Raw genomic sequence first — 57,671 nt, 5'->3', positions numbered from 1 at the left:
TATCCGTTGAAAGACAAGTTGAAAAGTATCTTAGCAGTGTCCGAACAGAGCTCTACACGCATATTGAAGAACTTGTCTTCCTCAAAGAAACCGATAACATACTGCAAAATGCGATAGGTCAGCTCCCTCCGCAACGACAGAAAATATATACTATGTGTAAGGTAGATGGGATGAGCTATGTAGAAGTCGCATCCTTATTAGGTATTTCAATATCCACTGTTCAGGATCATATTGTCAAAGCCAATCAGTTTATCAAAAAACAATTGTCCACCACAGATAACCTTACTTTACTGTTAGGTGCCCTACTTATTACGTATTAATGTGACCTTAAAACCAAGGGATATTTAAGGTATGGTGATCTTCGATACCTCTACTTTAAGGTCGAAAACAACACTCACCTTAAAATGCGCATCTTTTTAAGGTCGGAATAGCTAAATGACCGGAACTTTAAGGTCAGAAATGTTGTTCGCCTTAAAATTACATGCATTTTAAGGTCATTTATGAAATTTTGTTATATTTGTATATGGCTTATACGATAAATCCCGACCGAACAAAACCATGGAATGGCTTACCTGATCTACCCATAGATGCAGAAATCTATGAAAAGGTAGCGATATACGAGCAGCTTGGAAATGCTAAGGCTGCATTGGGACGTTTACAGGGACGTAGTATAGTCATACCCAATCAGGGACTGCTTATCAACTCTATCAGTTTGCAGGAAGCAAAGGCATCCAGTGCTATCGAAAATATTTTCACGACGGATGATGAGCTTTATAGAGCCTACAGTCAGGATCAGAAACAACCAGTTGGAGCAGCCAAAGAAGTACTGAACTATAGAGAGGCACTATGGCGAGGCTACGAGTATCTAAAGGGAGACCAGCAGATCGATATACCTTATTTTGTCGATACATACCGTATCGTTACCGGGTACAACGATGGCGTAAGAACACCTGTCGCACAGATATATATCAAGGAAGGTGGTTCGGGGCCAAATGCAGGGAAAGCCTTCTACACACCACCGAGAGGTGCCGGAGTTGTTGAGCACAAGATGAATAATCTGATTGAGTTCCTCAATGATGACGAGCGCTATTCTATGGATTCACTCCTGAAAATGGCAATAGGACATTTCCAGTTTGAAGCTATTCATCCCTTTAGAGATGGCAATGGTCGTACAGGTCGTATTTTCAATATCCATTATCTTACCAAAAAGGGACTGCTTGACTATCCCATCCTATATCTCAGCCGTTATATTCTGGAAAATAAAGAAGATTATTACGCAGGATTAGCTGGTATCACACAACGTGGCAGTTGGGACAAATGGCTGCTGTATATATTGAAAGCAATAGAAGTCACGGCAAACATGACGTATGATAAGATCAATGATATAGTCAAAGCCAAAGATGCCATCTTTCAATTTTTGCAGACCGGAACAGATATCACCAGACCCGACACTTTATCAGAAGCACTGTTCACACAGCCCTTTACACGGGTAAAACACCTGGAAACCCATTATGCGGAAAATACGGCAAGAAAATATCTTGACCAGTTGGCAAACATGAATATTCTTGAAAAAAGGATGATTTCGGGGAGTGCCTATTACCTCAATCTGGAACTCTACCGTATCCTTTCAGAATAATTTACTTTTTTTTACTTCCGAACCCACGGAATGGTCTTTTCAGGTTTATTTATAGAAAAGACCAACATGCATAGTCAGCACGAGCATATACATTTATTGATTCAGCGTTACCGCAGTGGACTTGCTACCCAAGACGAAGTACGCCAACTGATGACGTGTCTGCAATCTGGAGAAGACACGGAATATATTGAAGCAATCATTAGCGAAGGGCTTCTGGATACCGATATTCCCAAAGCAATGGCAACCTCTCCGAGAATGGAGAAAAAATGGAAGATCTATTCAAGCAGATAAAGAAGAAGCAGAACCCAACACGCTCTATCCGCAAATACCTGACGATTGCTGCCGCTATTATTTCTTTTGCATTCCTTACGCTGTACATTTATAAAAGCTTCAATCTCAATACCGAGGAACAAAGGATAGCGGATATCCAGACAGACGATATCTCACCGGGTGGCAATAGGGCGACGATTACTTTATCCGATGGAACTGTGATTGAGCTGGCAAAAGACCAGCAAGGTATCATTGCATCGGGAACACAGTTGAGCTATGCCGATGGTCAGAAACTATTGGAAGCAGATAAAGACATTCAGTTTGCTACGATGACTACCCCACGTGGTGGGCAGTATCAGATTACATTGCCTGATGGTACGAAAGCTTGGCTCAATGCGGCTTCATCATTACGTTATCCGAGCAGGTTTAATAACAATGAGCGCAAGGTTACGCTTGAAGGAGAAGCCTACTTTGAAGTAGCACCAGACAAGGAACATCCCTTTATAGTCGAGAGCAATGGACAGTCTGTTGAAGTATTGGGTACAGGATTTAATGTCAATGCCTATCGGGATGAACGACAGTCGCTGACCACGCTGGCACATGGTAGTATAAGAATAAATACTGCTGATGAATCTAAAAGTATCATATTAAAACCCGGAGAACAAGCAGCGGTTGAAGGAAAGGAGATAAAGGTAAAGCAGGTAGAAGTTGACGAGTATACCGCTTGGCGAAATGGAAAGATTTCGCTTAGTCAGGCAGACCTCTCAGGGATAATCAGACAGATTGAACGCTGGTATTGTAAACTTCCCTAAAAATCAGACAGTTTAAAAATATAAATTTTAAATTGTACTCATTATGAAAAAATCAAGATTTACAGAAGCACAGATCGTAGGTATTCTTAAGGAATATGAATCAGGAAAAAAGACAACTGATATTTGCCGTTCACATGGGATTTCTGTGCCAACATTTTACCAATGGAAGCGTAAATATGGTGGGATGGATAATCAACAGCTAAAAGAGCTGAAAGCCCTTCAGGAAGAAAATGCACGCTTGAAGCGAATGTTTGCAGATTTAAGTTTGGATCATTTAATTTTAAAAGATATTATCGAAAAAAAGCTTTAAAGCTCTGTGAACGTAAGGCTCTAGTAGAGGTAATTCTTAAGGAGCAAACACTTAGTGTGAACAGAGCTTGTCGTATTGTTTGTCTCACCCGTAGTATGTATTATTATGTTTGTAAGAAAGACGATGAGCCGGTAATAGAAAAGTTATCTGAACTTTCTCAAAAGTATCCTACACGTGGATTTGATACGTATTACGGTAAAATCCGTTTGGAAGGCTTGGAATGGAATCGTAAACGGGTATTGAGAGTTTATCGGATGTTGAATTTAAAAATTCGTCGTAAACGCAAACGCAGGATTCCTTCACGAGTGAAAGAGTCTTTAGCTGTTCCTGCGCTACTGAATGATACCTGGTCGATAGATTTTATGAGTGATTCATTGGAAAATGGTCGTAGGTTCAGAATACTAAATGTCATGGATGATTGCAACCGGGAAGCGTTACTCAACGAAGCTGCATTTTCTATTCCTGCTGAACGGTTGGTAGATGCACTAAAGCGACTGTTCTCAAATCGAGAAAAACCAAAGAAAATACGAGTAGATAATGGTCCTGAGTTTTTTTCAAGAGTTTTTACTGCATTTTGTTCCGAAAACCGGATAGAACTCTGTTATATTCAGCCAGGGAAACCTTCTCAGAATGCTTATATTGAGCGGCTAAACAGAACCTTTCGAGAAGATGTACTGGATGCATATCTGTTTAGTTCTATTCAGCAAGTAAATGCAATGGCTTACGAATGGCAGATTGATTACAATGCAAATCACCCGCACAAGGCTTTAGCGGGGCAGAGCCCCTGGTTGTTTATGGGAAATAATAAATGGAAGAATTAGAAGTAAATAATTATATTTAACTATTGTCTGAAAAAGGGAAAGGCTACATTTTTTAGGGAAGTTTACAGATCCACCAAAGGAAGAAGATAAGGAAGCTGAATATAAAAATCTTCCAGAAGCAACTGTTTTGGGTTTCAAATCGACAACTTCAGAAGCTTTTTCAAATCCTTATACTCGATCAAATGGAATGAACGCTTCTCTAACAGGTGTACCGAATAGTTCCGGAAAGAGTATGAATGATGTATTGAATTGGTTTGATGAAATGGTTATTACACCTATTCAAAGTTTTTCAAACGATGTTCAGAGTTTTATAGATCAAAACCCAAATTTGATGAGACATCTAAATCCTTTACCAGATGCGATATCTATAGACTTTAGTGCTGCGGCTTTTGCTGGACCGGGCACATCAGGGACAATTCATGTGAATTGGATATTAAAAAGCCCGAATGCATCTCATAAACCTATTGTTTCATATGAACAAACCATGGGGGCTGGAGCAAAAATAACAAACATCCTTAAATTCTGTGTCCGAACAAATGTAGTAAGTCTATTTTGTTCACAATCAACATTTTAGCATGGAAAACTTATTTCTTTCTACACTTTGCAATATTAATGAGCGGAATATCCCATGCCACTTTCAGGAAAATGCGATGACCATTTTCATAAACCTGGTTCCCATTCTGTGTTACTTCGCGGAGCTCAGGCGTGAACTGATAACCGACACCAAGGACTAACGGTGAGTTTTTAAATCCATAGGTAAGTGCCCCTCCTGGCGAAAACAATTGCTTAAAATTGACTTGATCAGGCAAAGTTGATGTGGAATCGTCCAGCCTAAAATTAAGGATTGCACCAATGTCAATCAATTGGGCGAATAAATTGATCGACCCGGCATTCTCACGACCACGTTTAACCTTGAACGAAGCCTCAAAACCAAGGGGCAATGATATACCGGAAACAAACTTGAATTTTTGATTGTCACCAGTAAGTTTTTCAGCACTAATAAAATATCCAGGTTGACCGGTAAAGGATAAAGTAAATGGGTATTCCCGTTTAAGTATAAAACTGGTCGGCGGTGCAGCATGTTTTTTAATCACCTCTTTGACCTGATCGGAGTCTTCCGAATTCACCACGTCTGCCATAAAACTACCATACTTTTCCATACTTAGTAAAACCTTGTTGTCATCATCGAGTGTTATGAACTCCTGAAGTACTTGGGTGGTATAATAAATGGTGTTACTAAAGTCCTTTTTACGGGCATTATCGTATAAATTCAGCGCATAATCTGAAAGTCTAACAAAACGATCCAATTCATTTTGGTTATAATCCAGTCTAGCTAGGAAGCTACTTGATGTGACGGTTTTTATCATCAACTTCATATAACCAACAAAATTATCCTCAATATTCTTTTCAGTAAGGTTTGCTCGGAACGTTTTGATTTCGTTAAGGGCAGTCAGCATGTTGTTTGTGATGTCACGTACCTTTTTAATATCATCATCAGAAATACCCTGCAGGGTTTTGTTTACGCCGGAAAAGAAAAATTCATCAAAGAATGCGCGATCCTGCTGATAAAGTAAACCAGCAAAATAGTTCCATTTTATGCCATTGTCTAATTTGCGCAATTCACTGAGATTGATCCAAACATTGGAAAATTGGTCTTTGGAAGAGGCTGTTGTATCCCGCAGGTTACGCTGAAGCAGATTGATGCCATGCAAAGTGAGATAAAGCTTTTCGATCGGCTTATCATGTCTGGCAATAAGTTCTGCGCGGTAGTATTCATTGTCAAGATAATCCAATAAATCGACCGGATGAAAATTATTTGTAAGTTTCAAACCAATGTCCGAGGCAAGGTAAAAGTAAGCGTATGAAGGGCTGGCTTTAATGGCATCGATGTTTTTTCGATTTAGAACCAAGAATTTAGAATCTATTTCTGATCCGGATGTCTCATTGTAATCTCTTATGTACTTGATTAAAGTTTCCGGTAAACTCTTCAGGTCTTCATTGAAAATCGTCTTGTATTCATCTCCAAGTTCGGGAAATTTTGCTGGATCGGCAGTGGAGAGTTTTTTAATTGTCAAGGGGAAAAGTACGGTCAACTCAGGAGCCTTTTCAGACATTTTTTTAAAACCCTGCATGTAGGTGATCAATTGTGCCTTACGGAATTCTTCTGCAAAGTACTTAGTTAGTCCATCAATAATTTTTGTTTGTTGGTCTGCACTTAAAGAGGAGTTGCCACCAAAAAAACCAGGAATCAAAGCTATTGCAGCACTAATTCCTGCATCCATAAATTTACTCATACCATGCCCCCCCTCCTCGGCAATCATTTTTCTTGTCATAAAGGAGTTATACTTTTGGATTGCGCTGTTTAGTAGTACAATATCGAGATCTAAAGTATCACTATTGAAAGGATTTTGCATAAATTTCTTGTAGCTTTGAACGACTAATCTTTCTGTCGTTGAAAGATATATTACAGGCTCTAAAGACACATCTATCTCAAGGCCTTCCATTAGTTTCTTAGCTTTCTCCTCGTCAGATAATTGCAATATATTCTCAAGCTCAACAATGCTGATCCGCTCCAAAAATTGAGCCTCATAGAATGCATTTTGCGCAAATGAAGTGCTCGCAAATAATGCCAGCGCGGTGGTAAGTAATATTCTTTTCATGGTTTAGGATTAATTGGTAATTAGATGTCCCACCTCGGTTTTAGAACCATTGGGGTTTTTACTATAAATGGTACCTGCTTTCAAATCGAACAAAACTCCTTCAAAATCTAATGAAACGGGTTTGCGGGTGTTTTTATCCAGGATTACTTTCCCGATCACTTCTTCCGTACCGACATATTTTACAGTGTGATCTGTATCGAGGTAAATCCGTTCACCAAATAGCAGGTACGTTGGACTTCCTATCTCAACTTGCTGCTCTGCAAAGGTTGGAAGCTGCAAATTATCCTCAAGAAACTGTCCGCTGTCCAACGCTTCATACACTTCTAACGGTATGCTTTTACTGATTTCGGCTAGTAAATCCTCTTTAACAAGTGAGGTGATAGTGTCTTTTTCCATTAACTTTTGCGCATCCAGATACCCGCTGATAATTGTAGCTACGCGATCCGCCCTCCCGGGATGCGAACTACTTTGTTTTTCAGGAGCAAAGTGATTAACAGCAAGAATTGCATCATCCAAAGTACCTTTGGCAAGATACATTTGAAAACCAGCGTACCAATCCGCTTGCTTTTCGTGGATTCGACTTGCCGAAGAATTTTTTAATGGATGATTGTAAAGTAAGTGTGCTAACTCATGAAAACAAATACTTTTGATGGGGTGCTTCGATTGTTTTAAGCTAAATACGGAGTCAAAAAACACAGGGCTATATAGGAGGAAACGTCTATTTGAACTCTTATTAATTACAGCAAATGCGCCAAATTTTTTAACGGTCTCAACTTCGATATCAGAGCCTGGAAGCCCAATCGATTTGAACACTTCGCTTATCAGTTCGTTATATTGGTTTTTTTCATTGGTCAGTTGTTCAGTTTTATCCAGCTTTTCTTCATTGTAGCTACTATAAGCCTCGATTTTAATTTTTTCTTTTCCAGATTCACTTGTAACTGAGTCGGTACTTGTGGATGAGCCACAGCCAATCGCGACGCAGCTAATGCAGAATAGCATCGCAAAGTGGTAATAGGTGATCGTCTTCATTTGTTTAATCTTTTAAAATTAGTAGCAAAACTGAATAGCCGTTGACAAAGATTTTGCAATTCTGAAAAAACGGAGCGATATGACTATTTAAATTTATATCAAATCTCTTATTATTAGTCAATTAGTTCAAACAAATGAACATATTTTTTCTTTAATTAGGTATAGATCAAGATTAATTTTTTGTAAAATACCCAAAAATAGGTATATCTACCTATTGCATGAACAGGTAGAAGTATGGATAAAAATAAAACCCATAGATAACTAAGCCATTAATTCAGGAACCTCCTCATAATGATGTGGTACCGTCGGTTCAACGCTTTGCTGGAAATCTTTTTCAATCGTATAGGCATCCTTCGCTGGCGCACGCGTCTCGCGTGTGCCCTACACATAATAGCGGACGAAATAGCAAACATGAATTTGCTCTCAACTGAATAAAATTTGGCACTTGTGACTATTTTTTGTTCCTGTGATGGAGATGAGTTTATTTCACTCATCGTTCGTTTGCTGAATTTCCTGCTTTCTGGCTTTGGCGTTTTCTATATTTTTTTTCTCAGTACAGTAAGCCCACAGGAATAGACAACCAAAGATTACTAAAGCTAATGCAACTAATTTTCCGATTCGTTCCAGAAAGGTGACAAACCAGGATGATTTCACCTGCTAATTTGATACACGACCCCTTGCCACTTGTTTTTTAAGGTGTTTTACAGAAAATTGAGGTCATATTATTTGGTTAGCAATAGGAGAATAACACAAAGAAAATATGCAGAATCTAACTTACTACACATTCCTATCAATCAGTATAACTTGTTTGGACATAAATTATTGAACAAGGGATCAACTAATGAAAATCTGTCAAATTAAGTCCTGATTTTCTTCTTTTTTTTTCTTAGGAAAGCAATAAATGGGCTTTTTTGTTAATAGAAATAGCAGCAACTATATTTTTCCAGCTCCGTCAAAGTGGGTAATAATTATTAAAAATTTACCCAATGAAAAAAACAATTGCATGTATGTGCAGCAGCGCGTTTGTCTGCTTATTGACTTCAGGATCTCTTATGGCTCAAATAACTGATTCAGCTCCCTACTGTCAAGCGGGATATGACGATGGCTTTTTCCCTGTGGAGCGGTATGTTTCTAAAGTTTCCCTTGGTTCGTTAACTAACACAAGCGGTACAGTACAAGCGCCCGGTGCGCATTACGTGTATTATAACAACTTAACGATTCCGGAATTAATTAAAGGAAATACTTATCCGTTGATGATAGAAAATGATGGAGGTGTTTCTATCCACTATGTTGCTGTTTTTATTGATTTTAATGGTAACGAACAATTTGACTTACCTGATGAGCGTGTGTTGATTCAGTCAATTAACACCAATGATGTCACTAACCCTTCCACTGCACAAGTTACCATTCCTTCGGATGCAACTGAGGGTGTGACACGTATGCGTGTGATGGTTTTCGAAGATGACGAATTTACGTTTGGTTCTGCTGATCCGGTTGTTGACGGATGTACTGCTTTCGACGGAGGTTCTTTTGACTGGGGGGAAACAGAAGATTACAATGTGAAGATTGTTACTACAACAGCAGGAACTGAACATCTGGAAATAACCGAAGCATTTAAAGTTTATCCCAATCCAGCGAAAGAAAGCATCAAAGTTCGTGAACAATGGAAAAACGCTGCAATTGAAGTTATTGGATTAGACGGGCGTATCTTGATTAACATACCATCTGTTGAAACAGACCATATCGATATATCTGGGCTCGAAAGCGGAAATGTAATTTTCCAAATCACGAATCACGAGGGTACACGTTCTCAAAATCTGCTTATTGTAAAGTAACGATTCCTAATCCCTGGCATCTAATGCCGGGGATTATCTATGTTACAGTTTGAACCTCCTTTTCTTTGTTCCCCTTTGAGCTACTTTATTATTCTGCAATGGGTATTTTCGGGTAGATTTCTCTTCAATTGATGCTTGACTCCCCCTCTCCTTTAATTGACTCAATCGCCGCAAATCCGACAATAAAGTGTTCGAGTGAGCGGTAAACGAAAAAAGCACTTCAAGGCCCGTAGCGACTGAAGCTTTTGATCCACTGCACGTCGATTCTATGGGATCAGGGACCAATCCCTCGATTCAATTTCATGATCAATTCTTTTTTATTGACCTATACACCCCGTTTATTACAGTATTTAATTACCATAAACTGACTTTTGGATGCTTTTGAACGATTAGATTCCCATAAACTTAAACGGTTCTGCAGCTTTAAAATTGGCATTGGACAACCCATTCATCGACGCATTTTCCTTGACATCCAGTTTCATTGTTTTTGCTCCTGTTTTTAGATCAAATTTAGTGAGGTCTACCCAAAATGTTCCCGGCATTAGTACATCTTCGAAGTAATATACCAGATGCTTTTGGTCGGCGACAGACCGCCACCGCGTGGAAGAAATATTTGGCTCGGTTTCAGAACTGATTCCAAACGGCACCGAACAATTTCGGATGACACTGAACACACTTGCAATTGCAACCCGTGTATTGTCTGTTTGTGGAATCGCATTGATGTAATACGAGGCTCTGACAAAACGATCTGCTGCACGGTTGGTACCCGGCAACATAATTGTTCCGGGAATTCCGGCCCAGTAGTTCGTTAGTGCTAACTGTTCTTCAAATATTGGAGAGTTGGTCATCACGGTATAGGCTGCGTCGTGGTGGATCATCAGCTTACCGTTGATGTATTCAAAAATTGCATTGTCACCTGAGGCGTCTGAAATAGATAAATGAAGCGTTGTGAACTTTTTCGTTCCCGGAATATAATCACTTACAACAACGAACGATTCATCTTTTAATGCATTGACAGCTTCGTTTACACTTGCAAAATTATCCAGTACATATTGCGCCCATGCTGAAATCGCAAGTCCTTTCTTGTTGCCACCGGGTTCAAATGCAGGGTACCCGGATTCGACCAGCCACAATACATTTGCTACCAATCCTTTCTCATTCAAGCCATCTGCGGTAGCAATGTCCCAGGCACTGGCAATCACACTACCGTATTTGGATGTCCATTTGACCGATTGCGGACCGACTTCGCCATTTCTGACAATTCCACGGGGAAAGACCCAAAGATTGGCGGAAATCTCGTCTTTCCAATCCATACTACGAGCAGTGATAACTGTTCCGTTTGGACCTTTGTATACCACCCGTGTACACGCCATTGTTTCCTTTTGTCCCAAAAGAAAAGCTGCAAAAACAAAAAAATACTTCATCATTACGTAGGTTTAATGTAGTCGTTAATGATGTTATGCTTGTCTTGTGTCGTATTGAAAATAAAAACTGGTAAGCATAACGTTACACAACGACTGTGTTTATTTGGTTGTTTAGTTTTATCGGAGCGAACACTAACATTGAATCGTTCCCTTACAAACATACTAAAAGAAAATCGGATCCACAATTTTATAAATTCGTTTACGTCTATGTTGATAAAATAAAAGTTCTATTTATGTTGAATCTTTTTTATTAGTGGGATTCGTGTTAAAATAATTTATACTTTTCAAAGGTTATGACGATCGTATGGAGACACTTGAAGAGAAGCTGGTAAAAGTTGAACACGGGTTTAAACTGTTCCAATCTGAAGCCGAACAAATTGTTCATTCGCATACCTTGCCGGATGCCAAAGTGATTGCTTTGGACCTCATGAAGAACAAGCATTACCAGGTGCGGTGTTGCGCGCTATTTATTTTGGGAGCACTTGCTTCCGGGGATCATACTGTTCTCACTGTGTTGAAGAATACGGCGCGTACAGATGAGAGTTGGCAGGTTCAGGAAATCATTGCCAAAGCGTTTGACCGATTCTGTGCCGACAATGGTTATGAAAAGTCGCTCCCCTACATTGCGGAGTGGCTCGACGACCAACATCCAAATGTATGCAGGGCCGTCACGGAAGGTTTGCGGATTTGGACCAGCCGACCCTATTTTACAACCCATCCCGAATTGGCAATACGATTAATCAGTGACCATAAAGCAAGTGAAAGCGAATACCTGCGTAAATCAGTGGGGAATGCATTGAGGGATATCAGTAAAAGACACGGTGAACTGATTCGCAAAGAAATTTCCTCATGGGATTTGACCAATAAGCACATTGCATTCACACATGCTTACGTCCTCAAGAAGCATTGATAACAATGAATATTCGTAGTTTAAATTGTCCCAAATACAGGAAGAAGGGTGGGTACTGAGCTATTGCCGGATTGGTTATTTGTAAAATTGTTTTTTCACCATGTTATAATAACAGGTTATTTTTTTGGTATTATGGGACGTTTTACTTTCTGTTTTAGGCGCAACTTCTGTATAAAATTCCAGAATAGGTTCGTTGTATTTTTGCTGCCAGTTATGGATCGGATAGTTTGTTGTTATTTCATACAGCTTTATTCCCTCATTGCTGTAAAATTCATGCTGATATTTTCCTTGTTCCGTTATTGTTTGTTTTAAGATAAAGCTCTGCTGATAAGCATTTATAATATGGTAAACAGCCTTTTCAGATACTTCGGGGAATTCGTGAAGAAGGGAAAAGGTATCATTTTCCAATCGGTAAGTGATGATGCTGCTGATTTTTTGATGTTCCCCGTATGATTTATCGATACTCGAATACCTGGAATAATTATGTGATCTTAATGGATGCGGGAAGCGTTCCGTCTTAATGACAAAAAATGTAACCGATTGATTTTCTCTTTTTCCGGGATAGTTTTCATCAGTAGCGACAAGATATTCATACCCCTCTTCCTGAATAATCTCCTGACCGTTTGACTTTGGAATAAACGTGATATTTTTTGTTTGGGTAAGTTCGTCAAGTGATTCCGAATCCCTTAAATAAAGACGATTGACGATGAATTGTAAGTGTAACGCTGTATTGTTCGTGGTTACATAGACGCATGCAGGGTAGTCTTCGCCGGAATTTGCACTTTCAAACTCTAAATACCTGAAATCTGTATCTATGTGCTTTATTGAAGGGTATTGATAGGGGGTGATTTGCAGTGGGACGGAGTCCTGTTCCTGTAAAAAAATGATTCCCCACCTTCTATTTTTCTTCGCGCAATAGAAAAATTCTTTTAGCTGAACGGGAATGGAATCAAATTGGGGAGGAACCTCATACGTATATCCTATTTGAAGGATTCCATATTTGCCATTGTTTTGTGTAACTATCGGAGTATTGGAAGTAGAAGGAATAATAGCACCGTCATATTTAAGCGGGTGAACGTTTAAATGTGTGAATGAATAGATTGCCTTCCAATAATCATAATCAGATCCCAGTCCTCCGGGTTTGTGTTTCTTTTCGATCTCTTTACGGGTATGCTCAAATGTAATAAGACCGTACTTATTCTCTTTTTTATATGCCAAAACATAATGAGAAACCCCTTGGGAAAGATTCCATGTTTTCCATTTGTTCGTTTCATTATCATAGCATTTCCACGGATAGTGAGAGGGGATGGTTTTGTCAGGGATTCCTTGTCCCAACACATACAATGTATCATAATCGTCTTCGCTAAAAAACCATTTGATTGAATCAATATGACTCTCAAATCCATACGTAGAACCGATACGCGTTTCCCGGAATTGTTTCAGAGCAAATGAATATTTATTGGCTTGTCGTAAAATAAACAAATGATGTCCCTGTTCTTTATTCAGGTATGCAAATGGCGTTATTTCATCGTAGCGGGCAGGTAGAATAACATGATTGTCAGCATCCATAAGCCCGAATTTTTCATGATCAGAATAAATCGTTTGACTTTTTACTTCCGATGTGAGCAACAGGGAGATGCAGGAAAATTGTATGATTATGCAAGAAATACTTTTGAATGAGACATTACGACATGATGAATGGTAAATCCGGAATGAAATCGCGTGATAAATAATGGATTGAAAAAGCATGTACGTAATAATTTCAGGTTAATAGTCCGATGAACTTAGCGTTAATTTTCCAAACAGGAGTGAATTCAATGATTAAAAATAACATAAATTGCTGGAGAATGTATACATTCAGAATGTAAAAACACAGTTTGAAACATGATAGATAAACAGGTGTTCTCGAAATACCCGATCGACAATTACGGAGAAATCTGGGATAAACTCAGTCCTGTATATTTCACGAAAAAAACAGTATTACCGAAAGACGTTCTTTGTTTTCTGCAAAAAGGAACAGTGCGGAAATCAATTGCAGATGTGGAAAAAGACCCGGAAGAGCGTATTTCAGTCGATTTTTATTTTGAAGGAGATATTTTTACTGCGCGGGCAGATAACGAGGTTGAACGGCAATTTGTATACGAACCGATCAGCAGCGGAATTTTATGGTATGTTGCGATGAGTGAAGTGAGAACGCTTTTCCTGGAATCGAAACTGTGCAGTACAACACAGAAAGTATTTTTAGAAGAACAACTCCGCGAAAAGACACTTCGTGAGATCCAGCTTTTAAAAACCACTCCGAAAGAAATGTATATGTACCTGCTCAACAACAAACCTCATTTTGTACAACACGTACCTCTGAAATACCTGGCATCGTACATTGGGATAACACCGCAGGCGCTGAGTCGCATCCGGAAGAAAATTAATTAACCCGGGTTCATTGTTTGATACCGTTCGAACACTGTTCTTTGCAGAAAAAACAATGACGAAACAGGAATTAATCGCGGACTTTATCGGGAATCATCAAGTGGCCATCCGCTACATTGATGCGTTGGATGCAGACAGGTTTCATTACCGGTACCAAAATAAATGGACGGCAGGGCAACAGTTAGAGCACATTTTACGGACCATCGTACCGTTTTCCGGAGCGCTTGTATCAAAGCAATTTGTAGAGGAAACGTTCGGGAAAATTGATCGCGCTACCTGGGATGGTGCAACTGTCCTGGAAAACTATAAAAAGACCAGTTTACAGGCGCCGGATCGGTTTTTACCGAAAGAACAGGTACTGTTTGAGCAAAAAGATGCACTAATTGCGGACCTACATAAGCAGCTCACAACCATAGGAGATTTACTGGGTAATTATACGGAAGAAGAACTGGATACGCTGACATTGCCACATCCTTTACTGGGAAAATTGACGATAAGAGAAATGTTTTACCTGATGGCCTATCATCCGTTGCATCATCAGAAGCAACTGGAGCAACTCCTTGAAACGTACAACACGTGATGCCGTAAAACAGAAACACGGGAAACCTGCATCCTTCATTTTTGATTCGTTTGAAAGAGAAGAGGTGGGATAAATTGAATTAACTTTGTGACATGGAAGATTTACGGCACATTGATGAATTCAAATCATCCCCGGAATTGGTAGAAAAACTGAATGCGCACAGCATCAGGAAAAGTTACAAAGCGGGAGATATTATTTTAAATGAAAATGCGTACATACGCGCCATTCCCATCGTCAGTAAAGGAACCCTGAAAGTGATCCGGACTGAAGAAGACGGCAGGGAAATTTTATTGTACTACATTAAAGCAGGTGAAAGTTGTATCATGTCCTTTCTGGGAGGGATGCACAATGAAACCAGTAAGGTAAAGGCCGAGGTGGAGGAAGACGCTGAAATTCTATTTCTTCCAATGGATAAAGTTTCATTGTTTATTAAGGAATATCCCCAATGGCTGGATTACATCTTCCGGCTATACCATAAGCGGTTTGAAGAATTACTCGAAATCATCAATGCGATTGCTTTTAAGAAAGTCGACGAACGGTTAGTGGATTTGCTGCACAAAAAAGTGGAACTGACCGGGAATAAATTGCTACAGATTACCCACGAACAACTTGCAAACGAACTGGGAACAGCCAGAGTTGTGGTTTCAAGGCTCCTGAAGCAACTGGAAGAAGCGGGTGATGTACAGCTCGGACGCAACAAAATAACCGTTATGTAACCAAAGTAGCTGTAGAACTTCGGTGCTCGTTGCAATTTTGCATCAGTAATTTCGATACCGATGGATATAGCAGGCTATTTCGCTTCAATTTTTATAGGCATTTTTTTGGGATTGATCGGCGGAGGCGGAAGTATCCTGACCGTTCCCGTATTGGTTTACCTGTTTCGGATCGATGCCGTCATGGCAACGACATATTCATTGTTTATTGTGGCCGTCACAAGCATGGTCGGTTCACGTACCTATCTTAAACGAGGATTTGTCAACAAGCAAACCGTACTCTCATTCGGATTGCCGTCTATTGTCGTCATCCTGCTGACCAGAAAGTTTGTTCTCCCGGCAATTCCTGAAAACATCGTTACGATCGGAACACTCACAGTTACCAAAAGTGTACTGTTATTACTGCTGTTCGCGCTATTGATGATCGCTGCTGCTTATCGTATGATCAGCAAGAAAAACAAGGGAGATGTATCTTCTGCAGAAAACAAACGGTCTACATTGATTCTTCAGGGAATATTGGTTGGTTTTGTAACAGGATTGGTCGGAGCCGGTGGAGGTTTTTTGATTATCCCGGCACTGGTCAATATTGTTAAACTACCCATGAAAACAGCCGTGGGAACTTCCCTGGTGATCATTGCCGTTAATTCCCTGAGCGGATTTCTGTTTTCTCTTGACGGATCACCCATTGACTGGCAATTCCTGCTGACGATCGCCCTGTTTGCAGTTGGTGGGATTTTTATCGGTACAACCCTTTCAAAACGAATGGACGGAGCACAGCTCAAACCTGTATTCGGGTGGTTTGTTCTGATCATGGGAATGTACATCATTCTGAAAGAATTACTGCTGAAATAACCATTGTGTAACCAAAGTAGCTGTAGGAGTACATGCAAATGAGGATTTTTGCATTCTAAATGCCAATTAAACAAAAGAACAATGAAAATAGAACAGATTTATACCGGATGTTTAGCTCAGGGAGCATACTACATCACCTCCAATGGAGAAGCAGCCATTATTGATCCGCTGCGCGAGACACAACCCTACATCGATCGGTTGGAAAAAGACGGTGTGACACTCCGATACATATTTGAAACACATTTCCACGCCGATTTTGTCAGCGGACACGTTGACCTGGCGGAAAAAACCGGCGCGCCTATTGTGTATGGCCCGACCGCTACTCCTGAATTTGAGGCAATTGTTGCAGAAGATAACCAGGTGTTTACAATTGGTGCGATTCGTATAAAAGTATTGCACACACCGGGACATACCATGGAAAGTTCCTGTTTTCTGTTGATAGATGAGGACGGGAAGGAAACCGCTTTGTTCAGTGGCGATACCCTGTTCCTGGGTGACGTTGGCCGACCGGATCTGGCACAAAAAGCAGCACATTTGACCCAGGAAGAACTGGCCGGGTTGCTGTATGACAGCCTGTACAACAAAATACTTCCGCTAAGTAATGACATTACTGTTTACCCGGCGCATGGAGCAGGATCAGCGTGTGGAAAAAACATGATGAAGGAAACGGTAGATAGCCTGGGGAATCAGAAAAAGGTGAATTACGCGCTCAATCAACCGGATCGGGAAACGTTTATCAAAGCAGTTACCGATGGATTGCTTCCACCTCCTGCATATTTCGGAATGAACGTAGCGATGAATAAAAAGGGGTATGAACGGTTTGACCAGGTAATGGCACATGGTATGCAGGCATTATCACCGGAGGAATTTGAAACCCTGGCGGAAACTTCCGGAGCATTGATCCTGGATACAAGGAGCGATAAGGAGTTTTATACAGGTTTTATTCCGCAATCTGTTAACATCGGACTGAATGGTGATTTTGCACCCTGGGTTGGCGCTCTGATGGTCGATGTGCAGCAGCCGATCCTGCTGGTTACGGATTCCGGGAAAGAGGAAGAAGCAATTACCCGGTTGAGCCGTGTTGGGTTTGATCATGTGTTGGGTTACCTGAAAGGCGGTTTCTCTGCCTGGAAAGAAAGCGGGAAAGAAACAGATACTGTTCATCGGATCACGGCAGCTCAATTTGCGGAAGAAGTAAACATCACGGACAACAAAGTGGTGGATGTACGAAAGGAAAGCGAATATGCCGCTGAACATGTGGCAGAAGCGTACAGCAAACCACTGGCATATATCAATGACTGGATCAGAGATCTGGATCCCGGGGAGCATTTCTACCTCCATTGTGCCGGCGGATACAGAAGTATGATTGCTGCCAGCATTCTGCAGGCCAGAGGATACCGTAACTTTACGGAAATTGAAGGGGGATTTAATGCCATTGCGCTGACCGGTGTTCCGAAAACGGATTACATCTGCCAGAGTAAGGTCTTATCATAAGTCGTATAACCAGTAATAGCGAATAAAATGTTTGGATTATTTAAAAATTTGTTTGCCGGAGCGGATCCCCGGCTGAAGGAAGAAATAAAAGAAGGCGCATTGTTAGTCGATGTTCGTACAGCAGCTGAGTTTTCTACCGGGAGCGTCAGAGGAGCAGTCAACATTCCGCTGGATCAGCTATCCGGTAAACTGACAGCTTTGAAAGGAAAAAAGAGTATTGTTGTATTCTGCCGGAGTGGTAACCGGAGCAGCCAGGCAAAAAGTATACTGGAGCGACACGGTTTTACCAACGTTCTGAACGGCGGGACCTGGCAATACGTAAACCAACTTAAAAATGAATAGTAAGGACACCAATCTCCAATGTTGTGTGACGCAGTGCGAACGCCCGTTGGATCAAAAGTACTGGAATGCACAGTGGGAAAGCAATCGTACAGGGTGGGATATCGGTCATGCGGCACCCGCAATTACGAACTACATGGAGCAATATCCGGATAAAAACGCCGCGGTCCTGATTCCCGGTTGTGGCAACGCGCACGAAGCCGACTATTTATTGCAGCACGGTTTTACGAATATTACGTTGCTCGACATCGCGCCAAAAGCGGTAGAACTCCTGGCAGAAAAGTATATAGCAACTCCCGGTATCCGGGTAGTGTGTGAAGATTTTTTTGAACATCGGGGAACGTATGACCTGGTAATTGAACAAACCTTCTTTTGTGCCATTCCTCCGTCATGGCGGAATAAATACGCAAAAAAAATGGCGGCATTGCTCCGGGAAAACGGAAAACTTATCGGTGTACTCTTCGACCGTACCTTTGAACAGGACGGACCTCCTTTTGGTGGTTGTACTTGTGAGTACAAACCGGTTTTTGATCCTTATTTCGAAATTAAAACGATGGATCCGTGCTACAACAGCATACCGGGAAGAACAGATTCGGAAGTATTTATTAACCTTATAAAAAAGTAACAGACATGAAAACAAATATGGGAACACTGGATCGGGTGGTACGCATCCTGTTATCCGTGGGGATTGCATTGCTGTACGCTACAGGTATCCTTTCAGGAACATGGGCAATCATAGCAGGGATGATTGCTGTCATCTTTCTGCTGACTTCGTTGATTGGTTTTTGTCCGTTGTATCGATTGGTGGGAATGACTACCTGTAAACGAAAAACCTAATTGATACATGAAAAATTTTATCAAACGCCAGCGATTGCTGCTCATCGGAATCGCGATTGGAGTAGTAGCGGGTTACGCTTACTGGAAATTCGTAGGATGTAACTCGGGTACTTGCCCGATCACTTCAAATCCGTTAAACAGCATTCTCTACGGTGCTGTAACGGGAGGATTGTTCTTTTCCTTATTCCAAAAGAAAAAACCGTATAATAGTAACAAATAACAAAACGACTCACATTTCAAAACAATAACATGATTGAATTTATCAAACAACCCTGGCCCTGGTATGTTGCAGGTCCGCTGATTGGATTAACCGTTCCCGCACTCCTGATCCTGGGAAATAAATCGTTTGGAATCAGCTCTTCCCTGCGACATATCTGCGCGTCATGTATCCCCGCTGGAATACCGTTTTTTAAATACGACTGGAAAAAAGAAATCTGGAACCTGGTGTTTGTAGCAGGTATCCTCATTGGGGGAATTCTTTCCGCACAGTTCCTTTCCAATCCTGATCCCGTGCAGGTAAACCCAAAGCTGGCAGCTGAATTGGCAACGTATGGGATTTCCGATTACAGTAACCTGGTGCCGAAAGATGTACTCACCTGGGAAGCATTGTTTACACTCCGGGGATTTATCCTGATGGTAGTCGGTGGCTTTTTAGTCGGCTTCGGAACCCGGTATGCCGGAGGTTGTACCAGCGGTCACGCGATTATGGGATTGTCTACCCTGCAATGGCCTTCACTGGTTGCCACCATCTGTTTTATGATCGGAGGTTTCATCATGGCCAACCTGCTTTTACCCCTTATACTTTCACTTTAATAACTGCTGATATGCGAGAGAAGAATCAAATACAGGATGCCGATTTAGAAGCTCGTTCCCTTGACGCGATATGTGTCAATGAAAGTCATTTAAAACACCGTTGGTACCACAATGTAAAATACCTGGTCGTCGGAATATTGTTCGGTATTATTTTCGTGAAAGCGGAAGTGGTAAGCTGGTTCCGGATCCAGGAAATGTTCCGCCTTCAGTCGTTTCACATGTATGGCATCATTGGCAGCGCAGTGATTGTCGGGATGCTTTCCGTCTGGCTGATAAAAACCTTCAACATCAAAACAATCTACGGAGAAAAAATTGAATTTCACCCGAAAACATTCAACAAAGGCCAGCTATATGGGGGACTGCTGTTCGGTCTGGGATGGGCGTTGACAGGTGCGTGCCCCGGACCACTCTTTGCACAGATCGGAACCGGTGCGACAGTTATTGCCGTTACATTGCTGAGTGCCATTGCAGGGACATGGGTTTACGGATACGTGCGGGAAAAACTGCCTCATTAAGCGGTTATGTACTCCAAACGAATACGATGGTTGTTAATGGCTGTCTGGGTAAGTTGTGTCCATTTGCTTCATGCGCAGTACCGTTACAATGCCTGGTTTCGTACAACGGTGGTGGTACCTGTACATTCTGCATGGAAAACAGGGGTTGAATTTCAACACAGACGGCAAAACGGTTTCGATGATCACCAACCGCTTCGGTATAATCTGATGTACACGTTCAGACAGTGGATGCATTACCGGTACAACCGGGATGTCCGGTTATCGTTTTCACCCGTTGCTTATTTCCGCCATTACCGGGTTATTCAGGAACAGGGAGATGAACATGTAACTCCGTCAAGTGAATTTCGGTGGTCGGTTGCGGCTGATTTCCGTCACCGGTTTTCCGACCGCTTTCAACTGGTGAACCGCCCAGCTGTGGAATACCGCTTGCTGAGCAGTTCTCCTTCGGGCATCCTGCGTGCGAGACACCGTCTCGGTATAGAGTACCAGCTACTCGAAAAGATGAAGTGGCTGGTGTACGATGAACTGTTTCTGAACATTGCCGGTGTTGCCGTCACGCATTTTTATGACCACAACCGAACGGGAGTACTGATGGAATATCGGTTCAATACAATTGCAAAACTGGAGCTGGGTTATTTGTATACCGTCCGGTTGCCGTTGCGGGATGAATACCGGATACGGGAGCACAGCTTTTTCGTCCATTTCACGTTGTCGGTTCCGTCGGATAAACACTAATAAAATAAAGGGGTATTCGTTTTGAAAACAGGAAAAATCATTCTGTTGTTTCCTGTTTTTTAGCGATCAGTACACCCTTTCATGAAAATCAGTAGTTTTAGAGACGTGTACAGGACAAACAGTTACCAATAAGATTACTTCTTTATGAAAAAAACTGCTTATACGATGGGAATCTATAGATATACTACAATTGACAAAATCAAAACTGAAAAAACAACAGATAATTTGTAAGTATAAATTTAGTGAAATAGATTCACTCACATCCCTTCCGATACCGTGCAATTGCCCACAACGGGAACACATTTCGGTAGGCCGTATACGTTTCCATACAATTTCCGTTGAATACACCGGAAATTCCCTCTTGCGGAAAATCGCCGTTGGCTTCCTGGCGGGAAAGGATGAATTCAATACCGCGTTCAATCGCAGCCTGATCCGGGTGTTTTGCTTTCATTAATGCAAGCAATGCCCATGCCGTATTGATGATTTGTCCGTCCTCGTGCTCGATGTATTTGTGTTGTACACAAGATTCAAAGGATTCTCCCCAGCTTCCGTCTGTGCGTTGTTTGCTGAGCAGGAAGTCACAACCGTTTTTAATTTCTGTGGCGGGAGTCCCGTTTTTGTATCCCTCAAAACCAGCTGCCAACAATCCTTCAATTCCGAACCAGGTTCCGTAGGTGTAACAAACACCCCAGCAACCGTACCAGGAGCCGTCCGCGTCTTGTTTCGATTGAATGAACTTACTACCGCGTTTCAGGGCTGCTTGAATGTCGTCCCGGCGGTAATCGTAATTTTCAGAGAATTCTTTCAACCCCTGCATGGTTGCCGAAGAACATTCCGTATAGGTCACCTCCGTCATGATGTTCTCATACAACAGCGAAGGATTCAGTACCTCTATCCATTTCGGAGCACGTTTTTTCTCATACGAAGCCCAGCCTCCGTCTTCATTTTGCATGAACAACAACCAGTCAATGGCCGGTTTCAGACGCTCTAAACCAATGAGGTGTTGCTTGGAAATGTGTTGCTTGTTGTTGTACAACAACGCTGTTTTCATCCCTTCCGAAGTACAATCCGTTACTGCCCACGCATGATCAATCGTTGAAAACGGCCAGCAACCGAGCGTTACATCCCGGCAGTACTTTTCGTGATCTTTCGGATCGCGGTCAATTTGTGTAATGTCGATGAAGTGATAAATTTTCCGGGCCATTTCCGGGAAATGCGTTTCCATGTCCGCTTCGATCAGTGCCTGACCTGCAAATGCCGTATCCCACAATTGAGATCCGTTGTAACCACCCATTTTCGCACCGTCTTCCGCGATCCACAGGTAATCCTTCCAGCGGTTGACGTGGTTTTGAAACTGCTCGGAATCTTTTCCGTATTTATGCCACACGCAAATCGAATTCATCGCCTGGTTCACCGGACCGATATTGATGTAGCGTGTGTGCAGGTCCTCGTGATCGATGTAATCTTCTACATACTTGAGTGCTTTCTTTCGAAGTGTTTTCGAATGAATGGTTTCATACCCGTTGACAATTTTACTCAAACCGGTATACCATTTACTGACCGGGTTGAAAATATCGATTTTACACGCTTGCCGGCGTGCTTTTTTCCAATTAACGGAATCGTAGCTTGTCGTGTATAATTCTTTTCTTAATGCTCTGATCAATCCGGTTTCTTTTGCTTTTACCTTGTTTCCGAAGCAGTAGGACATCGGCAGGTACAGCATTCGGTTGTGACACCAATATTTTTTCGGGTGGAAGGGAAGCCATTTCGGCAACTTCCACAATTCCGGCAACAACGCATCATTTCCCGCCCACTCATATACATTGAGGACTGAAAGGTAAAATTTCCCCCACATCGGAATTTGTACAGCGCCACCGTGGTTTAAAATCCAGTCCTGTGCACGTTTCAGATCGGGATTGGAAAGATCTTCTCCCAAAATCCGCAATGTTACATACTGCATTACTGTTCCGAACATGGTTGAATGTCCTTCGATGTGCAATCCCCATCCACCGTCTTCGTTCTGATGATTCCACAAGTTGCGCTTCATCAGTACCTGCATCGGTTGATCAAACGGGGTGTCGGTGATGTACGACGCGATGATCAATCCGGGAATCAAGAAGAGCGGACCTCCGTAATCTCCGGCCCAGTTTCCGTCCGGTTCCTGCAATGTTTCATAAAAAGAAAACCCGTTCAATAATGCTGTATGCGCACGCTCCTTGAGCGAAGCTGTTGCATCTGACGGGACCAGTTTCGGTTCACCAACCTGTTTGTTCCGCAAATAGCGAAATACACGGTCACCCGAATTGGGATTGATGTTTTTATCAAAAATAAACGCACGGTCGAATGCTTCCAAAAACGCTTTCCCCTCCGGCTTTTCCCAATCTGCCTGCGATTGAATGATTCCCTTTAACTCATCGGGAAGTTCAAAGTTCCAGTATTGTTGTCCGTTCCTTGAAGTAAACTTCCAGGTGTCCCAGAAATAAGACGGGTCTTTTTGATCAAAATGCATAGTGTATCAGGTTGTTCTGCGAAGCATGATTTCACCAAATTCAATTAAGCGTCTTTTGTTTTCTTCAGAAAGGCTGGTCGACATCACCGCATCTACGGATTTGTCATGTAATTCTTCCATTTTGTCCAATGCGATTTGAGCAACTCCGATTTCTCTGAAAAGCGACTGGAATCCACTGATTTTTGCTTCTTCATCTGTTTCTTCAAACAGTTCCTCCATACGTGCTTTTTGTTCCGTATCGGCATGTTTCAACGCGTTAATCAGCAAGAAGGTCTTTTTATTCAATAAAATATCGCCACCGATACGCTTACCGAATGTATCGTCACCAAATGTGTCGAGGTAATCATCCATGATCTGGAACGCCAACCCGGAGTACAGTCCAAAGTCGTATAGTTTTTGCTGATCTTCAACGGAAGCATTCCCCAGAATGGCTCCGATTTCGCAAGCGCATCCGAACAAAACAGACGTTTTCAGGCGAATCATGTTCATGTATTCCTCCACCGTTACCGTTTCCTGAGTTTCGAATTCCATATCGTATTGCTGTCCTTCCATAACTTCCTGGGCCATTTTCAGGAAACTTTTGATTAAAACGGCAGCTTTGTCTTCATTTCCTTTGATTAGTAAACCAATGGAATGCGGTAACATGGCATCTCCTGTTACAATGGCTTTGTCTACTCCGTATTTTTCATGTACGGTTACCGTTCCTCTGCGCAACGGAGCTTTGTCCATAATATCGTCGTGCACCAGTGTGAAATTGTGAAATACTTCGATAGAAATCGCAGCAGGCATTGCTTCATCCGTACTGACACCAAATCCTTGTGCCACCATCAACACGACTATCGGTCGCAAACGCTTTCCCTGAAGGGTCATGATGTGGTGCGTAGAATCAGATAAATTACTTGGAAAACCTTCCAATGCTTTTGTTTCCAAAAATTGGATAATCGCTTCTTTCTGGATCTCTAAATCCTGTTGTATTGTTGTCGTCATAATTTTAAAATCTATAGAGAACTTCTAATTCCTCTCCTTTTAGTAATTGTTGTGCTTCTTCCCAGTTTTGCGTAAAGCCGATCATGTATCCGCCTCCTCCGGAGCCACAAATTTTTAAGTAATACGTTTTTGTGTCCAGGCCTTGCTGAACCATTCCCTGGTATTTTTCAGGGATCAGATAATCCATTTCCTGCAATTGAAACCGGACTAATTTTTCGAGATTCAGGTAGAAACTTTTTGTGTCTCCGTTCAGAAAATCGGTAATTCCGGCATTGGTGTATTCAATTAGCTTCGTCTCTAATTTTTGCTTAAACTCTTCTTTTTCGCACGCGCTGTTGAATTGTTTAATTAAATTTTCGGAGTTTCTGGCCAAACCGGTGTTTAATAAAAACAATACATTCTGCCCCGCATCGTTGTAAGCGGGAATATCCACCTTTACAATCTCTTTGTCGGACTTTAGCAACAAGGGTTTGTTGATGATGATGCTCAACGGATCGATTCCCGAGCTTTTTCCGTGAAAATACCCCTCCAGTGCACCCAGGTAACTTTTGAGGTTCTGGATACGGTCCATTGTTAAATGTTTCAATTCATCTTTGAAGTCACCTGCTTTATCCAGGTAACGCAGGAAGATCGCAGCAACCAGCGCACCGGAACTTCCCAGTCCGAATCCTTGCGGAATATCACTTCTGAAAAACAGCCCTTTGTCCAATTCCCGGGAGAGCTTATTCACATTCAGTTTGAACGTATCGTCGGTGTGATTTTCAATAATGTGTTTACAGAATTCCCGGATACCTTTGTTTGACAACACGGCAATTGCACTTTCCTCCACATTTTCCGGGTAACACAACGTGCCGGAAAATTTGTTGAATGGAATTGTCAGCGCCATGCTGTTGTGCAAAACACTGTATTCTCCAAACACAAGAACTTTTGAATTAACGCTTTCCATCTGTTCAGTTCATTTTTGTTGGGCCAACCCCTTCCTGATCGAAAATTACTTTTTTATAGGTGTCACGCAATTCATTGTTGATAAAGGCTTCTACCTGTGCTTCGTACGCTTTGGGGTAAAGAACGTGTACATTCGGTCCCGCATCCAGGGTAAAGCAAACGGGAACGTTGCTTTCCTTGCGGAATTCCATCAATCGTTCGATGGCTGTAATCGTTCCTGGTTTTACCAACAAGTAATAATCCATGGATGTCATCATCATGGCATGTAATGTCAATGCTTCTGATTCGCACAACCGGATAAATGCGTCCATGTTTCCGGTTTTGAGAATCTCAACCAATTCAGCTGTACGCTCATTTGCCTGCTGGAAGCGTTGCTCCGCGTACGGATGGTTGTTCATCAGGGAGTGTCCCACGGAGCTGGATACTTTCTTCGGTTCATCTTCAACGATCAGGATGGCATCTTTCATGTTGTGAAACACCGGGTGTACATCACTGATTGCAATGGCGTGTTCGTTGGAAGTATTCTTTACGTTGTCATTTTCTCCCCACAAAGCAAATCCCGGAAACATGCTGCGGGATGCGCTACCACTTCCCAGTCGGGCTAAATAGCTCGCTTTGTTATAGAACTGTTCGTCCTTGTCTGTTCCCTGCAGGATGTAGGCAATGTCCAGAAGCGCCAACGAAATTGCTCCGAATGCAGAGGCAGAAGAAGCGATCCCTGCCGAGTGCGGGAAACTGTTGGAAGAGTGAATCGTAATTGCTTTTTCACCCAGAAACGGAAAAAATTCGCGGTTGTCCACTAAAAATTTAGCAACACGCTGACCAAACTTCTCATTGATTTCTCCATCAAAAAAGTAAGACAACTGAACCGGTTCATCCGATGTTTTTTCAGACAATTCCGCCTCGACTGTTGTATATGAGTTTGACAATGTCAGACTGAGAGAGGAATTACAAGGCAATTGATTTCCTTTTTTCCCCCAGTATTTCACAATTGCAATATTGGACGGGCATGACCACGTTACTTTTACTTTGCTCATTAGTTCCTTATCTGTTTCCATTCATTTTATTAATTCATGATACGTAAATAGAGTAGTATACCCTTTTTTCTCAAAATAGTCTTTTGCTGTTTCCTGTTCCCGGCAGGTAGCGAGGAAAAAATCTCCACCCCATGCTCCCAGCGACTTAACACTATAAGGATAATCAGAAAACAGGCGCTGTTTTAATTGATCCGTTCCGATGATGGAAGAGATCAATGCTTCCGAACGATCCAGTTGCTGTTCAAACACTTCAATCGCATCCGTTTGAATAGCTGTTGAGATCATTGTGTTCATCGCATCCACCTGTTCCTGTGTAATCGTTGCCTTTTTAAAACGCTTGATTTCTTCCCGGGAGTTTTGCTTATTTCCCAGGTAGATAAACAACAGGTTGTTTGTGACTGACGCAGGAAAATCGATGTGCATCTTTACATTTCCATTGGCGTACACAATCGGGGCTGTTGCCGTCGCGCAAGCTACATCGTACCCCGAACCGCCAAACGACACGTCCAGCAATTTCCGGGGATCTACACCTGACCACTGATTGAGCAGACTGATTAATGTCGAACTGGAACCAAGTCCCCAGTTGAGTTCAAAGTTCGCTTCTGCTTTGAAGTACTGTTGAAAATCAAGCTCCGGTCGCTCTGTGCGAATGACCCGAAATAACCGTTGCAGAATTTCCGCTACTTCTTCATTATTGGTCTCCAATAGGGTAAAATCATTGCTCATAGAAGCAGAAAACCACATTCCGTGTTTGGAATAACTTTCCCAGCGGATATCCCCTGATTTCGTTACAGACAGCGTTTGCCCGAATTTTAGAGGGAACGCGACACAATCCGATCCGTTGAGGACCAGGTATTCACCAAAAAGCATCAGTTTTCCTGATGCCTGATAGGTTTTTATCGTATTTTCCTGAACTGCCAATTACGCTAATTGAAGGGATTCAACATACGTTCGGACAGCTGACACAGAGACATTTTTGTCTTTGAAATAAGCAACGATCTTTTCGCGGTCTTCTTTTTTCACTTCCAGTTGATTCATGATGTTGAACAAGTGCATTTTCATATGTCCTTGCTGAATCCCTGTAGTTGTCAATGATTTCACCGCACCAAAGTTATTGGCCAATCCCGCCGCCGCCGCGATTCCCATTAATTCCCGTGCATTCGGAAAATCTAACAGTTCATGCGACAGTTTCACCAATGGATGTAAATTTGTCAATCCGCCAACGACGCCCATTGCGATCGGCAAAGTCAGTTCAAAGCGGAAGGTATCGTTCTCAATGGTACAATTGGTCAATGACGAATACCCGTTGCCGTGAATACTCGCATAGGCATGTCCACACGCTTCGACTGCTCTGAAATCGTTTCCTGTTGCCAAAACTACAGCATCAACACCGTTGTAAATTCCTTTGTTGTGCGTCGTTGCACGATACGGATCTACCTGTGCAATTCTTACGGCTGTATGGAATTTTTTGGCGAATTCTTTTCCGGAAATACCGGGAACAATCCCGTCCAGGTTTTTAACGTCTGTTTCTACCCAGCATTTCACCACACAATTCGGCGTCAGGTTGGAGAGGATCGACATGATGATTTCCAGTCCGTCCTTTTTAAACTCCGGTTGATTCTGATGCCAGTTTCTGAAAATTTCCGCAAACCGCTCCAGGCAGGAATTGACAAAATTTGCTCCCATTGAATCAATTGTTTCAAAGGTCACAAACAATTGCATTAATCCCGGCTCTTTGTCGGAGAGGTCCTTCAGAACAATATCTTTTATTCCCCCGCCGCGGTTGCGCATGTTTACAGTAATATCTTCTGAACCGTTGATGAACAGTTGTTTTAATTCATCAAAGCGATTGGTCAGTTTTTGAATGTCATCGTGCCATAAGAAATGGACTTGTCCGACTTTTTCCGTATCAACGATTTCGGTATGAAAACCTCCCAAGGCGTACCAGAATTTTGCACTTTTTGAAGCTGCCGCAACAACGGAACTTTCTTCAATTACCATTGGAACGGCAAACGTCTTTCCGTTGATTAAAAAGTTGGGTGCAATGCTGTAGGGTAAATGAAAATTGGATATTGTATTTTCACTGAATTCATTAATGACTTCCTGAACTTCAGCTGTAGGATGATCAAAACTTTTAAAAATTTCCAGTGTTTTTTCCGGAGACTTAAAAAATTGTGCGATTGCTTCCAGCTTCTCTTGCTTGTTCTTTTTTGAGAATCCTTCTATTAGTATTTCCATTATCTTACTTTTAGAAATTTTTGGGCCATTAGTAACCCTTTTAGTTGTATTTCGGCGAATCTATCCAGTGCTTCCTGTGATTCATTTGCATGTTTTAAGAATGGTGCTGCCTGTCCGTAAATTGCTGGAATCTCCGCCTTAGAAGTTAAGTAATAACCGTCTAAAAAGTTTTTTATCCCGCCACTGATAATAACAGTATTGCATTTACGTTCAGTGCCTAATTCCCGGATGGCTGTATTCAAAAAGCCGACCATTTCGGGTGCAGAATGCCCCAGGGCGATCACATCTTCATAATGTGCTTTCAATGACTCGTTGCGCAAGAGTTCCAGTTTTGAAAAATTGGTTCCGCCATTTGCTGCGAAGTCGATGGCTAAAATCGGTAATTTCAGTAATTCCTTCATGCTTTCGGGACCAAATCCTTGCCCCACCTCTTTCACAATAATGTTTGTGTCAATTTCATTCAACAACTGTTTGATTGTCACCAATGGGGAGCGCTGAATGATATCACCTTCCGGTTGCAGCCATTCCTGCAATGGGTTCACGTGTACAATCAACCCGTCTGCATCCAGTTTGTCTACCAGTACTTTTAATTTAGACGCCTGACCTTTGTCAATTAATCGTTCGATTTGTGCAATTCCTACATTGGCATACAGCGGAGATGCATCTCCAAGGATCGGACGCAGGTTAAAATCATCAAAATAGGTATTGTCTTCCAGGATGATCCGACAAGATCCCAGTCCCATTCCAAAGCCATATTTACCTGCTGTCTTTGCCAGCATTTTATTGATCGGTCCGGCAGCGGAAGTGCCACCTGTCATGCTCGAAATCCAAATCGGGTAGCGCATTGTTTTTGCCCCTAACTGAATTGGTAAATCCGATTGTTGAGGATGTCCCTCTAACATCGGTTCGTAATAAAAACGACCATCCGATAAGGCACTTTGCGAGGCAAAAGCCAAATCCAAATGGTTCTGTTTTCTTAAGTCTGCCGCTTCAAGCGATTCATGTTCAATTTTTTCCATCAGATCATTGCCGGAACTTCTTCCTCCTTTAGTATGGGACGAATAATTCGTGTTGCATTTTTATATAAGCGAAATTGTTTCGCCGGTTTTGTAATAAAATGTATCGGGTGCTGCATTGCCACTTTAAAAAAGTGTTTCAGCAAAAACGGCTTGCTTTTGTTGATTCCCGACAGGATGGAAAGCGGCCCTATAGCTTGCTCTCCTCCCTTTTGTAAATATTCAAAGCAGGCCTCCTTCAATTCATCATCTGTAAATACTTCATACAAAGCGTTTGCCAAAATATTGATTGTCTCAACCCCCCTTCCTCTGTTCTTGTAATATTCATGGATAGCCTGCTCCAGATTTTTTTCATTCTGAAAATCAACTCCCGTTAATTTGTCATTCAGGCAAAGAATATCTGAAAACGATGCAGTCATTCCACCGCCAGTGAGCGGATGCCTCATGTTTAATGAATCACCCAGAAGCGCGGCGCCTTTCTTGCGGAAAGCCTGACCTTTCATCGAGTGATTCGGCATCACTTTCAGTGGTTCTTCATCCATGGCTTTCAAAAATGAGGCAATCATTTCTTCCGGTAGTATTTTTATGACTTCTTCCTTTAATTTCTCCATTGATTCTTTCCCCATTTTCGGAGCTTTTCCACCAGGATAGTCAATCAAAATACGGTAAGCATTGGTGTGAATCGGGTACACCAGGATCGGGAAAGCACCGGAAACAATCATGTGTCCATACGAAGGAAATTCCAATTCGAGATCTTTGAGAACCAATCCCATGAAATGAGATGTGACTTTCTTATTTACCTTACTCAGTTTTTCCCGCAATATGGACATGGGGCCGTCGCATACGATGGTTAATTTCGCGTGTTGCGACACAGTTGTACCATCTTCCTGTGTGTATACTACACCTGTTATTGTGTCATTGTGTTCAAGCATCCGGATGACATTTCCCTGAACCAGGGTGATGTTCTCCCTTTGCTGTAATTCCTTTCGGATATTTGTCAGGAATTTTCCGTTTCTCAGACCAATTCCTTTGATGCCTTTTTGAACTTCGTCGTATTCAATTGTGAAGCGGTCGTTTCCCTTGATCAGGTTGTAGCCATTGACTTCCTGTGCATCAATTCCTTCCAGTAAATGACGGAGTTTTAATTGTTCGAGGGCTTGAATTCCACCGGGTTGCATCAATTCTCCGATGATTCGGTCCGGCTCTGTCAGATCTCGCTCTATAACAAGAATACGGGTGCTGGCAGGTTGAGAGGCCGCAAATACTCCTCCGGCAACTCCGGCACCTATGACAATGATATCAAATTCACTTGCGTTCATTTTGAATTTGGGACAATAGTGATTTAATTTTACCTGTGTTGTCTTTTTTCGCTAAACTGTTCAGGATTGAAATAAATTCTTTTTTCGTGCTGTCAAAATCTTGGATTGACATGAAATATTTAGCAGTTTTTCCCTTCCGTATCTTGACGCTCTTGTGCAATACTTCCGGATTATTGTACAGTGCTTTTAATGTTGCAATTGCCATTAATTGCGGAATGGCACAAAAGCGAAACACCTTTTGGTTCTCCAGACATTCCAGGAATTCCAGACATGCAGGAACATGAGAAAGTGCATTGAAAATTACTTCATTCAACGCAGCAAGTCCGCTTTTTTCATCTGCTTGCAGTTGGTGCAGTGTTGGTGCTTTCTCTTTCCAGGATGCTTCCGGCCAAAAAATACGCCCTTGTTCCAGGTCTTCAGCAAAGTCACGAATGATATTTGTTTTTTGAAGAAACAAGCCCATCTCGTTACTAAGTTCTTTGCTGAACAGTTTGGGGCTTGTCTCTAACTTAGAGGCAAGAAACAAGCGTGTCAAACCGATACCAACCAGTCCGGCAACGTAATAACAGTAATCGTCCCAGTCTTCATAACTTTCAACGGTTGCATGCGCATACTTGTTCATTCCGGTTGCCATTTCATGGGTTATTTCGGTAATAACCGTTTTGTATTCCGGCCCCAGTTTTTGGTATTCACGAATGACTTTGTCAAAATGAAGCATCAGATCCTGATAGTCCTGTGTATCTCCGACATTTTCAAGTGTAAATTCTTCAGTGTTGATGCGGTCGGCAAATGTCAGCAGCATATCTTTCTTGATCGCATTGTCGATGTTCATATCATCTTCAATTGTATCAAGTCCCCGTAAAATGAGGTAAAACAAACAAACAGGGTTTTTCAATTCATCCGGCAACTGCTGAATCACAATTGCAAAAGAACGGGAAACCTTTGTAAGTGCTTCATAGCAATAACTCAAATCATCTGTGGAGTGAGCTAAATCTTTCAGCCGTTGGGCTGAAGGTTTGAATTGCTTAAAGTCTTTTTTCATTTGTAAAAGATAAACCAACTCAGATACGTGAAAGGAGTAATATGTTACCCTTCTAATCATTATTTTTCGGTTTTTAAACACAAATTAGGACACAAACATACGTACATTTTAGAGATCTGGTCTAAATTTTAACGTTTTAAAACCAATTTTAAACCGTTATTTACCTACGATAAAAAGGTGAAAACGGTTTTTTGTATAAAAATGAAATTCACTTTAACCATTGATTATCAGTTATTAATATGGGTTTTTAAAAGTAAATAGGCTGAATTGCCGGATGTAAATTGTGTGCTGGATTTTTCCTTTCGGATTTAATCATTCTGTTGTTTTAACAGGTAAAATCCGACCGTTTTTTCAAAAAAATCTAAGCTTTCAAGGGTAAAAATACCCGAATGAATTTGATGGCTTGCTCCGGCGCATCTTCCTGAATATACGTTTTAGCATTAAAAATGGTTTGCCATTTTGCCTGCGGAAAGACGTGCAGGAATTTCTCCATTTGTTGTTTGGGAAAATAACCGCTTGTCTTGATTTCCCCAAAGAACCAATACTGGTGTCAAAGTCCTGTAATCGTTCTCATCGGGAGTACAGAGTTGAGCAATAAGCCGGCTAAATGTTTTAACCAAAAATTGAAAAAACAACATCAAAAGACTTCTTTCAATAATCGGATTCCTTCTTCCAACTGTTCTTCAGAAAGTGCTCCGTAACTTAACCGCATTCCCTTCACTACGGCATCCCGTGTATAGGTCTCGGGAGGGATGATGAGAACACCTTTTGAGCGGAGCAGTGCATCGGCTTGTTGCCAGTCAATTGCCTTTTTGGGAACGAGCCAGAAGGCCAATCCACCTTCGGGAATTGTATAAGTTACTTTGTTTTTCAGGTATGTATCTACTAATTTTCGGGTAAAGTCGCGTTTGGACCGGTAATAATTCGTTGCTTTTTTCAGATGCCGTTTGATCGTTCCGTCCTGTACCAATTGTAAAACAGCTTGTTCCATAATGGAATCACCTTGCACATCGATAATTTTTCGCAGGTTACCAACCCGTTCAATCAACGTAAGATCATTGCTTACGAAGTAGCCAATCCGCAATGCCGGGGCGACCACTTTACTCATGGTTCCGATATACACATACTGTTTCAACTCCGCAAAACTTGACAACGGCAATAACGGGCGGTATCCGAAATGAAACTCATTGTCATAATCATCTTCAATGATCATAAAACCATATTCGTTTGATAGCCGTACCAACTCCATGCGCCGTTGCAGACTTAATGTCACTGTTGTCGGATATTGATGATGCGGAGTGGTGTAGAGGGCGCGGATCGTTTTATGTGTCTTCAGGTAGCCGATAACATCTTCTGTCACTAATCCTTCCGCGTCGACCCGTACGGGAAGTAGCTGAGCTCCGGCATGTTCGAATGCTTTCCATGCAGGTTGATACCCCGGATTTTCGACCATTACAAAATCTCCGGTGCGAAGCAGACACTGAGCTGTCAGATACATGGCCATTTGACTGCCCCGTGTGATACAGACTGCGTGTTCATTGACCTGCATTCCCCGCTGATGATTGAGCATGTGTGCAATGGCTTTTCGGAATTCGGCATCTCCCAGTTGACTGCCGTATCCCATCAGTTGCCACTTCGCTTTCCGGTTAAAAATTTGCCGGTAGGCCCTTGCCAGCTCCTGAACAGGCGCAATTTTACTGTCGGGATGCCCGTCATCAAAACGAATCCGGAATGTGGTTCCTGGAATTTCAGTTGTTTCACCAACCGACGAATCACGTTTTTGTTTGCCGGAAACGGGAAGAATTTCAGCAACAAACGTTCCTTTTCGCTCCCGCGAGACCAACCATTCTTCGTTTAGTAGTACATTGAGGGCTTCTACTACTGTGTTGCGGTTTACTCTTAGTTCCCGGGCAAGCTTTCTGCTGCCCGGAAGTGCTGTTTCTTTTGGCAGCCTCCCCGATTGGATGTCAGTAATAATTGCATCTGCGATTTGCAGGTAAACGGCTTTATCGCATGCGTAATTGATCTGTAGTTCTAATTTCCACGGTCGCAACATCTGGACTATCTATTTATGTCAAAACTGTATCATATTGATGGTCCAAAGGTAGCTTACTTTTGTTTTGCAATAGTGCAATAACGTATAAAAAAACAGAACGATGTCAAAATTAGAAAAAAACACGGCCGGTATCCGCAAGTCGATTCATGTAGAGCAGGAACAGTTTAGTTCCAAAGATTTTCACCGGACTTTCGCCAGACCGGTATATGTGAAACCGTCACATCTTGTCCATAAGCATGTAGAAAAAGCCGGTGTACATGATCAGTTTTCAACAGAACGGAAACATCCTGTATTTTTTGTGGATTTACCCAGTAAAAATGTCAGTATGACCATTGGAGGATTACTTCCCGGGCAGCAAACCAATCGTCACCGTCACACCTATGAGACCGTGTTGTATGTGATCGATGGGAAAGGGTGGACGGAAGTGGAAGATGAACGCGTGGAATGGGAAGCGGGAGATGCTGTCTATATTCCTTCGTGGGCATGGCACAAACATCAGAATTTAAGTGACAGTGAGCCTGCAAAGTACATTGCCTGTGAGAATGCTCCTCAATTGCAAAATTTAGGAGTGGCACTTCGGGAAGAGGAGGGAAGAGACCTGTAACCTTCGGGCTTAAAAATGAACGTATAATATTAAAATGAACAAGAAATGAAAGATAATTTATTTAAAGGTGTCATTGCGTACCCGATTACACCGTTTGATGATAACGGGCAGGTAAATATTCCATTGTTTAAACGATTGGTTGAGCGCCTTGTAATTTCCGGTTCTCATGCCATCGCACCTTTGGGAAGCACGGGGGTGTTACCGTACTTGTCTGACGAAGAAAAAGAAGCGGTAACGGAGGCAACCATTCAGCAAGTTTCCGGCCGTGTTCCGACATTGGTAGGAGTGTCTAACCTCACAACGGAAAAAACCATTTATCATGCCCGGTTTGCGGAAAAATCCGGAGCAACGGCAGTGATGATCATTCCTATGAGTTACTGGAAACTGACAGATGATGAGATCGTAGATCACTACGATGCGGTAGCTTCAAAAATCTCCATTCCGATTATGGCATATAACAACCCTGCGACGAGCGGAGTGGATATGTCTCCCGCTTTATTGAAGCGATTATTGGAGATTCCGAATGTTACGATGATCAAAGAAAGTACGGGAGATATTCAACGGATGCACCACCTGAGAAAAGAATTGGGGGAGGGTGTTGCGTTTTACAACGGATCAAACCCATTGGCTCTCGCTGCTTTTTCTGCAGGAGCTACGGGATGGTGTACAGCAGCCCCCAATCTGATTCCCGAACTCAATATTGCTTTGTACAATGCAATTCAGCAAAATGATCTGGAAACGGCGCAGTCACTCTTTTACCAACAGGTAGACTTATTGAAATTTATTGTAGCGAAGGGATTACCAAGAGCTGTGAAAGCAGGACTTCATTTATTGGGTGAAGACGGAGGAACACTACGCAGTCCGTTGAAACCATTGACGGAAGGTGAAACCGAAGAATTGAAGCATATTCTGCTGCGCATACCGGAGAAGTCACACCTGGATCACCTGTTTATCTGAAAACTGTACCAGTATCCGCACCAATAGAACCGGTAGTTTTATACTACAATTAATTCATTAAAATGTTACGTATGTCAAAAGCTGTTTTTTATCATGCAGGATGTCCTGTATGCGTGAGCGCGGAGCAGGATTTGTTAAACCTCATTCCTGCAGCGCAAGTAGAAATTGTTCATTTGGGGAACGAAAAAGCGCAGGTTTCACAAGCCGAACAAGCAGGAGTGAAATCCGTTCCGGCATTGGTACTGCCCAATGGAAATGTGCTCCACATTAACTTTGGAGCTTCTATTGAAGACCTGAAGTAAAGAAGTGCCCGGAAATAATCTTCCGGGCCTTTTAACCCATACTTTAATCAATTTTACTCAACAATGAATTATAGAATCAAAAAAGCCAGTCTGGAGGACCTGGAGGCGACAGCCGAATTATTTAATCAGTACCGTATTTTTTACCGTCAGGAATCTGACCTGGCAAGAGGAAAAGCATTTATCCGGGAGCGAATGCTCAACAGTGAATCGGATATTTTCCTGGTGTTTGTTGATGGAAAAGCGGTTGGATTTGTCCAATTGTACAAATTGTTTCATTACACCAAACTTCAAAAGCAATGGTTACTGAGTGATTTATTTGTTCACCCGGACTACCGGGGAAGAGGACTTTCAGTTGCTTTGATTGACCGCAGTAAACAATGGTGCGAAGAAACCGGGGCATGCGGATTGATGCTTGAAACCGAAAAAACAAACGACATCGGGAATCAATTATATCCCCGATGCGGATTTGAATACGACGGGGCACACAATTATTACCATTGGTGGAAATAAACGAAAACGGCGGATTATTACAATCCGCCGTTTTTATCGCTGTTGATTTATTTCTATTATTCCTTAATTTTCCGGTACTCTTCAAACAGTTTATAATTATCTTGTTTGTCAGTCGTCATGTAGCGTTGTTTGTTTTGCGTAGCTGTGCTATCCAGGTATTGCAGGTATGCTTTCATGGATTTGAATGCTATGGCCATGTCGTAGTCAAACGAATATTCTCCCGGATCAAAACTTTCAGTTCCTTTTAAATCTCTGAAGTAACGCTTCCATTCAGGATCGTTATTTGAATAAAAAATATTTTTTGTGATGTCTTTGGCCGGGAGCAAAAAGGACGCAAATTTTTGTTGAGCAGGTAGGTGACAACTCATACAGGAAGTCATCTGAAGGCGTTCATAGGTTTTTCCGTTGACAATACCATTCAATGCGACAGCTCCATCATTCGGACCGCTCAACCGACCTCCCCAGCCCAGGGTTTCCCGGCTGTAATAAGGAGCTGAATTGTTGATCCACGTTTCCTGAAGTAATGGATTTTGGTCGTAATATACTTCGCTGACAGCTGTATTGACTTCCGGGTCATTCCCCCACATTCCTCCCAACGGTACAAATTTATCCAGGATGTTTTTTGACTTGACGGACTTATCATAAACCAGTGTGGAGAACATCCAACCGGTGGTCGGGGAGTTCTTCGAATCTTTCACAATCATATCAATTTGAAATAAGCTGACGGTGTGGTATTTGTAAACAGTGTCAGACGGATTGTTGTTGTAAATCTGGAATTCCCGTGCGCCTTCCATGTCGCTCCATTTATCCTGATTCACATTGGAAAAGGCTAATTTCAGAATCACAGCGCCTTCTTTGAACTGCCCTTTTTCTTTCTCCAGGTCAACTTTTCTATCTTTGGTCAACGGAACCATACCATCGGTTCCAAAGATTTCACCAAGGGTAAATGCTGCCAGGGAATCGTACAGCACAAGTACATAACCCAGCTGATTTTCGTTTACATTTTTAAAAGTTCCTTTTTGGTTATTGTTCCCATTGTAGCATCCTAAAATAGGATCCCTGGTATCTCCGATCCATGGTTCGTGAAACCACCCTTCCTTTTTGGCGTTCCAGTTGGCATTATCAAGAATAAATTTTTCCAATGCAGGTGTTACGTGTTGTTTCAGCTCCTGGATGTATGCTGCTGCATTGTCCTTGTTTAACGGACTTTGGAATGCTTCACTCAATTTAAAAACGGAATGCGGAAGTTCTTTCGGGTAGGCGCAATTGATCTCAAATAATTTGCCATGGTGTTTGGGAACAGAATCACTGTGACTTTTAAACGCGATTGGTTCCACAACAGAAACAGAGGGCTCTTCCGGTGTTGAACATGCATACATTGCCAACAGAAGAACAGATACGATAAGTAGTTTTAAACAGCTATTCATAACACGTAGTTTTAGTAGAGTTAATACTTGTAGTTTACAAAAGAACCATCCCCAGAAAGAGATGAATCTTTCAAACAAACATAAACGATTCCGGGTGTTTCCGGTAGGGTGTTTTTACTGTTTTTGACTAAGGGAAATTACCTGAAAATGACTTGAATCGCATTGTTTTCAGGTTTTTATTCGCTGTTTATTGCATTCGTTTTTATATCTTTAGAGGAGAGGTCGTCTCATACTATTACCCTTACAATTGTAAAAACATTGTTATGCATCACTATTTGAGAGGCTTTCTGATACAGATGAAAAATAACTTGGAATCATGGGATATAGCATTACACTGGTTGAAGACGATGACTTAATTTCAGCACTGGTAACGTACTTCTTACAGTCTTCCGGGAAATTTAAAAAGATTGACACCTATAATGACGGTACTGTTTTTCTGGATTCGATTGAACATGCGTGGCAGGGGGCAGATGCAATTGTAATGGATTTTAAACTGGGAGGAATGAACGCGGAGGTGCTGCTGAAGGAGTTACACGAAAAAGCAATCGGGATTCCGGTTATTATACTCACTTCTCATTACAATGAATACCTGATGGGGTATATGATCAAGTCCGGGGTGGCGGCCTATCTGTCGAAAACGATTAAACCGGATGAGTTGCTCTCGGTCATCGAAGAAGTGATTGAAAAGGGACATTACATCAGCCAGGAACAGTTTCATTTCCTGAAAACGGCATTTTCCGGGGAGCGGCTGAATGCTTCCAAACAACCGTTGGACATCACTGAGCGGGATATTGATGTGATTTATTTATTGGCGAATCAGTTGACTGCAAAAGAAATTGCAGAAAAATTGTACATTTCACCAAAAACGGTAGAAGGATATAAAAATGCGTTGTTTTCTAAAACCGGAACAAAAAGCGTTGTCGGGTTGGTATTATATGCCATTCAAAACGACCTGATTGATGCCGAATCCGTTGATCTGGGATTGAAAAATGCATGACACTACATAAAAGCTATTAAAAATCAACTATTTGCGTAATTCGACTTACTTTATAGTTCATCACCTGACTTTAGAACAAATCATATAAAAAACATTTCTTCAACGATTCGCTTTTTTCGCTGTTTCGAACAAAGCAGGATTGATGTGACAGTAACCTCCCGGATTTTTATCCAGGTAATTTTGATGATATTCTTCTGCAGTATAGAAATTTTGAAGAGGTTTCACTTCCACCGCAAGCGGCTGATCATAGTTTTTTGCTACTTCACGCATCATTTCCTGGATGGCAGGTAACTGATCTTCGGAAGTATAATAGACGCCACTTCTGTACTGTGTACCGACGTCATTTCCCTGTCGGTTGATACTGGTGGGATCAATGGTTTTAAAGAACAGTTCCAGTAACAGGTTTAGTTGAACCTGCTCCGGATCATAGGTGACTTTCACAGTTTCCGCAAAGCCGGTGTTTTTATACACCACATCCTGGTACGTGGGGTTTTTTGTATGTCCGTTGGCATAACCAACTTCTGTTCCCGTTACTCCTTTAACTTGCTTGAAAAAATGTTCCGTTCCCCAAAAACAACCACCTGCAAAATAGATGACTTGTTTCGTTGTGTCTGTTCCTGAAATGTCCGTTTTTTCCATTTCTGTTTTTGATTGATTGTAAGACGTATTGCCACAACCAATTATTAACACTACCAGCATACTTGCAAACGATAAGATATTGATTCGTTTCATGAGACTTAATTTATCGGTCATTTCATTGGTTTTTTCCTCTTCTGTTTCACGTTTCCTTCGTATGCACTTTGTTGCTCCGGATTCTTGTAAACAGAGAATTAAATGTACGATAAAATAGTTGTTTTTACAAAAACGGTGAAAATAAACGAATCAGCCGTTCGGTGATTTTTTTATACTTCGGTCTTTTTACCCAGTCGGAATAATGGAGCTCCCGGGAATGCTTTAAATCCTCATAAAAGACTTCTGCCAGTGCATGTGCCTTTTGCTCATCGTAGATCATAGCGGAAACTTCAAAATTGAGGTCAAAGCTGCGCAAGTCTAAGTTTGCCGTACCAATGGAAGCTAATTTGCGGTCCGTCACAAAGGTTTTTGCATGAATGAATCCTTTCTGGTAACGGTAGATTCGAACTCCTGCTTTCAGCAGGTCTCTGAAATACGCTTGTGCAGCCAGGTTAACAATCACCGAATCTCCTTCCTGGGGAACCAGTAATTTTACATCAATTCCACTCAATGCTGTAAGAATCAATGCCTGTTGCAGGGTTTCATCCGGGATGTAATAAGGAGTGGTTATCAATACCTCTTTTTGAGCCAGGCTGATTGCTTTGACAATCGCATACAGGATGTACGGAGCATCCGAATCCGGTCCGCTGGAAATAATCTGAATCGGTATTTCCGTACTTTTTGCAGGAATTTCGGGGAAATATCCAAGGTTGAATCCCAGCCGCTCATCACTGCAGAAGTTCCAGTCCAGCATGAATACTTTTTGAAGCAGGTACGTACTACTTCCATTGATCATGAGGTGTGTGTCCCGCCAATACACATTTGAATCCGGTCGATTGATGTATTTATCACTGACGTTAATCCCTCCGACAAAGGATGTCGTCCCGTCAATCACAACAATTTTCCGGTGATTTCTGTAATTCAGCCGGTTGGCCATGAAAATCAACTTGATTTTATTGAAGGGGAATGTTTTGACTCCGTTTTCCTGCAATTCCCGGACAAATGCCTTCCGGATACCTTTGCTGCCAAAATCGTCATAGATGAAGCGAACTTCTACTCCTTCTCTTGCTTTTTGAATCAGGATATCTTTGATCGCGTTGCCGATCACATCATTTTCGTAGATGTAAAACTCGATGTGAATGTGGTGCTTTGCCTGGCGTAACCGTTCCAGTAATACCGGGAAGAAGGCCTCTCCGTTAATCAGAATTTCAACATCGTTGTTATAAAATACCGGGTTGAAATCATCGGAATCCGGATTGGTCAGCAGTTTAATCAGTCGCTGATTTTGGATCACGGATCGATTGTCTCCGTTGTTCCCTTTTTGGAGGGAGTCAATGACTTTTTTGATGAATTCCTCCGTAAGATGACCGTCAGCGAGGAGCTTTTTACTGTAAATCTTACGCTTCCGGTAGTTGATCCCAAATGAGAAGTAGAACAAGATTCCTACGACCGGAACAAAGATGACAAATAACAGGTAGGCAAGTGTCTTACTAACAGACCGGGTGTCCCAGATGACCCGCATACAGACTACAAATAACAGTAGAATGTAGATAATTTCGGCAACGATAAACCATTTGGTGTGTCCCGGCATAGTACTGAAGTTGTTTCTACAACGAATGTACTATAATTCCATTCATCTGCAAACCGGTTTTTTTCAAATTTATTTGTGTTCTATCCGGAAATGCAGTGAAAAAATAAAAGTCGTCCATTTCTGAACGACTTTTACCATATATTATTTCTATTTTATTACTGTTTTTGTACACGGAAGGTGAAAGGTTGGTTATCTATCATTCCATTTACAAGATACATTCCCGCGGCTTGATTTGAAAGATTCACTTCAATTGTATTTGCAGAAGTGTGTGTTGCTTCGAATGGAATTGTTTTTCCATGAATATCAATGATACTTACAATTGAACATTCAGTTCCCGAAGTAACACTTGCTGTGAAACGACCTGTTGTTGGGTTGGGATACATTTCGAATCCGAATGCCTGTCCGTTATCAGCTATTCCTAAGCAAGCATCTACATCGATGGTAAACATGGCTTCTCCATCGCATCCGTTTGCATCCGTATATGCATACGTAATTACGTGAGCTCCCGTAGTTGTTGGTGAGAAAATCCCCCCGCTTACTCCCGTTCCGGAATATGTTCCTCCTGCCGGACTTCCTCCTGAAAGGGTCAAGGATGGGTCATCTATACACATTAATGAAACCGGTGAAGTAAATGTAACTGTTGGTGCAGTGTTGACAGTAATGTCTTGTGCGGCATCATTTACACAGCCGTTTGCATCCGTGTATGTATATGTTATTGTTTGCGTTCCCACGGTCGGGTCGAAATCAGTGCCTGTGACACCTGTTCCTGAATAAGTTCCTCCTGCCGGACTTCCTCCGGTTAATGTCAAAGCACCAGCATTGCTGCAGACTGCGGGAACAGGATCATAGGTGACTGTAGGAACAGTGTTTACGACAATCGTTTGAGAGGAATCATTCACACATCCATTTGCATCTGTATAGGTATAAGTGATCGTTTGCGTCCCCATAGCCGGGTCAAAATCAGAACCTGTGACACCTGTTCCTGAGTATGTTCCTCCTGCCGGACTTCCACCTGTCATTGCGACCATTCCTGCATCTTCGCAAACGGCTGAAAGTGGATCCAACACAACCGTTGGTGATGTATTGACAGTGATTGTATAATCCGAATTAAATGCGCATCCATACGGGTCTGTATAATCGTAGACAATGGTTTGTGTTCCTGCCATTGGATCAAAAGTTCCTCCGGTAACACCTGTTCCTGAATAAGTTCCTCCGGCAGGAGTACCTTCTGTCAATACATATGGATCGGCATTGTCACAGATAGACGGTGAAGCTGAAAAGCTGATTGGATTTGCCGGACAGACCACCGTAATGGAATAATTCTGAGCTCCTGAACAACCACTTGCATCTGATACCGTTGCTGTGAAATTGAATGTTCCGGTAGCAGTTGGTGTACCTGAAATAGTTCCATTGGAAGCCAGTGTCAATCCCGGAGGCAATGCCCCTGACGTGATTGCAAAACTTGGTGCGCCAAGTGCTCCTGTTTGACTCAGTGTTTGTGTATAGCTCGCTCCGGCAGTTCCGCCTGTCAGTGCTCCCCCGGCTGTCATTGTAAATGCCGGGCAGACATACGGTGTATAATCTACCTGATCAATTCCAATGTAATCTGAATTTGTACCTAAACTTCCTGCACCTGTCACAAAATAGCGGAATGCAATGCGTCCGGATGTTGGAGCAGGGAGTCCTGAAATGGTAATGGTGTACTGTGTCCAAACCTGTGGATAGACATTTGCAACTAACGTCGGATTGACACTTAACAACAAGGTAGAGAAATCTCCTGTTTGAGCGGCATTCGCACCGGCATTAGTACTTGCACCATTTGTACTCATACGCACTTCCAAGCGATCAGGATAATCTGTCTGACCGCTACCGATCGTTGGTTTCCGTGTGTAAAAAGTAAAGACATCCCCATTTCGTAATGTTCTGTTTGGAGTGATCAGCCAATTGCTAATTGTCCCCGTACTACCTGTACTATTAAAGTTCACGGCAATGTATGCATTTGCAGCTCCGTTGTATGAGTTGAAAGGCCCCGGAGTTGGAGTTGCGGTTGTTGCTGTTCCCTGAAACCAGCTAAGACTTCCGACAGGCGAACTGTTATTCTGAATAACCCACCCGCTACCGGCCAATGTAGTAATATCATCAAATGATTCTGAGAATGACTGTGCGAACGACTTGAAAGACAGTCCGGATAGCATGAATGTCCCAAACAAATAGGCTGTAAATGTTGAAATTCTTGTTTTCATAAAGCAGTAATTAATGAGTTGATGAATTCGCTACTTGCGTGTAATGTGTTATCTCCCGTTGCAATTGTTCTTTTACGTGCACGTCTGAAGTTTCTGCTAATTCAATAGAAAGCAAACGAAGGTATTCTTCTTTTAGCACACGAAATTCTTCCTTTAGTTTGTTGACTTGTGCACGTGAAGTGGCAACCGACTGATCAATCTCCGCTTGTTTCGCTTCTAATTTTGTACGTTGTGTGTTTAATTCAACGGGTAATGAAGCAGTGAGCGTTGTTTCTTTTAGAGGATTGATTTGGGATTGTCCGTAACTTGACTGTGTAAACAAACAAATACACCCTGTAATAAAAAGTAATTTTGTTTTCATATAAATATTAGGTTTAATGAAGCATAGATGTAATTCAATAAATACATTCTTCTAGTTTATACCATATCACAAAAGTCAAGTTAAAGTAGTACTTGGGTGCAAGGGAAAACACCTGATTTTATAAAACAGGTAATTATCTCCCTCAGCTGTTTTAATTTGGATGTACTATAATTTCTCCAAAATTTATTGAGATTGCCATTCTTTTCTTCAGGGAGTTTCTCCTTTTCTCACCAGGTTTTTGATCAGTGGAATAACAAAAATCAATAGCAAGGGTAAAAACAAGACGATCTGGTTTTCCTGAAAGTCAAACACAACCGTATTGGACATGGTTTCAATCATGAAGACAAACAACAGGTACATTTCCAGTACGAGTAAAATCCCTCCGGCAAAGACATACATGGCGTTGTTGTGCACGAAATTGGCAAATGTGGAGGACAAGAAATAGAAGGTACTGCCTGCAATCAGAATGAGTACGATTGTCAGGATCGAATAGAAGTAATATTCCCAGTGAGAATCAGGGTAATCGGCTGTCATTAATTTTTCAAGATCTCCCAATGTCAGGTATTGGTCACTGATTTTTGGAAAATCGTCCGTATGAAAACGAGCCAGGTAAAATTGATTTCGGATTTGCTGCAACCACGGAATGTCCGATTTTTCCTTTTTGTGATCAATGGATGTGAAGGAAATCTCCAGGGAAGAGGAAGAAGTTGTTCCTGTTTTTGCCAGGAAAATGCTGTCAACCATATCAGACATACTAACCAGGTAATGGTAATTGGTGCTGTTTTCTCTCACGCTTTGGTCAAACGTAAAATAAAGTGGAATTCCTCTGATTTCTTTTATTTTAATACTGTCAATCACCAAACTTACCGATTTGATGAATTGGGCCATTGCTCTTTTTTCCTGAAATGAAAAATCGGGGAAGTAAAAGTTGATTCCTATTTTATGATGCTTTGTATTGGCTAATCCTTTGATATCTTTTAAGATTTGGTAGAGCACCCGGACTTGTTTTTTATGAGAATGGAGGAAATTGTCGGTGTTTTTCTCTCCTTCCAGTATAAACAGGAAGTCCAGGTCCATGGAATCGGGGAGTTGTTCCACTTCCGGCATCTTTCGCATCGTGATACTGAACGAATCCCGGGCGAAATGGGCGGTGTATTCACGCAGCACATAACGATCTTTTTTCAGGTGTGCATTCATCATGGCCCGCAGATAACTGATGTGCTTTTTTTCTTCCGGTGTCATTGTGGAAGAATCCCGGCTATTGACGTAGGTCAGGAAATTGTGAACAAACTCATCGAATGACATTCCGAGGCTTTTTGTTGTTTTTTCCATGTCGTACATACTCAGAAATACCGTGTCCCGGACGGTATCCCGTATAATGATACTGTCCTGCAGGGTGAAAATTTCAAAATATTCCCCCGGATAACCTGTTTCGCAGGAATAGCACTTGTATTCTTGTGAAAACACAGAGTAATGGATGAAACATACCGCGAACAGAAAAATTTTTATAAGTTTCATAGTCTATTGATATTAGTTATCGGATGTGATGATTCCTTCTTTTTCACGCTCTTTTTCCAGGGCGTGCTTTATTATTTTTTGTGTGAGTTGCGTGTTCTGGGTGTGAAACAATTCCAATGCACAACGTTGTACCACATTGATCATGCTTCCTCCCGATAGTTCTGCTTCCGAAGCAATTTGTACCAATTCTTCTCCGGCTTCCTGCAACCACTCTTCGGGCAGCATCTGTTTCCACAAACGCGTGCGTGCATTCCGGTCCGGCATCGGAAAGTATAACACAGACTGAAAACGGCGAAAAAATGCTTCGTCCAGATTGTCTTTCAGGTTGGTTGCCAATATCACCATTCCCGGGAAATCTTCAATGCGTTGCAATAAATAAGCTACTTCCTGGTTGGCATGCCGGTCGTTGGAAGAATTGGTTTCCGAACGTTTCCCAAATAGTGCATCTGCCTCGTCAAAAAACAAAATCCAGTTTTGGTGTTCGGCCCGATCAAAGATTTTTGCAAGGTTCTTTTCCGTTTCACCGATGTATTTCGAAACGATCATCGACAGGTCGATCCGGTAGACATCCATTTCGTGTTTTTTCCCGAGTAGCGAAGCTGCCAGTGTTTTTCCTGTTCCCGGCGGACCGTAAAACAGACAACGGTAACCGCGTTTGATGTATTTGCTGAGGTTCCAGCGTGAGCGAATGGTGTGTTCGTGTTCCACCCACTGTGAAATGCTTTCGAGGTCTTCCCGCAGGTGATAGGGAACCACCAAATCACTCCATTCCAGTTGTGTTTCCATGCGTTTGGCCGGGAAATCCGCGCTGTAATCCGGTCGATACGTTCCGTCGTTGAGCAGTTTTGCCAGAAATTCATCCGACACACACAATTTCCCGCTCAAGAGTGGTTCACCTTCTCCCTGTCCTTCCAGCCGCAATACATTTTGCTGATGAAACCAGTGTTCTTTGCTGAATAACTGTACCACCAGCGCACGGCTTTGCGGGTTGTCAATTCCCAGTAAAAATGCGGCTGTTTCTCCGGTTGGTAAAAAACCGCTGTGCGAAATGCCTTTCCACCCGCCAAATTCGGTGTAGGGTCTATCCAGCTCTTTGTTCTGAATAAAAAATAAATCCAGTGCCTGTGGATTGATGTGCGGCATAATGGCCAATAGCAAAACGATCAACTCCTCCCATGTTAGTTCCTGCCCGGTGAGTGTGCACAATTCTTCTCCATCCAGCGGAATTTCCCGCAGGGAGTTATATTCGCTCTCGTGCTGAAAGTAGAGCGAGAATGCCGTGTGGAGGAGAGTGGGGAAGTAATTCATTGTTATGTACTATCGAATGATTTATATTAGAATGAAAATGTTTTTAAGAAAGAGTAACATTGTTTTCTTCTGCCCAAGTCTCTAAATCCTTATGCTTGGTTATATTAACAGTTACTGTATCCGGTACTTCGAATGCTTTAATGTGCTCGATAACTTCATCAATATCACGGTTTTCCTCATTGAGATGCTCCCAATTTATTACGAAACCACCACTCTTAAAATGATTTACCAGCATTTGTTTGATTTCATCACTTGAAAAAAGGCTATTGTATTCTTCCTGTGGTTTCTTCCCTATTTTAACCTTGGCATGTCCTTTTATAGTCTCTTCTATAGTCTTCTTCACTTTCCATAAAGCATTCTCAACATCTATATGTCCTTCCCCTACCCAATAAAACAGACTTGTATTAGAATCCGGGTCCATGAGTAAATCTATTTCCTCTACAAATGTTTCTTTTTCTGCTTTTAGCTTTGCAGCTCTTACCTTTAACGCATCTTGTTTTTCTTCAACCATTGCATCATAAGGAGTTTTAATACTCTCATCTTCATTTCCGAAATCCAGCATTTCAGTTAAAAAAGGGAGTAAAGGAATACACGTCTCACAGGATTGGACTAACTCTCCATGGTCATAACCTCCCCCTTCATCTTTTCCATGAGCCCAAACTTCACTCATGTAATAGGGACCCTTTAAACGATTATCTATAATGTGACCAATGAGTTTTGGAGCAGCGCATGATCTACCCTTACTCATTTCATCTTTAACAGTATTAGCAACATCTTCTGGAAGTGTATCTAACTTTTCTTGTGGAATATATTTGCTAAAATCAACCTCGCTCTCGCCAACAGGTGTTAATCTAATTGCGGTTGATGCATTTTCAAATTTTTTATTTCCCGCTGCACTACCTGATATTGAAGAAATAGCGACATTTCCTGCAAAAGCTACTCCAATCATGTGTCCCGTACTATATTTTTTATGTAAAATATCTGCCAATGACCTTGATGCTGCCAAAGTAGTATTTGTGCTATATACAGCTTTTCCGGCTACATAATCGCCATGTGATGTATCATCGCCATAGACATCACCAGTGAATTTATCTCCGGGTCGATTGGGAACATCTGTTCCAGTTACATCTGCATCTGTTCTTAATTGTACCGATGTATTCTTCGTAAGATCATTACTGGTTTTTAGCTGATGTATTTTATGTTTATAATATTGTAGTATACTACTTGTTGTTCCTTGTTGTTGAGCGTTGGGTAATATCTGAACAGAATTAGATGGATGAGTTGTTGTTTTCATATCCTGTATATTTATATCCTTAATTAAAGTGATAACTTACCGGTTACTGCCAGATCACCACCATAAGCTGCTTTATAGGTCGCATGAAAAGTAGCATTGGACGAGATATTTGTGTTATACATGTCAAATACCGGAGCCATTCTTCCGACATCTCCTGCATCAGCTTCACAGGTAATATTGTCACCTCCGTCTTTGGCAACTACTGTTGCAATATGAAAGGAGCACCCGGTAAGAACAGCTCCTGTTTTTGGAACAGTTGAATAAGCTTCTCCAATAGAGGGATTTGTTGTCTCGTTTGGTCCGAAGTTATCATCTGCTGCCTGCGTGTGTGAATTATTAACGGCAAAATCCATAGGCATTCCGGCAATTGTAACTTTGAACATTTCTCCATTGTTTAAGTTGGCTATTGTTCGTGCTAAATGCTGTGCAAATTGTAAACAATCATTTTCATATTGACCGGTGTATTGATAGCGCTTAAATCCATACCATGTATTCCCGGTATTTGTCATCAAATTTGCAGGACTAGGTACGGCAGTTCCGTCTTTTACTCCAATTTCATCTTTACCGGATTTATCAACCCGATAGTGATCATTTTCAGATGTTTTGAAGCGTTTTGTTTCCGAATATTTCTGAATCATGGGAACCCCTGAACTATTTTTTAATTTTCGTTGAACAGATGTCAATGAACTATTTTGTGCCTTTGCTCCCATCACATCCGCCTCTTTTTCCAACCCCGCGTCATCATTTATGTTAACTTTCCCTTTCATCTGCCGGGTTGCTTTCACCCGACCTTGTTTTTGTTGCACTACGTGCCAGGCTTCATGCGGTAGGTGTTTTTCCTGTCCCGGTGCTACATGAATGTCCGTTCCCTGAGCGTATGCGTGTGCTTGCAAAGTAGCCGGTTGTGAAGAGTTGTAATGTACTTTTACATCGTTCATGCTATAACCTGAAAGGTTTTCAATGCCGCTTTTCAGGTTGTCGGGCAAACCTGTGTTGTTGGGCTGTCGTTGGAGTAGTTCTTCTTCGTCTGGCTCCATTCTTTGGGCGATTTTATTCTTGTAGGTTTGAAGAATACCTCCCATGGAATTCTGTTTCTGTGCGTTGGTATATACTTCCTGCCTGCTTCTTGTTTGTTGGGTTCCGGTTTTCATAATTTGCTTATTAATTGTTTCTTTTTCGCATAGATTCAGTATGCTATTCGAGTAGAATCAGATATTAATTATGTGTCGTTTTACATATATTTTATGTGTACCACATAATCACTACTTATCAGTTCATCTTTGAGAGATTTGACCACGCCGGTCCATGTCTTAGTATCATATCCGGTCTTATTCGTCTCAGACAGTAAGAATTTACTATCGCTTACTTTTTTTATTGACATGAAATGGGTGTCTGTTGCTATTAAAACAGCACCATGACTCATAACCATTTCTTTTATGTCTGATAGTTGCTTTTGATCTCTGATTTGATATTCATCTACGTTATACCTTGCTGCATTACGATCTATCGTTGGTTTTGCATTTAGACCAACACTATCTAAAGCAGTTCCTAATATTGCGATTCCTACTTCCCGCTCTTCCCGTTCATCATCATCGTAATTCATATAATCTGACAGGTCTAAAATATATTGATTTTTCATTACCTTTTTAAAGTAATTAATCATAGGTTTAGTTATATTTTTCCCGACTAAATCACCGTCATTATATAGCTTTTCAAATTGTTTCCATATTTCCAATCCGTCCTTTTCTTTTAATAACGATATTGACCAACCTCCACACAATCCTCCATAGCTGTCTATTTGACTTTTTACGCCTATTTTATCAGAAATAACAGCTTCGACATCATCTTGTGTAACAAATTGATAAACCGGTAATGTCGATTGGCCCGATTTCATTTGCACTGCCTTCGCGCCCATCACATCCGCTTCTTTCTCCAATCCCATATCATCATTTACGTTAACTTTCCCTTTCATCTGCCGTGTTGGTTTCACACGTCCCTGTTTTTGTTGTACTACGTGCCAGGCTTCATGCGGGAGGTGTTTTTCCTGCCCCGGTGCTACATGAATGTCCGTTCCCTGGGCGTAAGCATGTGCCTGCAAGGTGGCTGGCTGTGACGAATTGTAATGTACTTTTACATCGTTCATGCTGTATCCGGACAGGTTTTCAATGCCACTTTTCAGGTTGTCAGGCAAACCCGTGTTATTGGGTTGACGTTGAAGTGTTTCTTCTTCTTCTTTTGTTGCTAATTGAGTTGTTTCAAACTTCCCTTGTAACAGTTCTTCCTCACGCGTAGACTGTTGTTGGACTGTTTTGCCTTTATAAGCCTGAAGAATGGAACTGTGTGCTCCCTGATTCTTTGCTTTTGCCTGAAATGGAGCGTCTGTCTGCTGTTTTAACTGTTGTGCTGTTGTTTTCATGAGCATTATTTTTCGAGTTCTACAAAATAATCCATCGTATTCCGTGTAAAAGGCTGCCAATCGAGTAGTGGAAGGATACCGGTTTTATTTGCTAATGCAGCACTACGGAATTCAAAAATTCCACCATCCTTCTGTTCGCTTCCTACTTTTTCTGTTTTACTTCCCAATTCTCCAAGGCTTTCTAATTCTTTTCCGGTTCCTTCATCTTCGGTTCCCTGGTAGGTCGATTTATATTCTTTATGATGTGCTGCACTGAGCAAATCATATCCAAAACGAATAAATGTAAGCCATTTTTCACGACTTGGACCAATCGGTTTTCGATTGGTCATCTTCTCATCTGTCCAAACTTTTCCAATCACAGGCTTGTTGCTTTCACCATGATCTACCCCTGCGGCAATGAGCGCATAACGTACCCAGAGTGCCGGATTTTTCTTGAAAAATAACTGCTCATTCTCTGGGATCATTTTATACAATCGTGCAAAATCGGTTCGGGCGAGTAGTGAACTATCTGCAATTTGTTTTGGATAGAAAATAGCTTGTTCTCCATTGCTTATATAGGATCCCATTAAAATAAACAGCCCTTTGAGTTCATCGCTCATAGGTGTCACATCAAAAGGCGGATAATTGGAAAGGTCCCCCACATTGTTTTTATGGCTTTTGATTGTCTTTTTGGTATGATTAAACATCGGATGTAAGTCCTTTGTTCCCTGTTGATTCTCCAATTCCGGAATTTTCCCCAGGCTAATTCCCGCAGTTACCTGTGGTCGTGCTTCTAATTCATTTGGAAGTGGTTGAACGACAAATTTTTCATGGAAACTATCGTTTGTGGCAGTACTTAAACGGAACAAATTTCCTCCGGAATTATTGGCTGCCCGAATGATCTTGGCTCCCAGGACGGTCATATATGTCATACGGCTAAACAACTCTTGTTTCCCTGGAACATTGGCATCTACAGGTGGATGGATAATGAATTCCATCTCCGCTTCTCCGCCACCAGCCTCGTCTGCTTCGACTTTAAAACCTGCTCCGTCATAAATAGCTTCTTTTTTACTCAATGGCCGGAGATTGGGGATTTCCCCTTGTTTTCCGGATTTTTCCCAGATTTTTACAGGAGTATAATCCCAAATTTTCCAACCTGTTTCGAATTCAAACCCCAAAGCTCGTTGTACGACAGGTTGCAATTGAAAAGAGGCAGTGGCTTGTTGCACCGGATTCGTTGTTGGTAATGCGTGTGCAAAATTACCTTGCATTGCCTTCGCGCCCATCACATCTGCTTCTTTCTCCAATCCCACATCATCGTTTACGGGAACCCTTCCTTTCATCTGCATTGTCGGTTTCACCCGCCCTTGTTTTTGTTGCACCACGTGCCAGGCCTCGTGTGGTAAGTGTTTCTCCTGACCCGGTGCTACGTGAATATCTGTTCCTTGCGCATAGGCGTGTGCTTGTAAGGTAGCTGGTTGTGACGAATTGTAATGCACTTTTACATCGTTCATGCTGTATCCGGATAGGTTTTCAATACCACTTTTCAGGTTGTCTGGCAAACCCGTATTATTGGGTTGTCGTTGAAGTGGTTCTTTCTCTTCCGTTGCTAATTGTGTTGTTTCGAACTTTTCCTGAATGGGTTCTTCTTCGTCTATTCCCATTCGTTGGGCAGTATCGAATTTCCCCTGCAATAACTCTTCCTCGTTTACTGATTGGAGTTGAGCTGTTTTATCTTTATAGTTCTGAAGAATGGAATCATGCGAACCCTGATGCTTCGCCCTGGATTTAGACTGAATCACTTGCGTCCCTTTTTTGTTTTTGATAGCTGTTCTCATCCCCATTTTATTTATAGCTTTCAAGTATCAAGTATCAATTATCAATTATCAATTATCAATTATCAATTATCAATTATCAATTATCAATTATCAATTATCAATTATCAATGTTCAATTATCAATGTTCAATTATCAATGTTCAATTATCAATGCTTCGTAGTAAGAAATTCTATTACCAACATTTGATAATTCATACTTGATAATTACACTCATTCCCACTTTCAATTCATCATTCAATATTCACTCCGCTCACCTCCATTTCACGTGTATTGTCTTCTCCATCCAACTGAACTTCGTCGTGCGGAAATTCCAGGGTACGGCATCCAGAAGCATATCAAAGGCTTTCGTTTCTACAATTAATTCAATGATTTCTCCTGTGTCATCCAGTTTCCCTTCCCGTTGTAAAAATCCTTCCCGCAGTCCGTCAATGGTTTTCACTTTGTTCCAGTGTTGCACAACACCTTGTAGCATACCATCCGCTGTTTTCATTTCCTGTTCGGTCAATTCAACAGAGCGTGGCAACGGAATACCTGTTTTGAAGCCGGTTAACAACTTGTTGAGTTGTAATTCATACTCTGGAAATTCGGTCGTTTTAAACACTGCGTATTGCATCAGGAAAATAGCCCTGATTTTTGCATCCCGGTTTTTGAAAGCACCATTTTCCGTTAATTGCAGCATACGAAACAACTGTGGCAGAAAGGGTGCCAGCAGGATCAATCCGGCATTGCTGATGAACGACAGCGGTTGCTCCTCTCCTTCGGAAAGGAATTCTTCCTCCCTTTTTTCCGTTTCGCCTGTCAGTATTTTTTCTTCTGAATCCGTAGAAAGCACAAGGCTTTTTTTCAATAAGTCGTTGCGTAGCGCTAATTTTTCCAGGTGATCTTGAAATAGATCCTGTTGCTGTTTATCGGTTAATTGATTGAACAGGAACGCTATTATTTTATGCAGAATAGCGGCTTTATTGAGTGATGCATAGTTTCCTGACATTCGTAGCAAGATCAGTAACAATTGCCGCTTGTCAATTGTCTGTTTTAACTGTGTAGAAATAAACTGACGCAATTCTGCTTCGATTTGGAGCAGTGGTTCTGCAAAGCGGACAAAATCGGTGTGTTGTGCCAACCTTCGAATCCACACCGCCAGTTGCTTGTCGTCTCCGAAATAATGGATCAACAGGCGTTCTGTTGCTGTTCGTTCAGCTATTTTATCAGGTGTTTCTTCGGAAATTTCCGGGATTACTTGTTGTTGATTGTTGTGTTGCTGCTTCTGAATCATTTCCTGATAGAGCATTTTCAGAAGATTGATTAGTTCAAACGGTAGCGTGATTCCATTTTGATTGGTTTCAGTATAAAAAAACGCAATCAGCTCTTCGGTTTTCAGGTTGTGGTGTGCTGCCATTTTCCGCAGAACCTGTTCTACGAAATACCGTTTGTTGAATACCTGCTGGTGCGGTTCCAGTATAACTGCATGAATGAACTGCCATTTCAACGTGCTGAAATTTCCGGATGTTTTTCCCTGCAGCAAGCCTTTATTTTTTTGTTGCTCAATGGCGGTTGCATAGGACAAAATAAAAGGACTTTCCGCCTGATACAGTATACGAATGAGCTGACGGTGTTCTTTTTCCGATAACTGTTGCAATAATTTGTTCCTGCCTGCTTCGTTTTTTAATACTGCCAACCATTCGTTTCTCACTTCAAAAGAGAGCTCTTGTTTTTTAGATAAAGCACGAATAATGTCGGGAATACTGCTTGCAGATGTACTCTTGCGGATTTCTTTTTTAGCTTTAAGACGAAGGTACAACTCTGAGAAAATATGTGCCAATTTACGGTCTGTCACAGCAATGGTTGTATCTGTCATCAAGTAGTACAACAAGTCAACCAGTTTCAGATTGTAATGCCCGGCCACTTTTCTCAATACCCGTTCAACGAACTGATGCCGGTTGAATCCTGCCCCTGTGTTTTGCAGTAAAATCGGGAATATAATCTGCCATTTTACCAATCGGAATTCACCACCTGCTTTTCCTTGCAGCATTCCTTGTTCTTTTTGTTGATCCAATTCTTTGGCGTATGTTTTAACAAAAGGATGGTGTTGAGGCGCCACTGTTTCAACCAGTTTCAGAATTTGTGATTCGCGTAGCAAGCGAAGGAGTAAGTAATTTCGATCACTACGCAATAATTTTACAAGAAGGGTGCGTTCCTCCGGTAGAAATTCAGGTGACATACGCTCTGCTGCTACCAATATCGGAATCCATTTCTTCCAGTTACTGTCTCCACGGATGCTGTGTGCTTCTTCCTTTTTCAGCATTCTCAGCAACTTCAATAGCTCGTTAGGAATGGTAGCTCCCTGTTGATTGTTCAGCAATAATAGTTGGAGCAATACAGGGTACGTGATGAGGTACCGGTTGGCCAATTGCCGGATCGTTTGTTCCAGGAAACTTTTTTTATTGAAAAAATAACTTCTGTTGGTCAGTAAATAAGCATAGACGACCTGCCAGACAGCCTGGTAATGTGGAGTTCTGCTGATTTGTGGAGAACGGAGTTGCTGGTGTTTGGATTGTACAAAAGTGATATATGACAAAATGAAATGACTTTCTCCCGGTGCTACGAGCCGGACTCCTTCTCTTAAAACGGTTTCATCAAATTGGAAGACAAGTCGTTGTTGAAGACTGGTGTAATGCCCGTAGGTTTGCAAAAATGTTCGTAGCGCGTTACTTTCTGTAGCCGCTACTTCCAGAAACAGTGTGTTCAGATCAGTCCTGCGGGAATCGGCATTCCACGGAAAGGAACCGTGCAGCAGGAAATAAAACAGCAATTCCGATTTGCTTTTTTGTACCTTTTTCTTTCTGACAACAGTTGTTTCACGCCCATAGAGTTGTTTCAACAACGCATTTTCAAGTTGCTCCTCATATGCAGGTAAAAACCGGGTTTCAAAATCAGCTTCACGAATGGCTCCCAACTCAAGATCAAGCACATCCAATTCCACCAACAAAGTAGCATCATTGTATTTTTCCAATACACGCTCTGTTGCCCGTTCCAGCCGGGTTGTCCAGTAATGATCCCAGTCGGCATAGAGTGAGCGGAAGAAAGATTCATCTTCTCCTGAAAAATTCAACGCTATTTTCTGTACCTGATTCATTTAAATGTGTTTGGCGGATTTTTCGATGTATTGCAAGAAAAAATTCAACGCTCCTGCGTAATAAGACAAATTTCTGTCTCCCTGACCGGCAAGTGCTTTTCTCCAGTTGAAATATACCGTATGAAAGTTCTCCAGTGCTTCAGGTGAGACATAATAAAGTGTCAGTTGCAGGTGTGCCGGGAGTCGTTCCCGGATCAGTTGCTCCAGTTCTTTACGCTGTAATTGTTCCGGAATAATAATGGAAACCAGATTCTTGTTTTCCCCTTCCGGGTCGAGTAATAAATGTTCCACAAAATAAAATGCCTGCTGATATCCGTTTACTTTCATCCGGGTTAAAAGCGCTATAAACAGGTGGGCGGCTTCGATGAGCTTTTCTTTGTCTGAGCTGAACAGGCTCATATTGATGATGACTTCCCGTTCCGGATGAAAGAACAATAACAGGTATTCTTCTGAAGTTGCTGCAATTTTATAATTTGCCGGATCTGTTCCGTACTTTAAAAAACTTTCAGGTATGACTCCATACCATACCAGGTTGATGTGGAAATGAAGTAGTTCAAAGGATGTTTCCTCGTAGTAGTGTACAGGCTCTTCAGAGAGCGGCAGATTCTCTATTCCTCTTTGTTCCCGCAGTTGGTCCAAAGAGGTTCCAAGCAAAAACCGGTATCTGTTGAAAAACAAATCATCTGTGATGACACGTATGTGTTTGTTGTACAGGTGATGGCTTTGAAAATGTTCTTTCTCTACTTCTTCCAGAATCTGTTGAACAACCGGGATGCTATGTGGCTCGTTGATATTAAACGAACGAAAACGAAATTCATTGAGTTTGGGGAGCGATTGCAATAGTTTCGCCCGCTTTTGATTGAGAGCAGCAAGGTCTTTCTTTCCGAACAATGTACGTGTATTTTCTCCGTACAGCATGTCCAACAGATTCAGGTACCGGAATTTCTGAGACCGGTAAAATTGATCCTGTTTTTCCTGTTTCGTAACAAGGGCTTTTTTGGAAAGATCAATGATGTGTTCTCCTTCAACAATGTGTACATCAGGAATCCGCTCTTCCGGAAGCTGCTCAGACAGTTCAAATAAGGTTGCTGTGTTTTGTGCCTGTTGCAACTGATCTGCCATCAGGTGATCGAAAATGAGCAGGTATGCTTTCAGCTGCAACACTTTTAGCTGGTAATCTTTGTCTTCCGGATGTGGAATTCCCCGTTCCCCGATTCCGTAATTTTCAGGAAAATCGTATTGAATAGAATGGTAATCAGGGACAAATGGTTTTACAGGATAGCCTTGTTCCGGAGAAGGATCATCAAAGAGTGGAAACTCGTAGGTTGGTTTTTTCGTGTATTTCCGTTGTTCATACAATTCTCGTTTTTCCAGTTGCTTCCAGTCGTAATAAATCATTCCGATATTTTCTCCGAGGTTGCGGTACTGGTGGTAGGTTGCTTTAATGGTGTCTTCAAGCTCCGGTTGCGGGCCTGCAGCTGCAAATTGCTCATTCGGAAGGATAAACATGTCATAGTGACGGGTTTGTTTATTGAACCGGATCGACAATCTGCTTAGTTGATCTGAATGTTTTTTGAGCAGCAGCTCTTCATAATCTTCTTCTGTTACAATACTTTTTCGGGTGTGTTCTTTGCTATTCTCAGTTGTTGTAAACAGGTCAGTTCTCGGAAATAACCCCTTTTCGGCGTAGTTGTTTTCATGTGTCGAGTCGAACAGGTAATTTTCCAGGGGAAACCGGAACCGGTAATGTAAATCATACAATGCATAATTCAGGTAATCGGAAATAGTAATTCCGGGGTCGTGAATGTTAAAATCCGTCCAGACCTTTCCGCTTAACTCTTCCAGCCGTTTCCGTGTTGTGTCCTGGAGTTCGCTGTAATAGTTATCGTCCTTTTTACGCTTTTTCAGAAATACTTCTCTCATATTTGTGCAGGTATGATATGTGACAATCGATCGCTAAGTTTTTCCAGTTTTTATATTGCAACCGCGATTTGATTTGCAGGCGGTACGATTGATTTTTTTGTCGGTGCCAGCGCAGTTTTAGTTTATGCCCCCAGAACCCGTAGTGGGAACCGATCGGTTTTACCTTTTTTTGGCTTCCGTAACATTGAGTAGCCCATGCCAGAAGTACGGCATATTCCCCCGATCCCTTTTCTCCGCATATCGTAGCGACAATTTCCATGGCGTACATGCCATTCAGGTCTTCGGTAATATCGTGCCATTTACCATCCGCTTTTAATGATTCTTTCAGTTTATCTGACACCGGAGTTCCTTTTTTAATGCCTTGTATTTCAATGTCTC

At 41.8% G+C, this 57,671-nt stretch carries 54 protein-coding genes and 1 pseudogene (2 of these 55 only partly in view); 26 read left to right on the top strand and 29 right to left on the bottom strand.

Annotated features, from left to right (window positions below; all coding sequences use genetic code 11):
- From H9Y05_RS01220 to H9Y05_RS01190, 7 genes are all read left to right on the top strand, one after another.
- Nucleotides 1–320: the 3' portion of an RNA polymerase sigma factor gene (locus tag H9Y05_RS01220; protein ID WP_216713277.1), read on the top strand. It extends 274 nt beyond the left edge of the window; 320 of the gene's 594 nt are visible here — the last part of the coding sequence; its start codon lies beyond the left edge, outside the window; the stop codon is at nt 318–320.
- A gap of 161 nt (nt 321–481) precedes the next feature.
- Nucleotides 482–1,636 (top strand): Fic family protein, encoded by a 1,155-nt coding sequence (locus H9Y05_RS01215; RefSeq protein ID WP_216713276.1) that lies wholly within the window; start codon nt 482–484, stop codon nt 1,634–1,636.
- Nucleotides 1,637–1,702: 66 nt separating this feature from the next.
- Nucleotides 1,703–1,927 carry a hypothetical protein gene (locus H9Y05_RS01210; protein WP_216713275.1) on the top strand — a complete coding sequence of 75 codons (225 nt, stop codon included), beginning with the start codon at nt 1,703–1,705 and terminating at the stop codon, nt 1,925–1,927.
- A complete protein-coding gene (locus H9Y05_RS01205; RefSeq protein ID WP_216713274.1) occupies nt 1,903–2,718 on the top strand; it encodes a FecR family protein in 816 nt (271 codons plus the stop codon). Before H9Y05_RS01210 ends, H9Y05_RS01205 begins: the two co-directional genes overlap by 25 nt.
- Nucleotides 2,719–2,761: 43 nt before the next feature.
- Nucleotides 2,762–3,028 carry a transposase gene (locus H9Y05_RS01200; protein ID WP_163493027.1) on the top strand — a complete coding sequence of 89 codons (267 nt, stop codon included), beginning with the start codon at nt 2,762–2,764 and terminating at the stop codon, nt 3,026–3,028.
- A gap of 32 nt (nt 3,029–3,060) precedes the next feature.
- A complete protein-coding gene (locus H9Y05_RS01195) occupies nt 3,061–3,849 on the top strand; it encodes an IS3 family transposase (RefSeq protein WP_317170274.1) in 789 nt (262 codons plus the stop codon).
- Nucleotides 3,850–4,036: 187 nt separating this feature from the next.
- Nucleotides 4,037–4,423, top strand: coding sequence for a hypothetical protein (locus H9Y05_RS01190; RefSeq protein WP_216713273.1), 387 nt, complete (start codon nt 4,037–4,039; stop codon nt 4,421–4,423).
- Between the two features lie 10 nt (nt 4,424–4,433).
- On the opposite strand, the gene H9Y05_RS01185 is transcribed toward H9Y05_RS01190, so the two are convergent.
- A complete protein-coding gene (locus H9Y05_RS01185; protein ID WP_163492333.1) occupies nt 4,434–6,509 on the bottom strand; it encodes a hypothetical protein in 2,076 nt (691 codons plus the stop codon).
- A gap of 9 nt (nt 6,510–6,518) precedes the next feature.
- Nucleotides 6,519–7,538, bottom strand: a complete 1,020-nt coding sequence (locus H9Y05_RS01180; RefSeq protein ID WP_163492332.1) for a hypothetical protein — start codon at nt 7,536–7,538, stop codon at nt 6,519–6,521.
- A 986-nt stretch (nt 7,539–8,524) separates the two neighbouring features.
- Between H9Y05_RS01180 and H9Y05_RS01175 the strand changes: the two genes are divergently transcribed.
- Nucleotides 8,525–9,373, top strand: coding sequence for a GEVED domain-containing protein (locus H9Y05_RS01175; RefSeq protein WP_163492331.1), 849 nt, complete (start codon nt 8,525–8,527; stop codon nt 9,371–9,373).
- A gap of 389 nt (nt 9,374–9,762) precedes the next feature.
- On the opposite strand, the gene H9Y05_RS01170 is transcribed toward H9Y05_RS01175, so the two are convergent.
- On the bottom strand, nt 9,763–10,797 hold the full coding sequence (locus H9Y05_RS01170) for a linear amide C-N hydrolase (RefSeq protein ID WP_163492337.1): 1,035 nt from the start codon (nt 10,795–10,797) through the stop codon (nt 9,763–9,765).
- A gap of 304 nt (nt 10,798–11,101) precedes the next feature.
- Between H9Y05_RS01170 and H9Y05_RS01165 the strand changes: the two genes are divergently transcribed.
- The gene (locus H9Y05_RS01165) at nt 11,102–11,707 is read left to right on the top strand and encodes a DNA alkylation repair protein (RefSeq protein WP_216713272.1); all 606 of its coding nucleotides are present in this window, start codon (nt 11,102–11,104) and stop codon (nt 11,705–11,707) included.
- A gap of 75 nt (nt 11,708–11,782) precedes the next feature.
- Here H9Y05_RS01165 and H9Y05_RS01160 read toward each other — a convergent pair whose 3' ends face one another.
- Entirely contained in the window at nt 11,783–13,276 is a 1,494-nt protein-coding gene (locus H9Y05_RS01160; protein ID WP_216713271.1) for a hypothetical protein, read from the bottom strand.
- A 315-nt stretch (nt 13,277–13,591) separates the two neighbouring features.
- Here H9Y05_RS01160 and H9Y05_RS01155 point away from each other — a divergent pair, with 315 nt between their 5' ends.
- From H9Y05_RS01155 to H9Y05_RS01100, 12 genes are all read left to right on the top strand, one after another.
- On the top strand, nt 13,592–14,137 hold the full coding sequence (locus H9Y05_RS01155) for a Crp/Fnr family transcriptional regulator (RefSeq protein WP_163492328.1): 546 nt from the start codon (nt 13,592–13,594) through the stop codon (nt 14,135–14,137).
- Between the two features lie 52 nt (nt 14,138–14,189).
- Nucleotides 14,190–14,714: a DinB family protein gene (locus H9Y05_RS01150; protein WP_163492327.1), complete on the top strand. Its 525-nt coding sequence runs from the start codon at nt 14,190–14,192 to the stop codon at nt 14,712–14,714.
- 92 nt (nt 14,715–14,806) lie between these two features.
- Nucleotides 14,807–15,430 (top strand): Crp/Fnr family transcriptional regulator, encoded by a 624-nt coding sequence (locus tag H9Y05_RS01145; protein WP_163492326.1) that lies wholly within the window; start codon nt 14,807–14,809, stop codon nt 15,428–15,430.
- Nucleotides 15,431–15,490: 60 nt separating this feature from the next.
- A complete protein-coding gene (locus tag H9Y05_RS01140) occupies nt 15,491–16,279 on the top strand; it encodes a sulfite exporter TauE/SafE family protein (RefSeq protein ID WP_216713270.1) in 789 nt (262 codons plus the stop codon).
- 81 nt (nt 16,280–16,360) lie between these two features.
- Nucleotides 16,361–17,773 carry an MBL fold metallo-hydrolase gene (locus H9Y05_RS01135; protein ID WP_216713269.1) on the top strand — a complete coding sequence of 471 codons (1,413 nt, stop codon included), beginning with the start codon at nt 16,361–16,363 and terminating at the stop codon, nt 17,771–17,773.
- A gap of 27 nt (nt 17,774–17,800) precedes the next feature.
- Nucleotides 17,801–18,115 carry a rhodanese-like domain-containing protein gene (locus H9Y05_RS01130; RefSeq protein WP_163492323.1) on the top strand — a complete coding sequence of 105 codons (315 nt, stop codon included), beginning with the start codon at nt 17,801–17,803 and terminating at the stop codon, nt 18,113–18,115.
- Nucleotides 18,108–18,737 carry a methyltransferase domain-containing protein gene (locus H9Y05_RS01125; RefSeq protein ID WP_163492322.1) on the top strand — a complete coding sequence of 210 codons (630 nt, stop codon included), beginning with the start codon at nt 18,108–18,110 and terminating at the stop codon, nt 18,735–18,737. The genes H9Y05_RS01130 and H9Y05_RS01125 overlap by 8 nt, the downstream gene beginning before the upstream one ends.
- A gap of 5 nt (nt 18,738–18,742) precedes the next feature.
- Nucleotides 18,743–18,949 (top strand): YgaP family membrane protein, encoded by a 207-nt coding sequence (locus H9Y05_RS01120; protein WP_163492321.1) that lies wholly within the window; start codon nt 18,743–18,745, stop codon nt 18,947–18,949.
- Nucleotides 18,950–18,956: 7 nt separating this feature from the next.
- Nucleotides 18,957–19,169, top strand: coding sequence for a DUF6132 family protein (locus H9Y05_RS01115; protein ID WP_163492320.1), 213 nt, complete (start codon nt 18,957–18,959; stop codon nt 19,167–19,169).
- Nucleotides 19,170–19,198: 29 nt separating this feature from the next.
- Nucleotides 19,199–19,762 carry a YeeE/YedE family protein gene (locus H9Y05_RS01110; RefSeq protein ID WP_216713268.1) on the top strand — a complete coding sequence of 188 codons (564 nt, stop codon included), beginning with the start codon at nt 19,199–19,201 and terminating at the stop codon, nt 19,760–19,762.
- An 11-nt stretch (nt 19,763–19,773) separates the two neighbouring features.
- Nucleotides 19,774–20,277 carry a DUF6691 family protein gene (locus H9Y05_RS01105; protein ID WP_216713267.1) on the top strand — a complete coding sequence of 168 codons (504 nt, stop codon included), beginning with the start codon at nt 19,774–19,776 and terminating at the stop codon, nt 20,275–20,277.
- Between the two features lie 36 nt (nt 20,278–20,313).
- Nucleotides 20,314–21,012: a DUF2490 domain-containing protein gene (locus H9Y05_RS01100; protein WP_216713266.1), complete on the top strand. Its 699-nt coding sequence runs from the start codon at nt 20,314–20,316 to the stop codon at nt 21,010–21,012.
- 253 nt (nt 21,013–21,265) lie between these two features.
- Here the strand turns inward: H9Y05_RS01100 and H9Y05_RS01095 are convergent, their stop codons facing one another.
- The 11 genes from H9Y05_RS01095 to pdxR form a co-directional block, all read right to left on the bottom strand.
- Nucleotides 21,266–23,521 (bottom strand): terpene cyclase/mutase family protein, encoded by a 2,256-nt coding sequence (locus H9Y05_RS01095; RefSeq protein WP_216713265.1) that lies wholly within the window; start codon nt 23,519–23,521, stop codon nt 21,266–21,268.
- A gap of 6 nt (nt 23,522–23,527) precedes the next feature.
- A complete protein-coding gene (locus H9Y05_RS01090) occupies nt 23,528–24,508 on the bottom strand; it encodes a polyprenyl synthetase family protein (protein WP_216713264.1) in 981 nt (326 codons plus the stop codon).
- Nucleotides 24,509–24,512: 4 nt separating this feature from the next.
- Nucleotides 24,513–25,454, bottom strand: a complete 942-nt coding sequence (locus H9Y05_RS01085; RefSeq protein ID WP_163492314.1) for a GHMP family kinase ATP-binding protein — start codon at nt 25,452–25,454, stop codon at nt 24,513–24,515.
- A gap of 4 nt (nt 25,455–25,458) precedes the next feature.
- Nucleotides 25,459–26,511 carry a diphosphomevalonate/mevalonate 3,5-bisphosphate decarboxylase family protein gene (locus H9Y05_RS01080; protein ID WP_163492313.1) on the bottom strand — a complete coding sequence of 351 codons (1,053 nt, stop codon included), beginning with the start codon at nt 26,509–26,511 and terminating at the stop codon, nt 25,459–25,461.
- Nucleotides 26,512–27,411: a GYDIA family GHMP kinase gene (locus H9Y05_RS01075; protein WP_216713263.1), complete on the bottom strand. Its 900-nt coding sequence runs from the start codon at nt 27,409–27,411 to the stop codon at nt 26,512–26,514.
- Nucleotides 27,412–28,728 carry a hydroxymethylglutaryl-CoA reductase, degradative gene (locus H9Y05_RS01070; RefSeq protein ID WP_216713262.1) on the bottom strand — a complete coding sequence of 439 codons (1,317 nt, stop codon included), beginning with the start codon at nt 28,726–28,728 and terminating at the stop codon, nt 27,412–27,414.
- A complete protein-coding gene (locus tag H9Y05_RS01065; RefSeq protein WP_216713261.1) occupies nt 28,728–29,747 on the bottom strand; it encodes a beta/alpha barrel domain-containing protein in 1,020 nt (339 codons plus the stop codon). Before H9Y05_RS01065 ends, H9Y05_RS01070 begins: the two co-directional genes overlap by 1 nt.
- A complete protein-coding gene (locus H9Y05_RS01060) occupies nt 29,747–31,063 on the bottom strand; it encodes an FAD-dependent monooxygenase (protein WP_216713260.1) in 1,317 nt (438 codons plus the stop codon). Before H9Y05_RS01060 ends, H9Y05_RS01065 begins: the two co-directional genes overlap by 1 nt.
- Nucleotides 31,050–32,105 carry a squalene synthase gene (locus tag H9Y05_RS01055; protein WP_216713259.1) on the bottom strand — a complete coding sequence of 352 codons (1,056 nt, stop codon included), beginning with the start codon at nt 32,103–32,105 and terminating at the stop codon, nt 31,050–31,052. The genes H9Y05_RS01060 and H9Y05_RS01055 overlap by 14 nt, the downstream gene beginning before the upstream one ends.
- A 361-nt stretch (nt 32,106–32,466) precedes the next feature.
- Nucleotides 32,467–32,598, bottom strand: a complete 132-nt coding sequence (locus tag H9Y05_RS16435) for a hypothetical protein (RefSeq protein WP_262890156.1) — start codon at nt 32,596–32,598, stop codon at nt 32,467–32,469.
- A 144-nt stretch (nt 32,599–32,742) separates the two neighbouring features.
- The gene (pdxR, locus tag H9Y05_RS01050) at nt 32,743–34,161 is read right to left on the bottom strand and encodes a MocR-like pyridoxine biosynthesis transcription factor PdxR (protein WP_163492307.1); all 1,419 of its coding nucleotides are present in this window, start codon (nt 34,159–34,161) and stop codon (nt 32,743–32,745) included.
- Nucleotides 34,162–34,261: 100 nt separating this feature from the next.
- Between pdxR and H9Y05_RS01045 the strand changes: the two genes are divergently transcribed.
- From H9Y05_RS01045 to H9Y05_RS01030, 4 genes are all read left to right on the top strand, one after another.
- Nucleotides 34,262–34,765 carry a cupin domain-containing protein gene (locus H9Y05_RS01045; protein WP_163492306.1) on the top strand — a complete coding sequence of 168 codons (504 nt, stop codon included), beginning with the start codon at nt 34,262–34,264 and terminating at the stop codon, nt 34,763–34,765.
- A gap of 45 nt (nt 34,766–34,810) precedes the next feature.
- Nucleotides 34,811–35,722, top strand: a complete 912-nt coding sequence (locus H9Y05_RS01040; protein WP_216713258.1) for a dihydrodipicolinate synthase family protein — start codon at nt 34,811–34,813, stop codon at nt 35,720–35,722.
- A gap of 71 nt (nt 35,723–35,793) precedes the next feature.
- A complete protein-coding gene (locus H9Y05_RS01035; protein ID WP_163492304.1) occupies nt 35,794–36,024 on the top strand; it encodes a conjugal transfer protein TraF in 231 nt (76 codons plus the stop codon).
- A 63-nt stretch (nt 36,025–36,087) separates the two neighbouring features.
- On the top strand, nt 36,088–36,534 hold the full coding sequence (locus H9Y05_RS01030; RefSeq protein WP_163492303.1) for a GNAT family N-acetyltransferase: 447 nt from the start codon (nt 36,088–36,090) through the stop codon (nt 36,532–36,534).
- A gap of 56 nt (nt 36,535–36,590) precedes the next feature.
- Here the strand turns inward: H9Y05_RS01030 and H9Y05_RS01025 are convergent, their stop codons facing one another.
- Entirely contained in the window at nt 36,591–37,961 is a 1,371-nt protein-coding gene (locus H9Y05_RS01025; RefSeq protein ID WP_216713257.1) for a hypothetical protein, read from the bottom strand.
- A gap of 316 nt (nt 37,962–38,277) precedes the next feature.
- Here H9Y05_RS01025 and H9Y05_RS01020 point away from each other — a divergent pair, with 316 nt between their 5' ends.
- Nucleotides 38,278–38,958: a response regulator transcription factor gene (locus tag H9Y05_RS01020; RefSeq protein WP_163492301.1), complete on the top strand. Its 681-nt coding sequence runs from the start codon at nt 38,278–38,280 to the stop codon at nt 38,956–38,958.
- 105 nt (nt 38,959–39,063) lie between these two features.
- Here H9Y05_RS01020 and msrA read toward each other — a convergent pair.
- The 13 genes and pseudogenes from msrA to H9Y05_RS00955 form a co-directional block, all read right to left on the bottom strand.
- Nucleotides 39,064–39,597: pseudogene (msrA, locus tag H9Y05_RS01015) on the bottom strand (peptide-methionine (S)-S-oxide reductase MsrA); the annotation flags it as partial.
- Between the two features lie 217 nt (nt 39,598–39,814).
- A complete protein-coding gene (gene cls / locus H9Y05_RS01010) occupies nt 39,815–41,281 on the bottom strand; it encodes a cardiolipin synthase (protein WP_163492299.1) in 1,467 nt (488 codons plus the stop codon).
- Between the two features lie 155 nt (nt 41,282–41,436).
- A complete protein-coding gene (locus H9Y05_RS01005; protein ID WP_216713255.1) occupies nt 41,437–43,524 on the bottom strand; it encodes a T9SS-dependent choice-of-anchor J family protein in 2,088 nt (695 codons plus the stop codon).
- Between the two features lie 10 nt (nt 43,525–43,534).
- Complete coding sequence (locus H9Y05_RS01000; protein ID WP_163492297.1) at nt 43,535–43,885, bottom strand: hypothetical protein; 351 nt, start codon at nt 43,883–43,885, stop codon at nt 43,535–43,537.
- Nucleotides 43,886–44,092: 207 nt separating this feature from the next.
- Nucleotides 44,093–45,403, bottom strand: a complete 1,311-nt coding sequence (locus H9Y05_RS00995) for a hypothetical protein (RefSeq protein ID WP_216713254.1) — start codon at nt 45,401–45,403, stop codon at nt 44,093–44,095.
- 12 nt (nt 45,404–45,415) lie between these two features.
- Complete coding sequence (locus H9Y05_RS00990; RefSeq protein WP_216713253.1) at nt 45,416–46,711, bottom strand: ATP-binding protein; 1,296 nt, start codon at nt 46,709–46,711, stop codon at nt 45,416–45,418.
- Between the two features lie 43 nt (nt 46,712–46,754).
- Entirely contained in the window at nt 46,755–48,005 is a 1,251-nt protein-coding gene (locus H9Y05_RS00985; protein ID WP_163492294.1) for a hypothetical protein, read from the bottom strand.
- Between the two features lie 23 nt (nt 48,006–48,028).
- Nucleotides 48,029–49,156 (bottom strand): eCIS core domain-containing protein, encoded by a 1,128-nt coding sequence (locus H9Y05_RS00980; protein WP_163492293.1) that lies wholly within the window; start codon nt 49,154–49,156, stop codon nt 48,029–48,031.
- Between the two features lie 80 nt (nt 49,157–49,236).
- The gene (locus H9Y05_RS00975) at nt 49,237–50,421 is read right to left on the bottom strand and encodes an eCIS core domain-containing protein (protein ID WP_163492292.1); all 1,185 of its coding nucleotides are present in this window, start codon (nt 50,419–50,421) and stop codon (nt 49,237–49,239) included.
- Between the two features lie 5 nt (nt 50,422–50,426).
- Nucleotides 50,427–52,238 carry an eCIS core domain-containing protein gene (locus H9Y05_RS00970; RefSeq protein WP_216713252.1) on the bottom strand — a complete coding sequence of 604 codons (1,812 nt, stop codon included), beginning with the start codon at nt 52,236–52,238 and terminating at the stop codon, nt 50,427–50,429.
- Nucleotides 52,239–52,487: 249 nt separating this feature from the next.
- Entirely contained in the window at nt 52,488–55,370 is a 2,883-nt protein-coding gene (locus H9Y05_RS00965; protein ID WP_216713251.1) for a contractile injection system tape measure protein, read from the bottom strand.
- Entirely contained in the window at nt 55,371–57,293 is a 1,923-nt protein-coding gene (locus H9Y05_RS00960; protein ID WP_216713250.1) for a hypothetical protein, read from the bottom strand.
- On the bottom strand, nt 57,265–57,671 hold the 3' portion of the coding sequence (locus H9Y05_RS00955; RefSeq protein WP_163492288.1) for a hypothetical protein. 334 nt of this gene lie beyond the right edge of the window; the window shows 407 of its 741 coding nt (coding positions 335–741); its start codon lies beyond the right edge, outside the window; the stop codon is at nt 57,265–57,267. The genes H9Y05_RS00960 and H9Y05_RS00955 overlap by 29 nt, the downstream gene beginning before the upstream one ends.

Source organism: Taishania pollutisoli (genome assembly GCF_014518315.1).
Taxonomy (GTDB): Bacteria; Bacteroidota; Bacteroidia; order Flavobacteriales_D; family Crocinitomicaceae; genus Taishania; species Taishania pollutisoli.
The sequence above is the reverse complement of the archived record's forward strand: the minus strand, read 5'-3'. Positions and strand labels throughout refer to the sequence as shown.

Bases quoted from the DNA above. Each gene is read 5' to 3' on its own strand.
- H9Y05_RS01215 (WP_216713276.1), top strand. From the start codon at position 482: ATGCATTTTAAGGTCATTTATGAAATTTTGTTATATTTGTATATGGCT.
- H9Y05_RS01210 (WP_216713275.1), top strand. From the start codon at position 1,703: ATGCATAGTCAGCACGAGCATATACATTTATTGATTCAGCGTTACCGC.
- H9Y05_RS01205 (WP_216713274.1), top strand. From the start codon at position 1,903: ATGGAAGATCTATTCAAGCAGATAAAGAAGAAGCAGAACCCAACACGC.
- H9Y05_RS01200 (WP_163493027.1), top strand. From the start codon at position 2,762: ATGAAAAAATCAAGATTTACAGAAGCACAGATCGTAGGTATTCTTAAG.
- H9Y05_RS01190 (WP_216713273.1), top strand. From the start codon at position 4,037: ATGAACGCTTCTCTAACAGGTGTACCGAATAGTTCCGGAAAGAGTATG.
- H9Y05_RS01185 (WP_163492333.1), bottom strand. From the start codon at position 6,509: ATGAAAAGAATATTACTTACCACCGCGCTGGCATTATTTGCGAGCACT.
- H9Y05_RS01180 (WP_163492332.1), bottom strand. From the start codon at position 7,538: ATGAAGACGATCACCTATTACCACTTTGCGATGCTATTCTGCATTAGC.
- H9Y05_RS01175 (WP_163492331.1), top strand. From the start codon at position 8,525: ATGAAAAAAACAATTGCATGTATGTGCAGCAGCGCGTTTGTCTGCTTA.
- H9Y05_RS01170 (WP_163492337.1), bottom strand. From the start codon at position 10,797: ATGAAGTATTTTTTTGTTTTTGCAGCTTTTCTTTTGGGACAAAAGGAA.
- H9Y05_RS01165 (WP_216713272.1), top strand. From the start codon at position 11,102: ATGGAGACACTTGAAGAGAAGCTGGTAAAAGTTGAACACGGGTTTAAA.
- H9Y05_RS01160 (WP_216713271.1), bottom strand. From the start codon at position 13,276: ATGGATGCTGACAATCATGTTATTCTACCTGCCCGCTACGATGAAATA.
- H9Y05_RS01155 (WP_163492328.1), top strand. From the start codon at position 13,592: ATGATAGATAAACAGGTGTTCTCGAAATACCCGATCGACAATTACGGA.
- H9Y05_RS01150 (WP_163492327.1), top strand. From the start codon at position 14,190: ATGACGAAACAGGAATTAATCGCGGACTTTATCGGGAATCATCAAGTG.
- H9Y05_RS01145 (WP_163492326.1), top strand. From the start codon at position 14,807: ATGGAAGATTTACGGCACATTGATGAATTCAAATCATCCCCGGAATTG.
- H9Y05_RS01140 (WP_216713270.1), top strand. From the start codon at position 15,491: ATGGATATAGCAGGCTATTTCGCTTCAATTTTTATAGGCATTTTTTTG.
- H9Y05_RS01135 (WP_216713269.1), top strand. From the start codon at position 16,361: ATGAAAATAGAACAGATTTATACCGGATGTTTAGCTCAGGGAGCATAC.
- H9Y05_RS01130 (WP_163492323.1), top strand. From the start codon at position 17,801: ATGTTTGGATTATTTAAAAATTTGTTTGCCGGAGCGGATCCCCGGCTG.
- H9Y05_RS01125 (WP_163492322.1), top strand. From the start codon at position 18,108: ATGAATAGTAAGGACACCAATCTCCAATGTTGTGTGACGCAGTGCGAA.
- H9Y05_RS01120 (WP_163492321.1), top strand. From the start codon at position 18,743: ATGAAAACAAATATGGGAACACTGGATCGGGTGGTACGCATCCTGTTA.
- H9Y05_RS01115 (WP_163492320.1), top strand. From the start codon at position 18,957: ATGAAAAATTTTATCAAACGCCAGCGATTGCTGCTCATCGGAATCGCG.
- H9Y05_RS01110 (WP_216713268.1), top strand. From the start codon at position 19,199: ATGATTGAATTTATCAAACAACCCTGGCCCTGGTATGTTGCAGGTCCG.
- H9Y05_RS01105 (WP_216713267.1), top strand. From the start codon at position 19,774: ATGCGAGAGAAGAATCAAATACAGGATGCCGATTTAGAAGCTCGTTCC.
- H9Y05_RS01100 (WP_216713266.1), top strand. From the start codon at position 20,314: ATGGCTGTCTGGGTAAGTTGTGTCCATTTGCTTCATGCGCAGTACCGT.
- H9Y05_RS01095 (WP_216713265.1), bottom strand. From the start codon at position 23,521: ATGCATTTTGATCAAAAAGACCCGTCTTATTTCTGGGACACCTGGAAG.
- H9Y05_RS01090 (WP_216713264.1), bottom strand. From the start codon at position 24,508: ATGACGACAACAATACAACAGGATTTAGAGATCCAGAAAGAAGCGATT.
- H9Y05_RS01085 (WP_163492314.1), bottom strand. From the start codon at position 25,454: ATGGAAAGCGTTAATTCAAAAGTTCTTGTGTTTGGAGAATACAGTGTT.
- H9Y05_RS01080 (WP_163492313.1), bottom strand. From the start codon at position 26,511: ATGGAAACAGATAAGGAACTAATGAGCAAAGTAAAAGTAACGTGGTCA.
- H9Y05_RS01070 (WP_216713262.1), bottom strand. From the start codon at position 28,728: ATGGAAATACTAATAGAAGGATTCTCAAAAAAGAACAAGCAAGAGAAG.
- H9Y05_RS01065 (WP_216713261.1), bottom strand. From the start codon at position 29,747: ATGGAAAAAATTGAACATGAATCGCTTGAAGCGGCAGACTTAAGAAAA.
- H9Y05_RS01060 (WP_216713260.1), bottom strand. From the start codon at position 31,063: ATGAACGCAAGTGAATTTGATATCATTGTCATAGGTGCCGGAGTTGCC.
- H9Y05_RS01055 (WP_216713259.1), bottom strand. From the start codon at position 32,105: ATGAAAAAAGACTTTAAGCAATTCAAACCTTCAGCCCAACGGCTGAAA.
- H9Y05_RS16435 (WP_262890156.1), bottom strand. From the start codon at position 32,598: ATGGAGAAATTCCTGCACGTCTTTCCGCAGGCAAAATGGCAAACCATT.
- pdxR (WP_163492307.1), bottom strand. From the start codon at position 34,161: ATGTTGCGACCGTGGAAATTAGAACTACAGATCAATTACGCATGCGAT.
- H9Y05_RS01045 (WP_163492306.1), top strand. From the start codon at position 34,262: ATGTCAAAATTAGAAAAAAACACGGCCGGTATCCGCAAGTCGATTCAT.
- H9Y05_RS01040 (WP_216713258.1), top strand. From the start codon at position 34,811: ATGAAAGATAATTTATTTAAAGGTGTCATTGCGTACCCGATTACACCG.
- H9Y05_RS01035 (WP_163492304.1), top strand. From the start codon at position 35,794: ATGTCAAAAGCTGTTTTTTATCATGCAGGATGTCCTGTATGCGTGAGC.
- H9Y05_RS01030 (WP_163492303.1), top strand. From the start codon at position 36,088: ATGAATTATAGAATCAAAAAAGCCAGTCTGGAGGACCTGGAGGCGACA.
- H9Y05_RS01025 (WP_216713257.1), bottom strand. From the start codon at position 37,961: ATGAATAGCTGTTTAAAACTACTTATCGTATCTGTTCTTCTGTTGGCA.
- H9Y05_RS01020 (WP_163492301.1), top strand. From the start codon at position 38,278: ATGGGATATAGCATTACACTGGTTGAAGACGATGACTTAATTTCAGCA.
- cls (WP_163492299.1), bottom strand. From the start codon at position 41,281: ATGCCGGGACACACCAAATGGTTTATCGTTGCCGAAATTATCTACATT.
- H9Y05_RS01005 (WP_216713255.1), bottom strand. From the start codon at position 43,524: ATGAAAACAAGAATTTCAACATTTACAGCCTATTTGTTTGGGACATTC.
- H9Y05_RS01000 (WP_163492297.1), bottom strand. From the start codon at position 43,885: ATGAAAACAAAATTACTTTTTATTACAGGGTGTATTTGTTTGTTTACA.
- H9Y05_RS00995 (WP_216713254.1), bottom strand. From the start codon at position 45,403: ATGAAACTTATAAAAATTTTTCTGTTCGCGGTATGTTTCATCCATTAC.
- H9Y05_RS00990 (WP_216713253.1), bottom strand. From the start codon at position 46,711: ATGAATTACTTCCCCACTCTCCTCCACACGGCATTCTCGCTCTACTTT.
- H9Y05_RS00985 (WP_163492294.1), bottom strand. From the start codon at position 48,005: ATGAAAACAACAACTCATCCATCTAATTCTGTTCAGATATTACCCAAC.
- H9Y05_RS00980 (WP_163492293.1), bottom strand. From the start codon at position 49,156: ATGAAAACCGGAACCCAACAAACAAGAAGCAGGCAGGAAGTATATACC.
- H9Y05_RS00975 (WP_163492292.1), bottom strand. From the start codon at position 50,421: ATGAAAACAACAGCACAACAGTTAAAACAGCAGACAGACGCTCCATTT.
- H9Y05_RS00970 (WP_216713252.1), bottom strand. From the start codon at position 52,238: ATGAGAACAGCTATCAAAAACAAAAAAGGGACGCAAGTGATTCAGTCT.
- H9Y05_RS00965 (WP_216713251.1), bottom strand. From the start codon at position 55,370: ATGAATCAGGTACAGAAAATAGCGTTGAATTTTTCAGGAGAAGATGAA.
- H9Y05_RS00960 (WP_216713250.1), bottom strand. From the start codon at position 57,293: ATGAGAGAAGTATTTCTGAAAAAGCGTAAAAAGGACGATAACTATTAC.